Annotated in this window: 53 protein-coding genes; 25 read left to right on the plus strand and 28 right to left on the minus strand. The window is 63.2% G+C overall.

Going from position 1 to position 47,929, the window contains the following annotated elements; all coding sequences use genetic code 11:
• Positions 1-261 precede the first annotated feature (261 nt).
• Positions 262-582 carry a helix-turn-helix transcriptional regulator gene (locus K288_RS0131335; RefSeq protein ID WP_027583100.1) on the plus strand — a complete coding sequence of 107 codons (321 nt, stop codon included), beginning with the start codon at positions 262-264 and terminating at the stop codon, positions 580-582.
• 46 nt (positions 583-628) lie between these two features.
• Here K288_RS0131335 and K288_RS49805 read toward each other — a convergent pair whose 3' ends face one another.
• From K288_RS49805 to flgF, 8 genes are all read right to left on the minus strand, one after another.
• A complete protein-coding gene (locus K288_RS49805) occupies positions 629-976 on the minus strand; it encodes a hypothetical protein (RefSeq protein ID WP_051334845.1) in 348 nt (115 codons plus the stop codon).
• 274 nt (positions 977-1,250) lie between these two features.
• A complete protein-coding gene (locus tag K288_RS0131345) occupies positions 1,251-1,673 on the minus strand; it encodes a hypothetical protein (protein ID WP_027583101.1) in 423 nt (140 codons plus the stop codon).
• Positions 1,674-1,863: 190 nt separating this feature from the next.
• The gene (locus K288_RS0131350; RefSeq protein ID WP_027583102.1) at positions 1,864-2,079 is read right to left on the minus strand and encodes a hypothetical protein; all 216 of its coding nucleotides are present in this window, start codon (positions 2,077-2,079) and stop codon (positions 1,864-1,866) included.
• 179 nt (positions 2,080-2,258) lie between these two features.
• Positions 2,259-3,824 (minus strand): hypothetical protein, encoded by a 1,566-nt coding sequence (locus K288_RS0131355; RefSeq protein WP_244443325.1) that lies wholly within the window; start codon positions 3,822-3,824, stop codon positions 2,259-2,261.
• A 343-nt stretch (positions 3,825-4,167) separates the two neighbouring features.
• Positions 4,168-4,920 (minus strand): flagellar basal body L-ring protein FlgH, encoded by a 753-nt coding sequence (gene flgH, locus K288_RS0131360; RefSeq protein WP_027583104.1) that lies wholly within the window; start codon positions 4,918-4,920, stop codon positions 4,168-4,170.
• Positions 4,921-4,925: 5 nt separating this feature from the next.
• Positions 4,926-5,990 (minus strand): flagellar basal body P-ring formation chaperone FlgA, encoded by a 1,065-nt coding sequence (gene flgA, locus K288_RS0131365; protein WP_027583105.1) that lies wholly within the window; start codon positions 5,988-5,990, stop codon positions 4,926-4,928.
• A gap of 12 nt (positions 5,991-6,002) precedes the next feature.
• The gene (flgG, locus tag K288_RS0131370; protein WP_027583106.1) at positions 6,003-6,791 is read right to left on the minus strand and encodes a flagellar basal-body rod protein FlgG; all 789 of its coding nucleotides are present in this window, start codon (positions 6,789-6,791) and stop codon (positions 6,003-6,005) included.
• 13 nt (positions 6,792-6,804) lie between these two features.
• Positions 6,805-7,569: a flagellar basal-body rod protein FlgF gene (gene flgF / locus K288_RS0131375; protein WP_027583107.1), complete on the minus strand. Its 765-nt coding sequence runs from the start codon at positions 7,567-7,569 to the stop codon at positions 6,805-6,807.
• Between the two features lie 379 nt (positions 7,570-7,948).
• Here flgF and fliL point away from each other — a divergent pair, with 379 nt between their 5' ends.
• Genes fliL through K288_RS0131395 form a run of 4 tightly spaced genes read left to right on the plus strand, consistent with a single transcriptional unit; the run spans position 7,949 to position 10,871 of the window.
• Entirely contained in the window at positions 7,949-8,443 is a 495-nt protein-coding gene (fliL, locus tag K288_RS0131380; protein WP_027583108.1) for a flagellar basal body-associated protein FliL, read from the plus strand.
• A 2-nt stretch (positions 8,444-8,445) separates the two neighbouring features.
• Entirely contained in the window at positions 8,446-9,642 is a 1,197-nt protein-coding gene (fliM, locus tag K288_RS0131385) for a flagellar motor switch protein FliM (RefSeq protein ID WP_027583109.1), read from the plus strand.
• Entirely contained in the window at positions 9,643-10,098 is a 456-nt protein-coding gene (locus K288_RS0131390; RefSeq protein WP_027583110.1) for a DUF6468 domain-containing protein, read from the plus strand. It abuts the gene before it with no gap.
• Positions 10,095-10,871, plus strand: a complete 777-nt coding sequence (locus tag K288_RS0131395; protein WP_027583111.1) for a flagellar protein FlbB — start codon at positions 10,095-10,097, stop codon at positions 10,869-10,871. The genes K288_RS0131390 and K288_RS0131395 overlap by 4 nt, the downstream gene beginning before the upstream one ends.
• A gap of 31 nt (positions 10,872-10,902) precedes the next feature.
• On the opposite strand, the gene K288_RS0131400 is transcribed toward K288_RS0131395, so the two are convergent.
• From K288_RS0131400 to K288_RS47125, 3 genes are all read right to left on the minus strand, one after another.
• A complete protein-coding gene (locus K288_RS0131400; protein ID WP_027583112.1) occupies positions 10,903-11,424 on the minus strand; it encodes a DUF1269 domain-containing protein in 522 nt (173 codons plus the stop codon).
• A 177-nt stretch (positions 11,425-11,601) separates the two neighbouring features.
• Positions 11,602-11,853 (minus strand): DUF3551 domain-containing protein, encoded by a 252-nt coding sequence (locus K288_RS0131405; protein ID WP_027583113.1) that lies wholly within the window; start codon positions 11,851-11,853, stop codon positions 11,602-11,604.
• Positions 11,854-11,899: 46 nt separating this feature from the next.
• The gene (locus K288_RS47125) at positions 11,900-13,114 is read right to left on the minus strand and encodes a DUF418 domain-containing protein (protein WP_051334846.1); all 1,215 of its coding nucleotides are present in this window, start codon (positions 13,112-13,114) and stop codon (positions 11,900-11,902) included.
• A gap of 898 nt (positions 13,115-14,012) precedes the next feature.
• Here K288_RS47125 and K288_RS47130 point away from each other — a divergent pair.
• Together K288_RS47130 and K288_RS0131420 are read left to right on the plus strand one after the other, a co-directional pair.
• Positions 14,013-17,789, plus strand: a complete 3,777-nt coding sequence (locus K288_RS47130; protein WP_043161227.1) for a tetratricopeptide repeat protein — start codon at positions 14,013-14,015, stop codon at positions 17,787-17,789.
• 194 nt (positions 17,790-17,983) lie between these two features.
• The gene (locus K288_RS0131420; RefSeq protein WP_027583114.1) at positions 17,984-18,220 is read left to right on the plus strand and encodes a hypothetical protein; all 237 of its coding nucleotides are present in this window, start codon (positions 17,984-17,986) and stop codon (positions 18,218-18,220) included.
• Between the two features lie 593 nt (positions 18,221-18,813).
• Here K288_RS0131420 and K288_RS0131425 read toward each other — a convergent pair.
• On the minus strand, positions 18,814-19,173 hold the full coding sequence (locus K288_RS0131425; protein WP_043161230.1) for a nuclear transport factor 2 family protein: 360 nt from the start codon (positions 19,171-19,173) through the stop codon (positions 18,814-18,816).
• A 291-nt stretch (positions 19,174-19,464) separates the two neighbouring features.
• On the opposite strand from K288_RS0131425, the gene K288_RS0131430 reads away from it, so the two are divergent.
• The gene (locus tag K288_RS0131430) at positions 19,465-20,346 is read left to right on the plus strand and encodes an AraC family transcriptional regulator (RefSeq protein WP_027583116.1); all 882 of its coding nucleotides are present in this window, start codon (positions 19,465-19,467) and stop codon (positions 20,344-20,346) included.
• Positions 20,347-20,423: 77 nt separating this feature from the next.
• Here K288_RS0131430 and K288_RS47135 read toward each other — a convergent pair whose 3' ends face one another.
• The 3 genes from K288_RS47135 to K288_RS0131445 all read right to left on the minus strand — a co-directional run bounded on the left by K288_RS47135 (position 20,424) and on the right by K288_RS0131445 (position 22,768).
• A complete protein-coding gene (locus K288_RS47135; protein ID WP_051334847.1) occupies positions 20,424-21,434 on the minus strand; it encodes a c-type cytochrome in 1,011 nt (336 codons plus the stop codon).
• 153 nt (positions 21,435-21,587) lie between these two features.
• Complete coding sequence (locus K288_RS0131440; protein WP_027583117.1) at positions 21,588-22,529, minus strand: biotin/lipoyl-binding protein; 942 nt, start codon at positions 22,527-22,529, stop codon at positions 21,588-21,590.
• Positions 22,529-22,768: a DUF3302 domain-containing protein gene (locus K288_RS0131445; protein WP_027583118.1), complete on the minus strand. Its 240-nt coding sequence runs from the start codon at positions 22,766-22,768 to the stop codon at positions 22,529-22,531. The genes K288_RS0131440 and K288_RS0131445 overlap by 1 nt, the downstream gene beginning before the upstream one ends.
• 431 nt (positions 22,769-23,199) lie before the next feature.
• Here K288_RS0131445 and K288_RS47140 point away from each other — a divergent pair, with 431 nt between their 5' ends.
• Positions 23,200-24,366 carry a YbfB/YjiJ family MFS transporter gene (locus K288_RS47140; protein ID WP_043161239.1) on the plus strand — a complete coding sequence of 389 codons (1,167 nt, stop codon included), beginning with the start codon at positions 23,200-23,202 and terminating at the stop codon, positions 24,364-24,366.
• Positions 24,367-24,381: 15 nt separating this feature from the next.
• Here K288_RS47140 and K288_RS0131460 read toward each other — a convergent pair whose 3' ends face one another.
• The 4 genes from K288_RS0131460 to K288_RS0131475 all read right to left on the minus strand — a co-directional run bounded on the left by K288_RS0131460 (position 24,382) and on the right by K288_RS0131475 (position 26,849).
• Positions 24,382-24,759, minus strand: a complete 378-nt coding sequence (locus K288_RS0131460) for a helix-turn-helix domain-containing protein (RefSeq protein ID WP_027583119.1) — start codon at positions 24,757-24,759, stop codon at positions 24,382-24,384.
• Complete coding sequence (locus tag K288_RS0131465) at positions 24,749-25,072, minus strand: type II toxin-antitoxin system HigB family toxin (RefSeq protein ID WP_027583120.1); 324 nt, start codon at positions 25,070-25,072, stop codon at positions 24,749-24,751. The genes K288_RS0131460 and K288_RS0131465 overlap by 11 nt, the downstream gene beginning before the upstream one ends.
• Positions 25,073-25,140: 68 nt before the next feature.
• Positions 25,141-25,893, minus strand: a complete 753-nt coding sequence (gene fliP, locus K288_RS0131470; RefSeq protein ID WP_027583121.1) for a flagellar type III secretion system pore protein FliP — start codon at positions 25,891-25,893, stop codon at positions 25,141-25,143.
• On the minus strand, positions 25,890-26,849 hold the full coding sequence (locus K288_RS0131475; RefSeq protein ID WP_244443326.1) for a flagellar biosynthetic protein FliO: 960 nt from the start codon (positions 26,847-26,849) through the stop codon (positions 25,890-25,892). Before K288_RS0131475 ends, fliP begins: the two co-directional genes overlap by 4 nt.
• 341 nt (positions 26,850-27,190) lie before the next feature.
• Here K288_RS0131475 and flgB point away from each other — a divergent pair, with 341 nt between their 5' ends.
• The 9 genes from flgB (at position 27,191) to K288_RS0131520 (ending at position 35,377) form a co-directional block, all read left to right on the plus strand.
• On the plus strand, positions 27,191-27,601 hold the full coding sequence (flgB, locus tag K288_RS0131480) for a flagellar basal body rod protein FlgB (RefSeq protein ID WP_027583123.1): 411 nt from the start codon (positions 27,191-27,193) through the stop codon (positions 27,599-27,601).
• Positions 27,602-27,624: 23 nt separating this feature from the next.
• On the plus strand, positions 27,625-28,050 hold the full coding sequence (gene flgC / locus K288_RS0131485) for a flagellar basal body rod protein FlgC (protein ID WP_027583124.1): 426 nt from the start codon (positions 27,625-27,627) through the stop codon (positions 28,048-28,050).
• 20 nt (positions 28,051-28,070) lie between these two features.
• Positions 28,071-28,379, plus strand: coding sequence for a flagellar hook-basal body complex protein FliE (gene fliE, locus K288_RS0131490; RefSeq protein WP_027583125.1), 309 nt, complete (start codon positions 28,071-28,073; stop codon positions 28,377-28,379).
• A gap of 130 nt (positions 28,380-28,509) precedes the next feature.
• Entirely contained in the window at positions 28,510-28,773 is a 264-nt protein-coding gene (gene fliQ / locus K288_RS0131495) for a flagellar biosynthesis protein FliQ (protein ID WP_027583126.1), read from the plus strand.
• Positions 28,774-28,787: 14 nt separating this feature from the next.
• Complete coding sequence (gene fliR / locus K288_RS0131500; RefSeq protein WP_027583127.1) at positions 28,788-29,558, plus strand: flagellar biosynthetic protein FliR; 771 nt, start codon at positions 28,788-28,790, stop codon at positions 29,556-29,558.
• A 9-nt stretch (positions 29,559-29,567) separates the two neighbouring features.
• Positions 29,568-30,644 carry a flagellar biosynthesis protein FlhB gene (flhB, locus tag K288_RS0131505; protein ID WP_027583128.1) on the plus strand — a complete coding sequence of 359 codons (1,077 nt, stop codon included), beginning with the start codon at positions 29,568-29,570 and terminating at the stop codon, positions 30,642-30,644.
• A gap of 140 nt (positions 30,645-30,784) precedes the next feature.
• The gene (locus K288_RS0131510; RefSeq protein ID WP_027583129.1) at positions 30,785-33,346 is read left to right on the plus strand and encodes a PAS domain-containing protein; all 2,562 of its coding nucleotides are present in this window, start codon (positions 30,785-30,787) and stop codon (positions 33,344-33,346) included.
• Positions 33,347-33,584: 238 nt separating this feature from the next.
• Positions 33,585-34,550, plus strand: coding sequence for a Tim44-like domain-containing protein (locus K288_RS0131515; protein ID WP_027583130.1), 966 nt, complete (start codon positions 33,585-33,587; stop codon positions 34,548-34,550).
• Between the two features lie 149 nt (positions 34,551-34,699).
• Complete coding sequence (locus tag K288_RS0131520; protein ID WP_027583131.1) at positions 34,700-35,377, plus strand: hypothetical protein; 678 nt, start codon at positions 34,700-34,702, stop codon at positions 35,375-35,377.
• Positions 35,378-35,411: 34 nt separating this feature from the next.
• On the opposite strand, the gene K288_RS0131525 is transcribed toward K288_RS0131520, so the two are convergent.
• Positions 35,412-35,819: a DUF3606 domain-containing protein gene (locus K288_RS0131525; protein ID WP_027583132.1), complete on the minus strand. Its 408-nt coding sequence runs from the start codon at positions 35,817-35,819 to the stop codon at positions 35,412-35,414.
• Positions 35,820-35,974: 155 nt separating this feature from the next.
• Here K288_RS0131525 and K288_RS0131530 point away from each other — a divergent pair, with 155 nt between their 5' ends.
• A complete protein-coding gene (locus K288_RS0131530) occupies positions 35,975-36,682 on the plus strand; it encodes a glutathione S-transferase (RefSeq protein WP_027583133.1) in 708 nt (235 codons plus the stop codon).
• 115 nt (positions 36,683-36,797) lie between these two features.
• On the opposite strand, the gene K288_RS0131535 is transcribed toward K288_RS0131530, so the two are convergent.
• Positions 36,798-37,157, minus strand: coding sequence for a GFA family protein (locus K288_RS0131535; RefSeq protein WP_027583134.1), 360 nt, complete (start codon positions 37,155-37,157; stop codon positions 36,798-36,800).
• 86 nt (positions 37,158-37,243) lie between these two features.
• The gene (locus K288_RS0131540; protein ID WP_027583135.1) at positions 37,244-37,723 is read right to left on the minus strand and encodes a hypothetical protein; all 480 of its coding nucleotides are present in this window, start codon (positions 37,721-37,723) and stop codon (positions 37,244-37,246) included.
• Positions 37,724-37,898: 175 nt separating this feature from the next.
• On the opposite strand from K288_RS0131540, the gene K288_RS0131545 reads away from it, so the two are divergent.
• From K288_RS0131545 to K288_RS0131555, 3 genes are all read left to right on the plus strand, one after another.
• Entirely contained in the window at positions 37,899-38,189 is a 291-nt protein-coding gene (locus K288_RS0131545) for a hypothetical protein (RefSeq protein WP_027583136.1), read from the plus strand.
• Positions 38,190-38,417: 228 nt separating this feature from the next.
• Positions 38,418-38,684, plus strand: a complete 267-nt coding sequence (locus K288_RS54980) for a hypothetical protein (RefSeq protein ID WP_244443327.1) — start codon at positions 38,418-38,420, stop codon at positions 38,682-38,684.
• A gap of 126 nt (positions 38,685-38,810) precedes the next feature.
• Positions 38,811-40,466, plus strand: coding sequence for a fumarate hydratase (locus tag K288_RS0131555; RefSeq protein ID WP_027583137.1), 1,656 nt, complete (start codon positions 38,811-38,813; stop codon positions 40,464-40,466).
• Between the two features lie 138 nt (positions 40,467-40,604).
• Here K288_RS0131555 and K288_RS0131560 read toward each other — a convergent pair whose 3' ends face one another.
• The 4 genes from K288_RS0131560 to K288_RS0131575 form a co-directional block, all read right to left on the minus strand.
• The gene (locus K288_RS0131560; RefSeq protein ID WP_027583138.1) at positions 40,605-40,901 is read right to left on the minus strand and encodes a hypothetical protein; all 297 of its coding nucleotides are present in this window, start codon (positions 40,899-40,901) and stop codon (positions 40,605-40,607) included.
• Positions 40,902-41,132: 231 nt separating this feature from the next.
• Positions 41,133-41,687 carry a septation protein IspZ gene (locus K288_RS0131565; protein WP_027583139.1) on the minus strand — a complete coding sequence of 185 codons (555 nt, stop codon included), beginning with the start codon at positions 41,685-41,687 and terminating at the stop codon, positions 41,133-41,135.
• Positions 41,688-41,708: 21 nt separating this feature from the next.
• Entirely contained in the window at positions 41,709-42,287 is a 579-nt protein-coding gene (locus tag K288_RS0131570; protein WP_027583140.1) for a hypothetical protein, read from the minus strand.
• Between the two features lie 248 nt (positions 42,288-42,535).
• Positions 42,536-43,939: a carotenoid oxygenase family protein gene (locus K288_RS0131575; protein WP_027583141.1), complete on the minus strand. Its 1,404-nt coding sequence runs from the start codon at positions 43,937-43,939 to the stop codon at positions 42,536-42,538.
• 111 nt (positions 43,940-44,050) lie between these two features.
• Between K288_RS0131575 and K288_RS0131580 the strand changes: the two genes are divergently transcribed.
• The gene (locus K288_RS0131580; RefSeq protein ID WP_051334848.1) at positions 44,051-44,776 is read left to right on the plus strand and encodes a TetR/AcrR family transcriptional regulator; all 726 of its coding nucleotides are present in this window, start codon (positions 44,051-44,053) and stop codon (positions 44,774-44,776) included.
• 20 nt (positions 44,777-44,796) lie between these two features.
• On the opposite strand, the gene K288_RS0131585 is transcribed toward K288_RS0131580, so the two are convergent.
• Positions 44,797-45,396: a hypothetical protein gene (locus K288_RS0131585; protein ID WP_051334849.1), complete on the minus strand. Its 600-nt coding sequence runs from the start codon at positions 45,394-45,396 to the stop codon at positions 44,797-44,799.
• Between the two features lie 236 nt (positions 45,397-45,632).
• Between K288_RS0131585 and K288_RS0131590 the strand changes: the two genes are divergently transcribed.
• Positions 45,633-46,295, plus strand: coding sequence for an SET domain-containing protein (locus tag K288_RS0131590; protein WP_027583144.1), 663 nt, complete (start codon positions 45,633-45,635; stop codon positions 46,293-46,295).
• A 168-nt stretch (positions 46,296-46,463) separates the two neighbouring features.
• Here the strand turns inward: K288_RS0131590 and K288_RS0131595 are convergent, their stop codons facing one another.
• Positions 46,464-46,901 carry a VOC family protein gene (locus K288_RS0131595; protein WP_027583145.1) on the minus strand — a complete coding sequence of 146 codons (438 nt, stop codon included), beginning with the start codon at positions 46,899-46,901 and terminating at the stop codon, positions 46,464-46,466.
• A gap of 110 nt (positions 46,902-47,011) precedes the next feature.
• Between K288_RS0131595 and K288_RS47150 the strand changes: the two genes are divergently transcribed.
• Positions 47,012-47,929 (plus strand): CoA transferase (locus tag K288_RS47150; RefSeq protein ID WP_084799850.1); only part of this gene is annotated, 918 nt, incomplete at its 3' end.

Raw genomic sequence — 47,929 nt, forward strand, 5'->3', positions numbered from 1 at the left:
TCACGTCCACCGCATCTCACCGCAACGTTCGTGACGATCGCGAGCCGCCCCTCATTCGGGTGAGACGCGCGGAGTTAAATCACTGATTTGCCCGACGGCGAAAGCGGAATGTTTTTTGCGCAAGGGCTGGACAGACTTTTGGGTGATTTGCCCGTCGGGTCGTTTGAACCCGAAACCAGCAATGCCGGTCCTTGAATTCTCTCGACATATGTATAGCTGTATTGCTATAATTCGGCAAAATGGCAGCGCAGAAACCCACCAATGAGCAAGGACAGGAAGGTGACCGTCAGCAGCGGCAACGTCTTTGCCGATCTTGGCTTTGCCAATCCGGAGGAAGAACTCCTCAAGGCCAAGCTGGTTCGCGAGATCCGTGGCATCATCAAGCGTCGAAAGCTTACCCAGACGAAAGCTGCTGATGTGCTTGGCCTCAAGCAGCCCGATGTGTCCGCGCTTGTCACCGGGCGGGTAGGCAAATTCTCGATTGATCGCCTGGTTCGATGCCTGGACAGGTTGGATTACAAGGTGGATGTTGTCGTGCGTCAAAAATCGCGCCGCGGCGCCTCGCGTGCTGTCGCCGCGTAGGATGCCACGGCGGGCTATCGGACATCCACTAGCCAATGCTCAGCCCCTAGGCCGACACGTCGACGAGTTGGCCCTTCTTGTCCGCGTTCTTGTGGAATTCCTGCTCGATGAGGTCCTTGATCTTCTGCTCTACGGCCTGGCGCTGTTGCGGCGTCATGTTTTGCAGGTCCTGCTCGCTCAGCCCCATGCTCTTCAGGATGTTCGCACGCATCCGGTCGATCGGATTCATGTGGGCGTATTTGAGGAACTCCTGCTCGATATCGTTGCCGAGGGACGTTTCTTGCGCGGGTTGCGTGGAAGCTTGATCATCGGCGCTCGAGGCATTCTTCGAGGCGGTGTTCTTCGTGCTCGCGGTAACAAGGCTATAGGAGGAGATCGTCGTCGATATCTGCACGTCGCACCCATTCGTGGCTGCAGGAGCAGCACGCAAACGGTGTGCCATCATGTGCGCGAGCTATTTCAACGGGATAGGCGCAATCGTCAGGACATTTCGACGGTGAATGGGCAAGTTCTGCCCGGCGAAGTTTTTCCCGCTCTCGTGAATGGAGCGTATCATTTCATTCGTCGTTGCGCTCGCAATGACGGAGCAGAATGTCACTCCAACATCTCGGAAGGTGGAGGACTGCGCCTTATAGCTTTGTGCGTTCGGGCGACTGCCCCAATTCTGACTATCCAGCGGCGAACGGCTTGCCGGAGCGATAGCGGTCGGTCTGGCTTTGCGGCAGCCTGGTTACGCCGGCAGTGCGCTTGATGACACCCTCCGGCGGCGGCTCCGGCCTGGGAAACAGGTTGGCCTCGAAACGCAGGCCCGGCGCTTGCTCCGCGGTGCCGGAGCACACTGCGGTCTGGCCCTTGAAGACCCCGGTCAGCTTTGCCTCGACCTCGTCGACACCGAACACGGTGGTCGGACCTTCGGCGTAGCGCTTGGTCGTCAGCGTCGCGGTGAACCGGTCTTCGTCGATCTCGTAAGTGCCGCTATAGGTGAACATGCAGTCGCGGCCCGATATCCTGCCATCTGCAAGATAGACGATCCCGGTGCCTTCGCCGTGCGGCGTCCGAAACCAAACGGCATATTCGCCATCCCTGATCATCGAACACACCCGTAACGAGAGAATTTGCGTTGCGTACTACCTAGAGCGCGATGCCGCCAACTTCCAGCGAGCTAGGGCGCGAGGGTTAATGGGGCGTGAAAATGCACGCATAAAAGCGTGGCCATGCCTCAGCCGTCCGTGGATCCGAAAGAACCTGCGCCTCATAGGAGGAGCGGCACGCCTCGCGCGCTCACGCTTCTTTCTTGGGCGTGTATTGGCCCATCACGCATTTGTAGCTCTTCAGCGTCCACTCGTGATACGGCCCCTTGGAGAGCCAGTCGGCGATGCCGATTTGCGCATTTGCACTGCAAGCTGCCATGGTGATGCCGGATTGCTCACTGTTGGTGACGACCTTTTCAAGACAAAGCGGTCCATTGCAGAGAATAGCGACAAGCGTGACGAGCATTTTGACCTTCGATTGATTGGGGAATACCCGGTTGGATTGGCTTATGCAGGGTTCGTGCCAGCGGTTGAACTTGCGTGATCACATCTATTCGAAACGTGATCTGCACCAGCCTGGCTTACATCCCCTACGTAGTTTCCCGGGTTATGCTTCCGATGCAGAGGTGCCCGGCGTTCTCAGCGCTATCTGCACGCCGGATTGGCCGCGTCCGCGATCGCAAGGAATGTGATGCTGGCCGGAGCCAGTTCGATGCGCGACGTCACGACTGGCTCCCCTTGCGGCACAGGCAATTCGTCCTTCGCAGCGAGCTTCAGCTCGCGGCCGTTCAGGCGCACCCGCGTGTCGGTGAGACGGGCTGCGGTCAGCGTGTAACGACTTGCCGACCCGGAAAGTTCAAGCGACCGTCGCGTCGCCCGATCGGTGTTGATGGCAAGCAGCGTTACGCCGCCTGCCTTGTCGCGCAGGCAATGCGCATAGAGATATAATCCCGGCACTGCCACCGATCCGGCGTCGAGGACGATCGTCCCCATCAGTTTTCGCCAAAGCAATGCCGCCCAGTAGTTCGGGCGCGGCGCGAAATCTTTCTCTTCCAGCAGACCGTAGTCGCTGGCGGCAAGCGTGTTGTGCATCACGACTTGCACTTGGCGTTTGGCCATGCGCCCGAGCGTGTCGAGATAGCGGAAGCTGTCGAGGAAGGTCGAACTCCAGGGATTGCCGCCGCAGGCGGCATCCGCTGTTTCCGTGATCCACAACGGCTTTCCGGGTGCGAACCGGTCGCGCAAGTTTGCGTAGAAGGACGCTGCACTGTCGATGCCGGACAACCAGTCTTGTGACAACGCGTTGCTGTCGCGCGCCGCAGCCGGCGGCACAGCTTTGCTGCAACGTGGTGAGAGCGCGCCGTAATAGTGAAACGAGATCGCATCGAACACGGGGCCTGTTGCCGCCAACAGCTTCCCACTGCCGAGCGCATCGCCCGATTCGCCCGTGCTCACGGTGCCCGGGCCGAGCAGGCTCGTTTCCGATGACGCGCGCTTGAGGAATGGCGCGAACACGGCGATGTCACGGCCAAAGCTCGCCGCATCGTAGCTGGCGGGCGCGCCGCCGATGGCCGCGAGGTCGGGCTCGTTCATGAATTCGGCGGCGGCGATATTGCCACCAAGCGCCTGCGTTGCGGCGATCAGCTTCTCCGCCTGCGCCGGCGTCCAGACGCCGCTGGCATCGCGCGTGCCCGCGCCTGTCGCAAAGGAGGTGACGAGCCTTGCATCCACCGTGCGGGCGAAGTCGATGACCCCTTTCCATTGACGGCGTGTCAGCACGCCGTTGAAGCCTGAAGGCGGCGATCGCGCGGTCTCATCTGCGTCGTCGAAATAGGTGGTGTTGGCCCAGGTGCCGCTCACGCGCAGATAGGCCGGCCCCAGCGCCGCAGCGAGCTTGCGCAGGCGCGGATTGGAAAGATCGATCGGCTTCCGGTAGGCGTACATCGCGGGATCCCTGCCGGCGGGGATGCCATCCGCTTTCGAAGGTTTGCGCCGATCGGCGTAAGGCCGCCAGAAGTGACCGCCGGTCACCTCGACCATCTCGACATTGTAGGATTGAAAGCGTTCGTCGACCGAGCCGACGCGTGCCATGGCCGCCGGCGTGAGGGCGATAGGTTCGGCCGCTGTTGCAGCTGGTCCGCACAGGACGGCGAGCGCAGCGCCGATCAACACGCGCATCGGGCAGGGCTGAACGCTCGTTCCGTTCGGCATGCTGCAATTCTACACAAAAGCGATGAGATGAGCTCGGTTTGTATCAGCAATGGACGCTCCACTCCCTCTCCCGCTTGCGGGAGAGGGCTGGGGTGAGGGTGTCTCCACGATGGGACCATCCGTGGGGAGAGAGCCCTCACCCGGCGCTTACGCCATAGCCGAAGCTTCGCTTCGGCGTTCTTAAGAACGGCCGCCATGGGCGGCCTACGCCTCTCCCGCAAGCGGGAGAGGTGAAGGGACGCACAAAAGCCGCGGCCCCCGCCAGGGGAGCTAGCGAGGGCCGCGTTGGAACACTTCATTGCGCCTAGGTTCGCAATGAAGCGTGGGAGCTCCTTTGAAGTAGTTAGAACGGCAGCAGCACGTCCATCACCTGCTGTCCGTAGCGCGGCTGCTGGACGTCGGTGATCTGGCCGCGGCCGCCATAGGCGATGCGGGCCTGCGCGATCTTGCTTGAATCGATGGTGTTGTCGCTCTGGATGTCCTCGGGCCGCACGATGCCCGCGACGATCAGTTCGCGGATCTCGAAGTTGACGCGGATCTCCTGCTTGCCCTCGACCACGAGATTGCCGTTCGGCAGCACCTGCGTGACCACGGCGGCGACGTTGGTCTGCAACGCTTCCTGGCGGTTCACCGAACCCTTGCCGTCGCTGGAAGCGGTCGAGTCCGTGGTGAGGATACGGCCCGGCAGGATCTTCAGCGGCTGCGTAACCGTTTGCGAGCCGAGGAAGTCGGTGACTCCCGAATCTTCCTTGCTGGTGCGGCTGCGCTGGGTCTCGTTGGCGATGTTGGCCTTGTCGGTGAAATTGACGGTGACCGTGAGCAGGTCGCCGACGCGTGCGGCACGCTGGTCCTTGAAGAAGGCCCTCGAGCCGTTGCGCCACAGCGAGTTCGGGCTGTAGGAGGCCACTTCCGGCTTCGGCATCGGCATCTGCACCGGCTTGTAGCCGGGCTGCGCGGTCGGATTTTCGATCGCGGTCAGCTTCGGCTGTTCGCCGATCTGGGAGAGCCGGTCGATCGAGGAGCAGCCGCTGGCGAGGATGCCGAGCCCAAACAGGGCGCCGGTGAGGACGAGGCGGTTGATACGGTAAGCGGACATCACTGTTACTCGGCTTTAGAGGCGACTGAACTGGCGTTGGCGACGGCGACGGGGTTCGCCTGCTCGGCGGGGGCGAGCGAGGCGGTGGGTTCAAGGACAGTCGCTGCGCGCGGCGGGGTGATCGTGACCTGGCCACGGCCGGAGACGACGCCGGAGACGACGCGCTTGGACTGCAGGTTCATCACGCTGACGGCGTCGCCCTCGGTGCCGCCCTCGAGCGCCTTGCCGCGGATCGTGAGATAGAGCCCGGCGGCCTGGTAGATCAGCGTCACGCTCTGGTCGCGGGTGACGAGATCGGGCTTCGCAAGATCGGCGCTCCTCAGCGCCTGTCCGGCGCGGAGCTGGCGGCGCGCCTGCATGCCGACGGCGTTGTCGCGGACGGCGAGGTCGTTGCCGACCTCGGCCTTCGGACGGCGCTCGACCAGCACGTCCGAATGCTTCAGCGTTTCGCCGCGCTCAACGCTGCGCGCAAGGACGGCGGCTTCGACGGTTTCGATCGCGGTGCCGGTGAAGCGCAGCCTGGTCGGCGTAGCGCCGGTCTCGTTCGCGATCTCGAAGGTGATGTCGAAGCGGCTGTTGCGCGGATCGTAGCGGAGGCCGACCGGCTGCAGATTGCCGGAATTGGTGGCCTCCAGGCGGACGTCGCCGACGTCGCGATCGAAGTTGATGTTGAGGTTGGCGGCTTCGCCAAGACCGTTGCGACGCTCCAGCGTGCGCGCTACCGCCTGCTCGATCTCCTGCCGCTCGATCGCCCGCGCGGCGCGCGTCACCGAAATTTCCTTCAGGTCGCGGGTGTCGACGCCGATCACCTGATGGGTGCGCAGCGTGGCGAGCACCTGCGCGACCGGCAGCGTGCCTGTGGTACCGAGGTCGGGCGCGCGGTAGATCGGCGTGGCGCCGAAGCTGCCGGCATTGTCGACGAGATCGCCGATGCGGACGATATCGCTTGTGATGGTGACGCTGGCGCGCAGCGTCGGCGGCGCGATGGCCTCGCTGCGGCTCTGTGCGACCGTATTTGAGACGGAGGCCGTGAACAGCAGCGCGGCGAGGAGAAGCGAGCGGGCGACCATGGTCACTCTCCCTCAGCGGAACAGGTTGGAGGTGGATTGCAGCATCTGGTCGGCGGCGCTGATCACCTTGGCGTTCATCTCATAGGCGCGCTGGGCCGCGATCAGATCGGAGATTTCCGAGACCACCTCGACATTGGCCTGTTCGAGGTTGGACTGCTGCATGTCGCCGTAGCCGTCGGTGTTGGCGATGCCATCCTGCGGCGTGCCGGAGGCCGGCGTGTCGACGAACAAATTGTCGCCGATCGGCTGCAGGCCGGCCTTGTTGATGAAGCGCGTCAGCCCGATCTGGCCGACCAGGGTCGGCGTGGTCGAGCCCGGCAGCATCACGGTTAGCTGGCCTTGCGCGTTGATCGTGATCTGCGAGGAGTTCTGCGGGATGGTGATGGTCGGCTGCACCGGGTTGCCCTGCGCGGTGACGATGCGGCCCTGCTGGTCCATCATGAACGAGCCGTCGCGGGTGTAGGTATAGGTGCCGTCGGGCATCTGGATCTTGAAGAAGCCTTCGCCGCGGATCGCGACGTCGAGATCGTTGCCGGTCGGCGACAGCGTGCCCTGGCCCATCAGGCGCGGCGTGCCGACGGTCTTGACGCCGCCGCCGAGATCGATGCCGACGGGGAGGATGGTGCCCTGGTCGGAGGCCTGTGAGCCGACGCGGCGCACATGGTCGTAGATCAGGTCCTGGAATGCGGCGCGCTGCTTCTTGTAGCCGGTGGTGCGCAGGTTCGCGATGTTGTTGGAGATCACCTGAACGTTGAGTTCCTGTGCCGCCATGCCGGTCGCTGCAGTGTAGAGAGCGCGCATTGACTATTCTCCTTTACGCCGGAACGTCGGCGAGCTTGTCGATCGCCGACTTGTGCAAATCGCTCTGCTGCTGCAGCAGTGACGAGATCTGGGTGTAGGTCCGCGTGATCTCGATCATGCGGCTCATCTCGGTGACGGAATTGACGTTGGACTTCTCGACGAAGCCCTGGCGCAGCCGCGAGGTGGTGTCCGGCGCGGCCGGATTGCCTTCGCCGGCGGAATAGAGGTTGCTGCCTTCCTTCAGGAGCTGCTGCGGCTGCGCGAAATTGACCACGCGCAGCTTGCCGCGGATGGAGTCGATGCGGCCGGTGCCTTCGAGCACGGTGACGTAGCCGTCGGCGGCGATGGCGATGTCCTTGTCGGTCTGCTGGAACACGACCGGGCCGGCATTGCCGAGCACGGGATAGCCGGACTGGGTGACGAGCTGGCCCTGGTTGTTGACGGTCAGATTGCCGTCGCGGGTGTAGCGCTCGCCTTCAGGCGTCTGCACCACGAGGAAGCCCGAGCCGTCGATCGCGACGTCGAGCGGGCTCTTGGTCTCCTGCGTCGGCCCTTGCGAGAAGTCGTGGAAGGTGGCGCGGTCGTTGACGAAGGAGACGCGGCGGTCGGTGGGAGCAAAATTGTCCTCATGCGCGCCGGACCTCAGGAATTCCTGGAACAGCGAGCGGTCGGCCTTGTAGCCGTTCGTCGTGATGTTCGCGATGTTGTTGGCGACGACATCCATCTGCCGTTCCAGCACAACCTGCCGCGATAGTCCGACCAGAAGCGTATTCTGCATCGGCGGTTCTCCCCTTCGTGGACGGTCCGCAGAAAGAGGTTCTCCCAAACCTCAGGCCGGACCCGTGAACCTTTGGGCTCTCCCAAACCCGCCGGCTCGCACTGTCCTCAGCGAAAGCCGTGCCAAGTCGGAAAGTGATGATTTTTGAGTTGGTTAGGTGTTCAGCGTGGGGGCGGAGAGGGCGGCAGAAAGGTCTTGTTGACCATGTTTGCCCGGCAGTTTTTTCCTAGTGGAGGGGCAATCGAAAGAAACCGTTAACCATTCTTACCCTAGCGTTGCCCCATTACAGAGCGCGCGTGCGCTGGCGGCATCGGTATTGCGTCTCAAAGGGCCTGGCTGGGGCAATCGCGTTCGTTTCCGTTTTTGGGGCGGGCGGGCGATGGCGGACGAGGACAAGGCGGAGGGCGGCGCCGAGGGCGAGGCCGCACCTTCGAAGAAGGGCAAGCTCAAGCTGATCATTGCCGCCGCAGGTTTCCTCGTCATCCTTGGCGCGGGCGGCGCCGGCTGGTTCTTCTTGATGCGCGGCCACGGCGAAGAGGTGCATGCCGAGGCGCCGCCGCCAAAGCCGCCGGCCTTCGTCGAAGTGCCGGACATGCTCGTCAACCTCGTCGGCTCGCCTGGTGAGCGCATCCAGTACCTGAAGGTCAAGCTGGTGCTGGAGGTGAAGGAGGAGAAGCAGGTCGAGGCGATCAAGCCGTCGCTGCCGCGCGTCACCGACCTGTTCCAGACCTACTTGCGCGAGTTGCGCGCCACCGACCTCAACGGCTCGGCCGGCCTGTTCCGCCTCAAGGAAGAACTCACCAAGCGCGTCAACGCGGCGCTGTCGCCGAACCAGGTGAACGCGGTGCTGTTCAAGGAAATCGTGGTTCAGTAGCGATGGCCGGCACCGACCAGATGGACCAGGATGCGATCGCCGCCCAGTGGGAGGCGTCGCTCGATTCCGAGGATCCCGTAGCCGCGGCGGAAGAAGCCGCGAAGAATGAACTGTCGGAGGGCATGGCGCTGCAATGGGCGGCCATGGTCGAGGACGGCAGCCGCGACTTCGGCACCAAGAATGGCGGCGAGCGGGTCCTCTCGCAGGAAGAGATCGACAATCTGCTCGGCTTCACCGTCGGCGACGTCAATCTCGACGATCATTCCGGCATCCGCGCCATCATCGACTCCGCGATGGTGTCGTATGAACGCCTGCCGATGCTGGAAATCGTGTTCGACCGCCTGGTGCGGTTGATGACGACGTCCTTGCGCAATTTCACCTCCGACAACGTCGAGGTCTCGCTCGACCGCATCACCTCGGTGCGCTTCGGCGACTATATGAACTCGATCCCGCTGCCGGCGGTGCTCAGTGTGTTCAAGGCGGAGGAGTGGGAGAATTTCGGGCTCGCGATGGTCGATTCCAGCCTGATCTATTCGATGATCGACGTGCTGCTCGGTGGGCGTCGCGGCCAGACCTCGCTGCGCATCGAGGGCCGCCCCTACACCACGATCGAGACCAACCTCGTGAAGCGCCTGATCGAGGTGGTGCTGGCGGATGCCGAGCAGGCGTTCCGACCGCTGTCGCCGGTGAGATTCTCCATCGACCGTCTCGAGACCAATCCGCGCTTTGCCGCGATCAGCCGTCCCGCCAACGCCGCGATCCTGGTGCGCCTGCGCATCGACATGGAGGACCGCGGCGGCAACATCGAATTGCTGCTGCCCTATGCGACCATCGAACCGATCCGCAACGTGCTGTTGCAGATGTTCATGGGCGAAAAGTTCGGCCGCGATCCGATCTGGGAAGGACATTTCGCGACCGAAGTGGCGCAGGCGGAGATCTCGGTCGAGGCCGTGCTCTATGAAGCCGACATTCCGCTGAAGCAGCTGATGAAGCTGAAGGTCGGCGACACGCTGCCGCTCGACATCCGCGCGGACTCGCTGGTGTCGGTGCGCTGCGGAAACGTCACCCTGACCGAGGGCCGCATGGGCCGCGTCGGCGATCGCGTCGCGATCCGCGTCAGCAAGACTTTGCGCAAGCCGAATACCACCTTCGCGATGTTCGAAAAGGCCGACGAGCAGACCAAGATGATGGAGGCATAGTTGAATCATTCCCTCGGAATTGCGATCGAAAGCCTGGTCGCCGTGCTGTTGATGCTGACGATCGGCTATTGCATGCTGCTCAACAAGCGCCTGCAGCGCCTGAAAGCCGACGAGCACTCGCTGAAGGCCACCATCGCCGAACTGATCACCGCGACCGAGATCGCCGAGCGCGCGATCGGCGGGCTGAAGCACACCGTGCGCGACGTCAACGAGAATCTCGGCAGCCAGCTCACCGCGGCGACGCAGATGTCGGCGCATCTGAAGGGCCAGCTCTCCGAGGCCGACGCGATAATCCGGCGGTTGTCGCGGATCGTGCAGGCGGGACGGCCGGTGATGGACGCTGCGCCCGCCGCAGCTCCTGCGCCGGCGGCGCCGAAGATATCGGCGGCCAAGGCGGTGGCGGCGGCTGCTGAAGCTTTCACCGAACGCAGAAAGGCAGGCGGTCTGGCCGCATGAGTGCGTTTCGCGACATCCGCGTCATCCCGGTCGTGCTGGTCGCGATCTTCGGCCTTGTGGTGCTGAAGGTCGCGGGCCTCGTGCTCGATGGCGGCTACGTGTTCGACTACGATCCGCAGGCGACCAAGCCGTCATGGGCGCAGGAGACGCTCAATTTCCCGGGAGGCAAGAACAAGGGAGATCCGAACGACATCACCGGCTCCGTGCAAAGCAAGACGGAGAAAAAGAAGGAAGAGCCGCCCGCAGCCAGCGATCCGCCGCCGCAGCCGGATGGCGTTGTGGTCAATCCGAATTTGCCGCCGCAGATCTCGTCCTCCGAGCGCGCGATCCTGGAACGGCTGCAGGCGCGCCGGCAGGAATTGGATGCCCGCGCGCGCGAGATCGAGATCCGCGAAAGCCTGTTGAAGGCAGCCGAGAAACGCATCGAGACGAAGGTGGAGGAGGCCAAGGCCAACGACGCCAGGACCAGCGCCGCAGCGGCGCAGAAGGCCGATGCCGACGCCGCGCGCTTCAAGGGCATCATCACGATGTATGAAGGTATGAAGCCGAAGGACGCCGCAAAAGTGTTCGACCGGCTGGAAATGGGCGTGCTCTACGAGATCGCCTCGCAGATCCAGCCTCGCAAGATGGCCGACATCCTCGGCCTGATGCAGCCGGAAGCGGCCGAGCGGCTCACCGTCGAACTCGCCCGCCGCGCCAATCCGGACAAGCTGCAGCCCGCCGCCGATCTGCCGAAGATCGAGGGCAAGATGCTCGCGCCGAAGCCGAACTGACGGCTTCGACGCATCGCTTGCAGCAGCCCTATTAGGCCGCCGGTGCAGGTGGGGGAGGAACAGCCGCTTGCGCGCCGGCCAGCGCCGCCCGCAACGCGTCTTCCTTGGTGTGGTCGAGAGACGTCTTCAGCACGGTGCCGCCTTCGCCCCTGAGACCTTCGAGCACCTTGTCCCCGGTCACCCTGCGCGCCAGGATAAAGAGGGCCGCGGTCCCCGGTTGAATGGCTTCAGCGGTCTGCTTCATCCATTTGTCGTCGATACCGACATCCGTCAGATATCCGCCGAGCGTGCCGCCGGCGGCGCCAAGCGCTGCTCCTGCCAGCGGCATCAGGAAGATCAGGCCGATCAGGGTGCCCCAGAAAGCGCCGCCGACCGCGCCCGCCGCCGTGGTGTTCACGAGCTGGTTCAGCTTTATCCGGCCTTCGGCATCCTTCACCGCGATCACTGCATCGCCCAGTTCGAGCAGGTACTCCTTCTGCATGGCCAGCAATTTCTGGCGAACTTCTTCCGCCTTCGCCTCGGTTGGGAATGCGATCACGACAAGATCACTCATTTGCAGTTCTCCTCTATGGCCGCCCGACTTTATTCCGTCTCTATGACCATCCGAATGCAAAGCAAATGGCACGCGAATGCGATTGATTTATATCAATCCAGGCCAAGGGGAGCGTAGCACGTTGTTTAATCTGTGGCTTTGCCTCCCTCGGACCGACAGCGGCAACCGGGAACCTGCCTACCGCCGACGGGCCCTCGCCGGCTTCCTGCCAGCACCTGCGAAATACGGGTTGGCGAAGCATTCGGCCGCGCGGCCTGAGGCTGAGGCTTTGCACTGAGCCATCGATGCGTAGCCACACCCGACGGCAGGGCCGTCAATGCTGAAGACCTGCATGCAGATCGGGTAACGCGGATCATAGGTCTGGGCCTGGGCCGGCAAGGCCGCCGCGACGGCGCCGATCACCAGGATCGCCTGAGCTGCTCGCCGCATCGGCATCTCCTTAGAGGCGGCTCACCGGACTAGGAGCGAAATCCAGCTAGATTAGCGACCGCCATAGCCGTTCAAGTGGCCCCATCATAAAGGCACGCATCCAAAAGTTGGCGACGAGAAGTAGCAAGGCCGCGACCCCGGCAGAAATTATCGTCAAGCCAGCCCAGCCAAACCGGCCCCATAGATTGAAACCCGTCGTAGAAAACAGCACCCATATGCCAAGGATCGATTCGAAAAAGTAGAGTGAGAACGCCATTCGGCCCGCCGCAGCAAACGGTCGCAAAAGCCATCGTCCAAATCCGGCCTTCAGCGTCAAGTTAATCAGAGCAAGATGTGCGACCGTGATGGAAAGACGCGCTGGTTCGCCCGCAATCCAGCCGATCCTTGGCACGGGTGTGAAGGTCATGAGCTGGGACAAATCCAAGCCGCGCAGGCTCACACCAAATGCGTAGCCGGCGATGGCGAGGCACGCGTAGAAGCGCGTCGAACGTCCTCCTTGCGTCGCTCCCCAACCGAACAGCGCCATGCCGATGAGCATGGTCGGTATACTCTCCGCAATCCAACCGACAGTGAACCAATCATCTCGCTGGAGCTCAAACCAAGCTTGCCGAAGCCAGGCCCACGTTGCGGCAGCGCCGTTAGCATGCGCCTGGCGCTCATCGTCAAGCTCAGTCCTCGGAGGGGCTGCGGCCGACAGGTTCGCCCAAATCTCGATTTCGGCAGATTGAGTGGGCGTCAACTCCAAGCGGCGCTCGCGCGCGACCTCGGCGGAGGCGACCGCCTTTTGGAGAGAGGTTCGCTCTGCATACTTGATGCCGCCAAGCACAGATGTCGCCAACGCGAAGCTAAGACCAAGTGTCAATAACTGGCCGGGCCGGAGCTTCCTGAACGGAAATAGGAACAGAGCGCCAACTGCGTAAGGGTGGAGTATGTCGCCGTCCCACGAGACAGCAAACACGTCGATCAGGCCGAAAGCAAAAAGCCAAATGTACCGGCGGAAATATTGGTCTGCGACTTCGACTGGTCCGTCCGGCCGCATAATGGCCCTGGTCAAGAGCATGATGGATGCCCCGAACAATATTTGAAACAGGCCGCGCTGCGTGCCATCCAAAAAGATGTCAAGGAAAGCGAATGTCGCGCGATCCATGCTTGACCGGCCAAGCAAGCGTGGATCGGCTTGCCAGAAGATGGTGTTTCCCATGAAGGGCACATTCATGAAGAAGATACCCAGAACGGCTATCCCCCGCACCACGTCCAGCACGACCAATCGCTCTCGATCCGTGCAAGCGCGTTGTGGGCCATCGTAAGGTGATGGCGTTCGACCTTCTGCGCGGCACATGGGATGCAGTCCTGCGCGACAAGCGGACTTGGCGATATCAGAATCTCAAATCACGTCGAAGTCACATTTCGCTAAGACCGCTACGACGCTCTCGATGGCTTCCTTAAGGCGACGTGACGAGACTTCGAGCCGCAACGATCATGGAAATAATGAGAATGGCCGCGGTTTGCGGGGTGGAGGGATCGTCTCCTAGAGCGTTTTCGAGCGAAGTGGATACCGGTTCGCATAGCAATCAAGTTTACGCAGATTGCGTAGACTTATCTGCGCAGAAAACGCGTCAAAACAAGAATCTAGAGCTTCGGTTCTGATTCAATCAGAACCGAAAATGCTCTAGTTGCGCTTTCGCGAACAGTTCGCGACGCAAGCATCGTAGTTTGGGCGGCAACGCTTTGAGGCCACACAAGCTTCGATCCTATTGTGCGCGCTTGGTGATCCGTGTCCCTTGCTGTCTCCGCCGCACTCCATAACGCACATATTCCAACTACTAATGCATCCTTCAAGGCATTGCTCTCGCTCTTGAAAGGATGCGCTGGTCGACGCCGTCGGGAAAAAGGCTACAAAGCCTATGATCAGAAGTCTCTTCATCGGCTAATACTTACCTCCGGCCCAAGGGTGACGCTAGTCTCCGGGTCGGTTCGAAAGGCAGTAGATCAGAAGTGCCGTCCAACGTTGATTTTCGCCTTTTTCAGAGGACCGCAACCTCCAATCTTTTCAATAGGCTGTCGTTAACAACTCCTTAAGCGAGCCAATTCAAGATTCGGATGCGGGGTGGCGCATTCGTGCCTGCTTCGAGGCTTGAGGGCTGAAAGACGTAACTGGCATGGCGCGACGGGCTGCCGCTGGACTGGGGTCGCATGACCGCGTGTTGGCGCGGACGGCGTATCTTTGCCTGCGCCGGCTGCTGCCGCTTGCCCTGCTTCTGGTTTCGCTGACGTTCGTCCCCGCCGCCCATGCCGATGCTCCGGTCAAGGGCGTGGCGACGTTCGCGGCGGCGAACGGCTTTGCGCGGCTGGTGTTCAAGCTCGCCGAGGACGTCGAAACCGAAGTGTCCACGGCCGGCTCGATCGTCGTGATCCGCTTCAAGCGGCCGGTCGATATCCCCGTGGAGAGATTGGCCGATGCCGTGCCGGACTATGTCGGCATGGCGCGGCGCGATCCGGACGGAACGGCGATCCGCCTGTCGCTGACGCGGCGTGTGACGATCAACACGATGACCGCGGCCGAGCGGATCTTCATCGACTTCCTGCCCGATGAATGGGCCGGGCCGCCGCCGTCTCTGCCTACGGATGTGATCCGCGAACTGGCCGAGCGCGCGCGTGCCGCCGAGCGAGCGTTGCGCGCGCAGCGGGCGGCGGACGCTGCCAAGAAGAAGCCGCCGGTGCGCGTGCGTGCTTCGGTGCAGCCGACCTTCGTGCGCTTCGTGTTCGAAATCCCCGACGGCGTCAGCGTGTCCTCGGTGCTGAACGAGCAGAAGCTGACGCTGTTGTTCAACAGCGTGCTCAGCTTCGATCTTGCGGATGCCAAGGTGGCGGCGCCGCCGAACGTCGCCTCGATCAACCAGCGCTCCGACACCGACACTTCCGCTGTCGACATCAACCTGATCGGCGAGGTTGACGTGCGCTCCTTCCGCGAGGACAAGAACTACGTCGTCGACGTCGCCTTCCAGCAGCCGGACAAGCCGGCGGCGGATGGGCACGCGGCCAACGTTCCGCCCGCACCTGCGAAGCCGCTGGTCGCCGTGGCGGCCGGGCAGGGCAAGGCCATCAGGGAATCCACGCCGCTGCAGCAGCCGACGCCGATCGCGCCGGTGACCTCGGAGACGTTCGCGGAGCAGGCCAGGATCGCCATCAAGCCTGAGCAGGCCGCAGATGCGCCGCAGGCGGAGCCCGCCGCAACGGCCGAAGGCACGGCGCCTGCAGCCGCGAAGCCGCAGCCCGCTGCCACAGAGATGCCCGCTCCGAGGGTCGCGCAGCAGGTGCCGCCGGCCCCGGCCGCGCCTCCAGCGCAAGCGGCGCCTGCAGAGCCGCCGCAGCCTGCAGCGGGCGCCGCGAAGGAAGCTTCACCGCCGCCTGCGAATGCCGCGCCGAAACAGGCCGTAGCTGTGACGCCACAGACTTCCTCCGCTGAGAAGCCGGTTACGGTCGACGCGCAGCGCGACAGCGACGGCCTGCGCGTGACGTTCACATTCCAGAAGGCGACGCCATCGGCGCTGTTCCGCCGCGCCGATGCGGTGTGGCTGGTGTTCGATTCCCTTGAACCGATCGACGTCGCGCCGATCCGCGACAAGGTCGGCGCCATCATCTCCGACGTCAGCCGCTTGCCGCTGGACAAGGGGCAGGCGATCCGCTTCCGCCTCAACCGCCCGCAGATGCCTTCGCTCGAGGCCGACGACCGTTCCTCCGGCACAGGCTGGACGGTGACTTTCGCCGACCGGGTGCAGAAGCCGCCGCAGCCGTTGATGGTGGTGCGCAATGTCAGCGATCCCGCGCTCGCCAATGTCAGCGTGCCCTTGGCCAATCCCGGGCAATTGCACCGGTTGGTCGATCCCGACGCAGGCGACACGCTGTGGATCGTCACCGCGCCGCCGCCGGCGCGCGGCTTCATCCGGCGGCAGGATTTCGTCGAGCTCTCGCTGCTCGAATCCGTCCACGGGCTCGTGGTGCATCCGAACTCCGACGACGTGAAGGCCGAGGTCGGCGCCGACAAGGTCGTGCTGGGACGTCCAGGCGGGCTTACGCTGTCATCCGCCGACGTTGCCGCCGAGCGTGCCACCGCTGCGGTCAAGCCACTGTTCGATGCCGAGGAGTGGAAGAAGAACCAATCGGAGAACTTCCTGAAGCGGCTCGATGAGCTGATCGCGGCCAGCGCCGCGGCGACCACGTCGCCCGAGCAGCTCGCACAGGCGCGGCTCGACCTGGCCAAGTTCTACGTCGCGCGCGCCATGTATGAGGAAGCCCACGGCGTTTCCAACCTGATGCTGTCGGAGAGCAAGCGCGGCGCTGAGGACCCGGCCGTGCTGATGATCCATGCCGCCAGCAGCATCATGATGGACCGGCCCGAGCGTGCGCTCAAGGATCTCGCCAATCCCCTGATCGGCAACGGCTATGACTCCCAATTGTGGAAGGGACTCGCCCTTGCGCGCCAGGGCAAATGGGCGGATGCGCGGGAGAAATTCAAGAACGCGGAGTTCTCGGTCGCGACGCTGCCGCCGGACCTGCAGCGCGTCGTCATGCTGGAATCGATGAAGGCTGCGCTCGAAGTGAAGGATTTTGCCGGCGCCGCGCGTCGCCGCAGCGAACTCGAGGTGATCGGCCTGCCGAAGGAATTGAAGCCAGCCGGCGCAGTGCTGCGCGGCCGGCTCGCCGAGGCGCTCGGCTACGAGAAGGACGCGCTCGACGCTTATCGCTTCGCCGCGAACTCGGCCGACAGGCAGGCCGCGGCCGAAGGCGAACTGCTCGAGGTCACACTGAAGCAGAAGCGGGGTGAGATCACGGAGGCCGAGATCCTGCGCGAGCTCGAACTGCTCGCGGTGATGTGGCGCGGCGATAGCATCGAGCTGCGCACGCTGCAGATCCTGGCGAAGATCTATTCCGACACCGGCCGCTATGCGGAGGCATTCGCGGCCACCCGCGCGGCGACGAAGCTGCAGCCGAACTCGCCGGAATCGCGGCAGGCGCAGGATGCGGCGTCGGCGCTGTTCTCCCAGCTTTTCCTCGGGCCAGCCGGCGACAGCATCCCGCCGATCGATGCGCTCACGATGTTCTACGAATATCGCGAACTCACGCCGATCGGGCGCCGTGGCGACGAGATGATCCGCCGCCTGGCCGACCGTCTCGTCAGCGTCGACCTCCTGGATCAGGCCGCCGAGCTCCTGCAATACCAGGTCGACAAGCGGCTCGAGGGCGCAGCGCGCGCGCAGGTCGCGGCGCGCCTTGCCATGGTCTATCTCACCAACCGCAAGCCGGAGCGCGCGATCGCGGCCCTGCGCGTGACCCGCATTTCGGATCTGTCAGGGGAGTTGCGCCAGCAGCGGCTGCTGCTCGAAGCGCGCGCGCAGAGCGATGTCGGTCGGCATGACCTTGCGCTCGACATCATCTCCAACATTCCCGGCCGCGAGGCGATCCGGCTCCGCTCCGACATCTATTGGGCGCAGCGGCACTGGCGCGAGGCTTCCGAGCAGATCGAGCTCTATTACGGCGACCGCTGGCGCGACTTCACGCCGCTGAACGCGGCCGAGAAGGGTGACATCATCCGTGCCGTGGTCGGCTATGCGCTCGCCGAGGACGCGATCGGGCTTACGCGCTTCCGCGAGAAATATGCGCCGCTGATGTCGGGCGAGGTCGACCGGACGGCGTTCGACATTGCAGCCAGGCCGGCCGCCGCCAACAGCGCCGAATTCGCCCAGATCGCCAGGATGGCCGCGAGCGTCGACACGCTGGATGGTTTCATCCGCGACATGAAGCTCCGTTTCCCCGACGCCACTGCCCGCGCGCCGCTGCCCGATCCGATCACGACCGGCGCCGTGCCCGGCGCGAAAGCCGATCCCGACGCGTTGCCCGCGATCGTCGGCGTCAAGCGCGCCAGCGCGGCAAGGTAGCGCCCTGCACCAAAGCTCCGTAGCCCGGATGCAGCGACGCGCAATCCGGGATCGCTACCGCTTGCGAAACTGTTCCCGGATTACGCTGCGCTGCATCCGGGCTACGCGGGGCCGCGACGATCGTCCTCTCGACAGCGGCCCGTTTAGGCGGCAACTTGCGGCGGTCACGCAAATTGCCGGAGGACGCCGTCGCCATGAGCAAGCCGACCAAGACCGAAACCGAACTCATCGAGATGGCAAAGGCCGAGCTGAGGGTCCACGCCGATTGCCCTGACGGCATCGTGATCTCGGTGATCCGCGATGGCGACAGTTGGGAATTCCGCGCGGCAGCCGACGAGGCAACGGTGGCAAAGCCCGGTTATCCCGAATGCGTTGCGATGCTGGTGCAGGTCGGCGATCACCTCAGCAAGCAGTATGATTTCAAGGACTGACGCGCTGGGCTGTTATGCGCGACTAGAGCATTTTCGGTTCTGATTGAATCAGAACCGAAGCTCTAGATTCTTGTATTGACGCGTTTTCTTCACGCGAACCGGTGTCCACTTCGCTTGAAAACGCTCTGGCTCCGGCGCGCCAAGGCGTGTACTCGTAAACCCGCGGCGCATTCAGGGCGCATCGTCGCCTTTGAGCCCCGCGCAGTTGGAACGATGATGAGCAGGTGCTCGTTGATTTGCGCCTGTGGCAAGGAGGTCGACGATGAGGATAATGACCGTAGCTCTCGGAACGGCCATGGTGCTGTGTAACGTGGGTACGTTTAGTGCCGCAGCCCATGCGCAGGAGACCAGAGTCGTTCGTGAACCACGGGCGAGGCCCATCGTCAGGGTGCCCATCGTAAGGACAACTCCTTACTGGGACTATTATCTTGTTCCACGCTATCGGTATCGCCCGGAGGATGATCGGGTCGATCCAAACGGCCCGCCCGTGGCACCGGTGATCCGCTACGGAAATCAAGAGGAATATATCCAGCCGTGGAACTGGTAACGCGCACGCGTCTTGCCAAGCGGCGATGACGGCTTTTTGCCGCTTCCTATATGGTGCAGGTAGCCAGCGGCTCGCAGCTTGTCTGGAGTATCTTGCCCAACGGACTGAAGCGAAAGCGAATGCGAATTGGCTTGCCCCCGTCGCTTTGATAATCCACCTGAACTGCATCGCCGATCAGGGCTATGTCGTCGAGGGCAAAGGCGGATGCTGACTTGCTTTCCAGCTTCGATTTCCAATAGCTCGCGATGGACAGGCGTCCCGTCAGGCTTACGTGTTCGCAATCACATACCAGCGTCGCTTGCTCGTCGTATAGATCGAGCAAGGTGTCCAGTTGTCCTGAACGGCAAGCATCAAGCCAATCGACGACAACACCCAAGGGATCGAAATTGTCCCGCGAAAGCGCCATAGGTTTATCCTGACCAGTCGCGCCTCCCGATCCGGCCACTACATGATCCAGGATGAATAGTGGTTGAACGCGGACCGGTAAAACTACGGGTGGGTTCCACCCGCCGCGGATGAATTTAGGGCAAGACAGGGCGGCGAGGCGTCAACCGCGTTCTGCCAAGCGCCCAATCGGCCCTATCGGATTATTAAACGGTCCTTGGCGACGTTCTGCGACCCGTGACAAAACCGCAAGATCGGTCGCGCGCGTCATGTCTGCGTGCGCTTAGCTGGTGCTGCCACGGAGGATAGAACGATGAAGGCGGCGCTGCAAAACTACCATGCCCGGATGCAGCGGGTGCTGGATCACATAGACCGGCATCTGGACGACGATCTGGACCTGGACGCGCTGAGCAGCGTCGCAGCCTACTCGAAATATCATTTCCACCGGCAGTTCACGGCGACCTTCGGGCTGTCCGTGCATCGCTATATCCAGCTCGCCCGCATGAAGCGCGCTTCATACCAGCTAGCCTACAGGGATGCCCAAAGCGTCACGGACATAGCGATGGATGCCGGCTACGACGCACCGGACGCCTTCGCCCGCGCCTTTCGGCAACGGTTCGGGCAATCGCCTTCGTCGTTCCGCAAGTCTCCCGACTGGGAGCCGTGGCTTGCGGCCTTCGGGCCTCTCGACAACGCAAGGAGCAAACTCATGCAGAAGACTTTTACCACTGACGACGTGACGATTCGCGATGTGCCCACCACGCCGGTGGCGATCATGGAACATCGGGGCGACCCGGCGACGCTCGGCGCCACCATCCAGCGGTTCATCGCGTGGCGCAAGGCCGCTGGCCTGCACCCCAAGACAAATCCGACCTTCAATGTCTGGCGTTCCGAGCGGCGTCCTGCGTCGCCTGCCGATTACAGCCAGGACCTTTGTGTCGGGACCGACCAACCGATCGAGGCGAATGGCGAGGAGATCAAAGCCGGCGAGATTCCTGGCGGACGCTGCGCGGTGCTGCGCGTCGTTGGCAACACCGACAATCTGGAGCCCGCCGCGCTCTACCTTTATCGCGACTGGCTTCCGGCCAGCGGCGAGGAAGCACGCGACTTCCCGATCTATTGCCAGCGGCTGAGCTTCTTCCCGGAGGTGCCGGAGCATGAGGCGGTCGCGGAACTGTTTTTGCCGCTGAAATAGCGCCCTCTGACGGCGACCTGTCCCTTCCGGTCGCAAGAAACGGACGGGCCGCTATCCACCCAATGGCCTGGGGCGCTTCACCTCGGTACATCGCCTTTCTGCTCTTTGGCGTGCACCGCCCGGATCGGACCGAATGGTCCGTACATGTGCTGCTCCTGATCGAAGCCGTCGGCGTACGGTCCGTAAGGCGCATCGACGGGCTTGGTCAGAAGGTCGGGATAGTCCTTGTCGAGACCCGGCTTTGTCGGACGCGGTTGAGAGATCACATAGGCGGCTACGTCCCATGCCTGCTCGACTGTGAGCTGCGGATTCAGGTAGTCGGTCCCGTGCGGCATATTGAAGTGCACGAAGTTCGCCGCGGTGATCAACCGGGCCATGCCGGCGCCATTGTTGAAACTATCCGGGCCCCACAGCGGCGGCACCATGTAGCCGAGATCGACGGTCGGCACGCTGCGGCGTATTCCGGAGCCGTCGCTGTTGTGACAGGCCAGACAAGCATTCGCGTAGATCGCTTTGCCACGAACCGGGTCGGCCGCCCGATCGAGCTCGGGCATCGCCCCGGTGCCGAGTCCTGACAACGCTTTGCCGGCTGGAACTCCCGACGACAGGAACTTGATGTAGGCCACGATGGCTTGCATTTCCGGACCGTCGAGCGGCAGCGCGCGGCCGTTCATGCTGCGCGACATGCACGAGTTCACCCGCTCCTCGATCGTGATTTCGGCGCCGAGGCGGGCGCTGTATTGCGGAAACAGCTCGAACAGCCCAAAGATCGGCAAGCCGAATTTTTTCGTGCCGGCTTCGAGATGACAGTTGCTGCAGGCGAGATTGTTGCCGGCAAAACGTTTGGCTGGATCCGGCACCTCCGGTCCGATATGGGCGTAGGTCGCGGTGATGAGGTCGCGCCCGCGCCGTACGAGGCGGCCATGAGCATCATCAGGCAGCGCGCCGACTTCCGGCACCGTCCAGACTGGAGGGGAGACCGTCTGGGCATGCCCCGCGGCCGTCGCGGCGGCTACTCCGATGACAACCGCGGCAGCCGCGCGCACCGTCCATAAGCAAAGGACTACAAAACGACTACGATGAATCATCGATCTCTCGACACCAGGGTTGAAAATTCGAGCCGCGCCAGATCGGCATTATGATCCGCTCTCCGGGGTTAACGTCGGGTTCAGCGAACTCAGTGCGTGGTGATGGCGCAACGTTGACGGCGGGCTCCATTCGATCATGCAACGTGGAGGCTCTCAAAACGGGTTCACGTAGTTCAGGATCGCGACCTGGCGCAGGATCACGCGCCGCACGACATGCGTCGGCTTCAGATGATCGGTGTAGATCGCCGCGGTCCCGGTCGCGCCGGCCGGCAAATTGCGCGCGAACTCGGCGTCATCGAGCTTGACCCGCACCACGAAGGGAGCGGATTCGATCGGCCTGGGTGCAACCGCCGTGCCCGAGATTTGCGTCTGTCCGGTCGCGATCGCCTGCAGCACGCTTTCGACCTTGCCCGCATAGATGCGCCCCGGCGCGAACTTGAAGGTGGCCTCGACCTCTTGCCCCGGTGCGACATAGCGGGCGTCGATCTGGTTGATCTCGACGCCGATGATGGTGTTCGAGGTGTCGATGAACGCCATGACAGGCGATAACGGCAGATTGGCCACCCGCGCGCCTTTGCGAAGCGCGAGGTTCGTGACGTATCCGTCAGCCGGCGCGCGTACGATCGTCTTGTCGAGATTCCATTGCGCACCTTCGAGCTGGCCGCTGAACTGGTCGACCTCGGACTGTCGCTGCTCGACATCGAAGCCACGGCCGGACTCGCGCTCGAACAGTTGCGTCATCTGGGCGAGCCGCGTCTTCGAGAGCTTGAGCTGCGCCTCGATCGTCCTGACCTGCGCCGCATAGGGCGTTGGATCAATCCTGAACAGCACGTCGCCGGCCTTCAGCGGCGCGTTGGCGATAACCGGAACCTCGGTCACTTCTCCAGCGACGTCGGGCACGATCGAGACCGCATTGCGCACGACGATCGCCGAACCCTGCGGCGCACCCCAGCCCATGGGGACCAGAAGGCCGAACAGCAGCAGCACCAGGACAATGAACGGTGACGCCTTCCAGAACAGGTTGAAGCGCACGATCTTGAAGTGCACCAGCAGGAACAGCAGCACCAGATAGGTGTTGAAGATCGCAATGCCCATCACGCACCGTCCGCCTTGCGCGCGGGTACGTCGACATAGGCCCATATGAAGGCGAGCGGCCACAGCGCGAATCCGAAGAACAGCGTGATCCAGCCTGCAACCGTCACCGCCTGCGCGTAGGGGTGATTGCGTGATTTGGCGATGTGCCCGGGCAGCCAGCCGGCGATGCAGAACACGGCAATGGCGCTGGCTACCAGAATGGCGAGCACGATCCAGGCGAAGATGTCGTAGCCGCTCATGAGAGCCTCACGCACGGGACGCGGCGCAAGAACGTGCAGGTTTGTTCGATCGCCGCCTGGTTGAAAGGACCCGGTTGGAAACTGCCGCCTTCGCGATCACCTTCCTTACGCGATAAATCGCGATCGAAGCACACGCACACGGTGTGGCCGGTCATCGTTCGACCACCGGAAGCTAGAGTGGAAGCATTATGTTGGCAAGTGGTCGCTGGCTAAGTGCCGGATCGTGTCGATGACGCATTCCAGGACTCGTGGAGCTTCCCGCTCGTGAAGAATTCCTCGGTGCCAGCCATCGCAGTCGGCGATGGCTGGCATCAGAACTAACCATTTCCCTTTCCGGCAGCGAGGCTGCTTAACCGATGTCGATGTCAAGCACCCATGCTCACCGTCATCCCCATTCAGCCGCGGCCAATCATCATCATGAAGGCGGACCCGTGTGGCTTTCGGCTGCGGCGGGACTTTGCGCCTCGCTGGTCGGTCTCGGATTGGCGCGCTTCGCCTACACGCCGCTGATCCCGGCGCTGATCGCAGCAAAGTGGTTCAGTCCGGCTGATGTCGTCTATCTCGGCGCTGCCAATCTTGCGGGCTATCTCGCCGGCGCGATCGTCGCGCGTGAGGTCGGTGCCCGCGCCGGGGCTGTGCGCTCGCTGCGCGCCATGATGGTGCTTGCATCGCTCTGCTGCTTCGCCTGCTCGGTGCCGATCTCGTTCGCCTGGTTCTTCGTGTGGCGCTTCCTTGCAGGTCTTGCGGGCGGCGTGATCATGGTGCTCGCGGCGTCGACGATCCTGCCGCACACGCCGCCGAACAAGAAGGGCGTGGTCGGCGGCGTGATCTTCGCCGGCGTGGGGCTCGGCGTTGCGGCGTCTGGTACGCTGGTTCCGCTGTTGCTGCGGCAAGGGCTGCAGGAAGCCTGGTATGGACTTGGCATCCTGTCGTTGCTGTTGACCCTGGCGAGCTGGAAGGGCTGGCCAGCCGAAGTTCGCGGCACGAAAGCTGTATCCCACCATCGTGCCGCGTCGCGGCCGCGGTCGCTGGCGATCCGTGCCTTGTACGCGGAGTACGGCCTCAACGCCGTGGCGCTGGTGCCGCACATGGTGTTCCTGGTCGACTTCGTCGCGCGCGGGCTCGGGCAGGGGATTCTGGCCGCTTCGCAATACTGGGTGCTTTACGGCATCGGTGCGATCGCCGGCCCGCTCGTGACTGGGCATCTCGCCGACCGCGCTGGGTTCGGCCCGGCGCTGCGCGTCGCCTTCCTGGTGCAGGCGGTTGCAATCGTGCTGCCTGCGCTCAGTGTGGCTCCGGCAGCGATGATCGTCTCGAGTGTGATCGCTGGCGCCTTCACTCCCGGCGTCGTGCCGCTGACGCTCGGCCGCATCCATGAACTCGTCCCGCACAACAGCACGGAGCAGGGCGCGGCCTGGGCGCAGGCGACCACGAGCTTTGCGCTGTTTCAGGCCGGCGGCGCGTATGGCCTGTCCTATTGCTTCGAGCAGACCGGCGGCAACTATACGCTCCTGTTCATGATCGGCGCCGCCGCCATCACCGCCGCACTCGCCGTCGACCTCTTGGTCGGCCTATTGGGCGATCGCGCGCGCTCGTAGCCGAGCCCGCGCGGCTCAGGCCGCGGTTTTTCGACTGGGCCGGATCAGCACTTCTGCCGAAATGCCAAGCCGCTCGTGCAAGCGCCGGATCATCTCTATCGAGAGTCCTCGTTTTCTGTTCAAGACCTCGGCGATACGGGTGCGCGTGCCGATGATTTCCTCCAGGTCCCGCCGGGTGAGCCCCTGTTGCTCCATGCGGAACTTGATCGCCTCGATCGGATCAGGCGGGTCCATGGGATAGTGCTCGGTCTCATAGGCATCGATCAGCGTCGCCAGTACGTCAAGGCGGTCGCCATCGCGCGTCCCGGCCTTCGTGCCCCAAAGACGCTCAACCTCCTTGAGTGCAGCCTCGTAATCTCGCTTCGTTCTGATCGGCTTTACTTCACCCGCCATGCCGCACCTCTCTCACGTCGATCTTGTCATAGTCCTTGTGTGTCCCGATCCATTTGATCCACACGATGTTTTTTTCGAAGTCGCCGGACACGACGAGCCGATAATCATTTCCCTTGATACTAAACACGATCCGGTCCGCAGAGATGATACTGGCGGTTGCGTAACTGCGCTTTACGTCAGCGGCGCTGGACCAACGTGCTTTCCTGACCTCGTCGAACCAAGCATCAAGTGCCGATTTCAATGCGGCATGATCCTTGTGTGCCCGCCGCCGCTCCACGAATTCTTTCAGGGTGCGTCGAGCAATAATTCGCATGGTCTAGAGATTATCATGCGCCCATTCTGGGCGCAAATCGGCTGTTCGTGCACAGCGCGCTCATAACGCTACCCCCCGTAGCTCTGCACCAGGCTGCCGGCGACCAGCGACCAGCCGTCGACCAGCACGAAGAAGATCAGCTTGAACGGCAGGGACACCACGACCGGTGGCAGCATCATCATGCCCATCGACATCAGGACGGAAGCGACCACGAGATCGATGATGAGGAAGGGCAGGAACAGCAAAAAGCCGATCTCGAAGGCGCGCTTCAGTTCGGAGATCATGAAGGCGGGGACCAGGATGCGCAGCGACATCTCCTCCGGCGTCGCCGGCGGCGACTCGCCGGAGAGATCCATGAACAGCTTGAGGTCCTTCTCGCGCACGTTCTTCTGCATGAAGCCGCGCAAGGGGACGGCGGCGCGCTGCAGCGCGTCCTCGACGCTGATCTGGTTGGCGACCAGCGGGCGGATGCCGTCGTCGTAGGATTTCTGCAGCACCGGGCCCATCACGAAGGCGGTGAGGAACATCGCCAGCGCGATGATGACGGAGTTCGGCGGCGCAGTCGCGGTGCCGAGCGCGGTGCGCAGCAGCGACAGCACCACCACGATGCGCGTGAACGACGTCATCATGATCAGGATCGACGGCGCGATCGAGAGCACGGTGAGCAGCGCGATCAGCTGGATCGCGCGCTCGGTGACGCCGCCATTGCCCTGGCCGAGATTGATGCTGATGTCCTGCGCAAACGCGGGCGCCGCCAGAAGGCTGGCGGTGATCAGGACGGCGGTGAATAAAACTCTACGCGGGTACTTCGGCTGCCTCACGAAGGGTTCTTCGGGCGACCGAGCAGAGAGGCCATCTCGTCTTCGAGATTCTCAAAGCCGCTTTTCTGCGGCGCCGGCCCGGGCGGGGGGGCTGGGCGCGGCGTGGGCGCTGGCTCCGGAGCGACCGGCGGCGCCGCGGCTTCGCTCGCCGGACGGCGGAGCGCAGCCTCGAGCCGCTGCGCCATCTCGGCGAGATTGGCGTCGGCGCTGGACGTATCCGGCGGTGGCGACGGCGGAGAGGGAGGAGGTGGGGGCGGAGGCGCAGGCGGAGGTGCCGCGGCGCGCTCGGGCGTGCGCAGGGGCGCGACCTTCGGCTCGGCCGCGCGCGGCGGGCGCGGGATCAGGGGCTCGGAGCGCTCCGGGCGGGGCACGCGCGGCGGGATCGGCTCGGGCCGCGGTTCGGTGCGCTCGAGGCGGTTGCCGAGCGGCTCCGGCGTGAAGCCGGCGAGCGGATCGCGTCGCTCCGGCAGCGGAGCGCCGGCCGGGCGGCGGAGTTCTTCGGCGAAAGACGGGCGCGCGGGGCGCGGCTCAGGCATCGCCGGCTCCGGAGTCTCGAAGATCTCGGTGCGGGCGCTCTCGGCCTCGGCCCAGGCAGTATCCGGAAGTGGGGCAACCCGAGGTGGCGGTTCGGCACTGGCGACAGGACGCGTTGGGGCCTGATCGCGGGCCGCGATCGCGCGCACGATGTTGGGTTCGATGACGATGTCGGTGGGGCCGCCGATCATCAAGAGATGCTCGACATTGTCGCGCCGGACCAGCACGAGACGCCGTCGCCCATCCACCGCGGCCGCATCGATCACCGCCAGCCGCGGCATCCGCCCGCGGTTGGTGTTGGCGCCGAGGCGGTTACCGGCAAAGCGTCGCACCAGCCACGCTGCCAGACCGATCAGCGCCAATACGGCGATGAACGCAAAGAGGAACCACAGGATCTGCATATTGTTACTGTCCCCGGCCATCTGGCCCTGCTTTCATGCTGGCTTAGACGGATGCGGGCTGAAGCGATCCGATCAGCGAATCACGCCCGAGATCAGCCTTATTTCTTAATTCCCCAGGGCAGTCACGCCGCCCACCTTTACTAATAGACCAAGAATCGATTGTTCCAAAACGACTTCTGAGCCCGCCCGCCCGCGCTGGTTAACGCAGGCATCGTGGCGAAAATGTGCACTTGGCGATGATTCGTGGGTTGTCGGCGGTCCTGCCCACCACCCGCCGGAACAATTTAACCAGCCGTTAACCATACACCGGGCAAATTCTGCCTACCTCGGGGACGGCCCCAGAGGTTAACGGGGGCGCGGCGATGGCCATCAACGATCTACCGATCCTGTCGGCGCTGCGCACCAAGATGCAGTGGCACCAGGAGCGCCAGCGGGTGCTCGCCGAGAACGTCTCCAATTCGGATACACCGAATTTCAAGCCGCGCGACCTGGTCGAGCCGACCTTCGACCGCAACGGCGCGCCGGTCGGCGGATCGATGGGCACGCTGCCGATGATGCGCACCAGCGCCGGTCATGTCGCGGCGTCCGGCGCGCCGGAGAATTTCGACCATGATCGCGGCAAGAGCGCCTTCATGACCAGGCCGGCCGGCAACGCCGTCAACCTGGAAGAGCAGATGATGAAGTCCTCCGCCAACCAGATGGATTATGCGGCAGTGACCTCGCTCTACAGCCGCAGCCTCGGATTGATCAAAACCGCCATCGGCAAGCGCTGACGGATTTCCAGGGAGAAGGGATCATGGCCGACGATGGAAGCGATTTCGCCCGCTCGATGGCGATTGCCACCTCCGGCCTGCGCGCGCAGGCCGGGCGCATGCGGGTGATCTCGGAAAACATCGCCAACGCCGACTCGACCGCGCAGACCGCCGGCGGCGATCCCTACCGCCGCAAGGTGCCGACCTTCTCTTCCGCGCTCGACCGCACGCTGGACGCCAAGGTGGTGGCGCTCGGCAGGGTGCGGCCCGACCAGTCGGCGTTCCGCGTCAAATACGAGCCGAGCAATCCGGCGGCGGATGCGACGGGCAACGTGAAATATCCCAACGTCAATCCGCTGGTTGAAATGACCGACATGCGCGACGCCCAGCGCTCCTATGAGGCGAACCTCAACATCATCAGCGCGACGCGGCGGATGATCCAGCGCACGCTCGATATCCTCAAGTCCTAAAGAACAGCAAGCGATCCAACATGGCCACACCGACAGTTGCCGCCAACGCCTATGCCAGCCTCGCCCGCATGATGGAGCGGGGCGGCGCCGAGAAGGGCGGCGAGGCCGCGGGTCCCTCGTTCGGCGCGCTGGTGAAGGAAGCCATCGGCAGCGTCATGGACGCAGGCCGCAAGTCCGACGCACAGACCGTGGCGATGACCTCGGGCCGGGCCAACGTGATGGACGTGGTGACGGCGGTCGCGGAGACCGACGTCGCGGTCTCCACCCTGGTGTCGGTGCGGGACCGGGTGATCCAGTCGTATGAAGACATCATGAAGATGCCGATCTGATGGGGGCGAATGGGGAGTGGCGAATAGCGAATAGCAGAAAAACCATTCGCTATTCGCCATTCGCTATTCGCGGGCCTCGGACTCGGTCTGATCCCCGGAATAACGCACGCAATCGAAAGCGAGAACGACAATGACCGGTGCTGAAACCCTCGACGTGGCACGCGATGCGATCTGGACCATCGTGGTGGTGTCGTCGCCCCTGATGGTCGTCGGCCTCGTGGTCGGCGTGATCGTGTCGCTGTTCCAGGCGCTGACGCAGATCCAGGAACAGACGCTGATCTACGTGCCGAAGATACTCGCGATCTTCATAACGCTATTGCTCGCCCTGCCGTTCATGGCCGATTCGATGCACGCCCACATGATGCGGATATCGTCGCGAATCATCGGCGGTTGATGCACTGTGGTTAAATGCGCATCGACATATCCCTGCTGCCGGCACTCGCCGCGACTTTCGTGCTGGTGTTTGCCCGCATGGGGGCGATGGTGATGCTGCTGCCGGGATTCGGCGAGAGCAATATCCCGGCGCGGGTCAAGCTTGGGATCGCACTGCTGCTGACTTTGATCATCCTGCCGCTGCACCGCGCCGACTACCATGTCGACATCAGCTCGGTGACCTCGCTGATGGTGCTGATGGCGCACGAGATCGTCATCGGCATCGTGCTCGGGGCGACCGCGCGCGTGACGCTGTCGGCGCTGTCGGTCGCAGGCTCCGTGATCGCCCAGCAGCTCGGCCTCGGCTTCGTCACGGCGATCGATCCGACGCAGGGACAGCAGGGTCAGCTGATCGGCAACTTCCTCACCATCCTCGGCATGACGCTGTTGTTCGCGACCGACACCCACCATCTGGTGCTCGCGGCGCTGAACGAGAGCTACAGGATCTTCTCGCCGGGCGCCTTGATGCCGACCGGCGACGTGGCGGCGCTGGCGACGCGCGCCTTCGCTGAAGCCTTCAAGATCGGCCTGCAACTGTCGGCGCCGTTTCTGGTTTTCGGTCTCGTCTTCAATATCGGGCTTGGCGTGCTGGCGCGGCTGATGCCGCAGATGCAGGTCTATTTCGTCGGCGTACCGCTCTCGATCCTCGCCGGGTTCCTGATCCTCGCCGTGGTGATCTCGGCGATGATGGGAACCTATCTCGATTACTTCATCGGCGTCATGCACCAGCTGACGCCGCTGAAATAGGGAGCCGCGATGGCCGAGGATAGCGACGACAAAACAGAAGACCCTACGCAAAAACGTCTCGATGACGCACATGCGAAGGGCGATGTCGCCAAGAGCCAGGAGGTCAACACCTGGTTCGTGATCGCCGGCGGCACGCTGGTGCTGTCGACCTTCTCGACCTCGACGGCAGCAGGCATCCTGACGCCGCTGCGCAACCTGATCGCCAATTCCTGGATGATCAGGACCGACGGCCCGGGCCTGTTGTCGCTGATGCAGACGCTCGGCATCGCCATCATCGCGGCAATCGGCGTGCCGCTGCTGATGCTGATGCTGGCGGCGATTGCCGGCAACATGATCCAGCACCGCCTGGTGTGGTCGGCGGAGTCGCTGACGCCGAAATTCAGCAAGATCTCGCCCGGCGCCGGCTTCAAGCGTATTTTCGGCAAGCAGGCGGCGGCGAATTTCCTCAAGGGCATCTTCAAGCTTGTCGCGCTCGGCGCGGTCATGATGGCGGTGCTGTGGCCGGAGCGGGAGCGGCTGGAATCGCTGCTCCGGATCGACGTCGCCTCGATCCTGCCCGCCACTACCAGCCTGACCGTGCACCTGATGGGCGCGGTGGTGGCGATGCTCGCCGTGGTCGCGATCGCCGACTATTTCTTCCAGTACCGGCAGTGGTACGAGCGGCAGAAGATGTCGCTGCAGGAGATGAAGGAGGAGTTCAAGCAGTCTGAGGGCGATCCGCACATCAAGGGGCGCATCCGCCAGTTGCGGCAGCAGCGCATGAAAAAGCGCATGATGGCCGCGGTTCCCAAGGCGAGCGTGATCATCACCAACCCGACCCACTATTCGGTGGCGCTCGCCTACGACCGCAGCATGCAGGCCCCGGTCTGCGTCGCCAAGGGCGTCGACGTCATCGCCTTCAAGATCAGGGAGATCGCCAAGGATCACGACATCCCGATCGTCGAGAACGTGCCGTTGGCCCGCGCCCTCTATGCAACCGTCGATATCGACGAGGAAATTCCGGTCGAGCACTATCACGCGGTCGCCGAAATCATCGGCTACGTCATGGGTCTGAAGCGGCGCGGGCTGTCGGGACAGCGGACCTGAGAAATGGAACGAAACCGGCCTGAGTTGGGCTTAACCTGGGAAATGGCAGCCTGATGGACTTGCGCTCCAAGCTCCGATTGAGGCACTCAGGAGGGCGGGCGAATCTGCGCGCCTTCACCGCCGACGGGCAGTTTCCTTCAATGACCGCCGAGACCGATCACAACCAAGCTGCCGAGCCGTTCGTGGCCCACGAACCGGCGCGGCGGAGCGGCAGCATCGTCCTGGTGCTGCTGGTGGCGGCCGGCCTTGTCGCGGTGGCGATCGCACTGATGACGATCGGCCGGGCCCAGGCGCAGCCCTATATCCTCGGAGTGCTGGCGCTCCTGGCCATGGTCGGGCTGTTCAGCCTGTTCGCCTTTGCCGCCGGGATCGTCCGTTTCTCCGACCGTTCCACCGATGATCCCGTGATGGGCCGAATCGCCAACCACGCCTATGACGGGCTGGCGGTCACGGATTCCCACGGTCACGTGGTCTATTCCAACGCCGCCTATCTGGCGCTGACGGGGGCCTCCATCCCGCAGGAGGCTCGGCCGGTCGAGCGCGTCTTCATCGGCAATCCTGACGTTTCCGAGGCCGTGTTCCGCCTGCTCAAGGCCGCGCGCGAAGGCAAGCGGCAGCAGGAGGAGGTCCGCATTGCCGGCCATGACGGCCTGCATGGGCGATGGCTCCGGATGCGGGTGCGGCCGCTCGGCCAGAGCAAGCGCGAACAGAAATATGCGGTGTGGTCGATCGCCGACATCACCCGCGACCGCGAGCGCCAGGAAGACGTCTTCAAGGAATTGCAGCACGCGATCGAATATCTCGATCACGCGCCCTGCGGCTTCTTCTCGGTCACGCCGTCAGGCGAGGTCGCCTATGTCAACGCGACGCTCGCGAACTGGCTCGACTACGACCTCGCCGAGATCGGCTCAGGCGGCCTGAAGCTCACCGACGTCGTCTCCGGCGACGGCGCTGCGCTGCTCACCTCGATCGTGCCAGCGCCGGGCGAAGTGAAGACGGAGGTCTTCGACATCGATTTGCGCCGGCGCGGCGGCAAGCCCGTGCCGGTGCGGCTCTATCACAAGCTCGCCTTCGGCGCCGACGGCACGCCCGGGGCCTCGCGCACCCTTGTCATCAGTCGCGCCCGTGACGAGCATCACGATCCCGAGCGCGCCGCCGAAGTGCGCTTCATGCGCTTCTTCGACCACACGCCGATGGCGATCGCGACTGTCGACCGCAGCGGCGATGTCGTGCGCGCCAATGCGCGCTATGCCAAGCTGGCGCAGGGCCTCAATGCGGAGGGGACTGCCGCCAAGTCGATCTTCCGCGCGGTCAATCCGCGCGACCGCGGCCTGGTGATCGCGGCGATCAACCAGGCCGCCGAGGGCAGGGGCGACATTGCGCCGGTTGAGGTCATGCTCGACGGCACCAAGGAACGATGGGGCCAGTTCTTCGTCACCGCGGTGGAGGAGGACGAGCGCGATGCCGAGGCCGCGATCGTCTACATGCTGGAGACCACCGAGCGGCGCACTCTGGAAAACCAGATCAACCAGTCGCAGAAGATGGATATGGTCGGCCAATTGGCCGGCGGCATCGCGCATGATTTCAACAACGTGCTGTCGGCCATCATGATGGCGAACGATTTCCTGTTGAACGCGCACAAGCCGACCGATCCGTCGTTCCAGGACATCATGCAGATCAAGCAGAACGCGACCCGCGCGGCGACGCTGGTGCGGCAACTGCTCGCCTTCTCGCGCCGCCAGACGCTGCGGCCGCAGGTGCTGGATCTCGGCGACGCATTGAGCGACCTGACCATGCTGCTGCGCCGGCTGATCGGCGAGAAGGTGAAGCTCGACCTCGTGCACGGGCGCGACCTCTGGCCGGTGAAGGTCGACGTCTCCCAGTTCGAGCAGGTGATCGTCAACCTCGCCGTCAACGCCCGCGATGCGATGCCCGACGGCGGCAAGCTGACCATCAAGACCCAGAATGTCGCTGCGGAGGAGGCGGGTCACCTTGCCTACAAGGGCCTGCCGGCGGCGGACTATGTGCGGATCGACATCACCGATACCGGCACCGGCATTCCGCTTGAGATCATCGACAAGATCTTCGAGCCGTTCTTCTCGACCAAGGAGGTCGGCAAGGGCACGGGGCTCGGCCTGTCGACGGTCTACGGCATCGTCAAGCAGACCGGCGGCTTCGTGTATGTCGATTCGACGCCGGGCGAAGGCACCACCTTCCGCATCTTCCTGCCGCGCCATCGGCCCGAGCAGGAGGTCGCGCCGGAGCCGCAGCCGACCAACGGCGCGGCCAAGGTGGCGCCCGTCGAACTACCGAAACCCGACCTGACCGGGCAGGGCACGATCCTTTTGGTCGAAGACGAAGATGGCCTGCGTTCGCTGAACGCCCGCGGCCTGCGCTCACGCGGTTACAGCGTGATCGAAGCGTCCAACGGCGTCGAGGCGATGGAAGCCTTCGACGAGAACAACGGCGCGGTCGACCTCGTCGTCTCCGACGTGGTCATGCCCGAGATGGACGGTCCGACGCTGTTGAAGGAAATGCGCAGCCGCAACCCGGACCTGAAGATCATCTTCGTTTCGGGCTACGCCGAGGACGCGTTCGAGAAGAGCCTGCCGGAGAACCAGCAGTTCGCCTTCCTGCCAAAACCGTTCACGCTGACGCAGCTCGTCGCCGCCGTGAAGGAGACGATGGCGCTGCAACGATAACATCGTCGCGATCGCGCGCGACGAAGCGGCCTGCCTTCACCGACAGCATCCTGGAACGCCTCGCTTCAGTCGCAATGCGAGGGTTAAAAAACCGCGAAAACCCGGTGAAAAGACGGGTCTTTGTCACATCCCCGCGACTGAGGGCCGCAGTGGTTGTTCCCGTTTACGGCTTCCCTTTTGGGCAGCCGTGCCCATCTTAATGCCACTTTCCCCATGGCGGGGATTCAAGGAAACACACATGAATTTCACGCAACATACGCGCGGAATTGTTCGGGCCATCGCGGTGGCGATCGCGTTGGCGCTGCCTCTCGCGGCTATCAGCATCTCGGCGGCCGACGCCCGTGCCGGCGGCGGCTTCGGCTCGGGTTCCCGCGGCTCGCGGAGCTTCGCCCCGCCGCCCAGCACCAGCACGGCACCGGGCACGACGCAGCCGTTCAACCGTACCTACAGCCAGCCGGGCACGAACATGGGTTCGCCGGGCGTGAATTCGGGCGGCTTGTTCAATCGGGGCGGCATGGGCCGCGGCCTGCTCGGCGGTCTCGCTGCGGGCTTCCTCGGCGCCGGCCTGTTCGGGCTGCTGTTCGGCGGCGGCCTGTTCTCCGGTCTCGGCGGCCTGTCGTCGATCCTCGGCCTGTTGCTGCAGATCGGCCTGATCGTGCTGGTGGTGCGGCTGGCGATGTCGTGGTGGCAGCGCCGCCAGACACCGGCCGCCGCCTATGCTGGCGGGCCTGCAGCCGGCGTCAGCCCGCAGCCGAACTATCGCTCGGGCATGGGCTTCGGGCTTGGTTCGGCCAGCGCGCCGCTGGAAATTGCGCCGACCGACTATGAGGCCTTCGAGCGCCTGCTCGGCGAGGTCCAGGCTGCGTGGTCGAACGAGGATGTCGCCAAGCTGCACATGCTCGCGACGCCCGAGATGGTCTCCTACTTCTCCAGGGACCTGGAGGAGAACAAGGCTCGCAACGTCGTCAACAAGGTGACGAATGTGAAGCTGCTGCAGGGCGACCTTGCCGAGGCCTGGCGCGAGGGCGAATCCGATTACGCCACCGTGGCGATGCGGTTCTCGCTGGTTGACCAGACGCTCGACCGCAACACCGGCCAGCCGGTCGCCGGCAGCGAGCAGCCGCAGGAAGTGACGGAGGTCTGGACCTTCGTGCGGCGGCGCGGCAGCAGCTGGGAGCTCTCGGCGATCCAGCAGACGAACTGATCGTCCGCCGGATAACGTAATATCGAGGCGCTGCGGTTCATTCCGCAGCGCCTTTTGCTTTGCGCGGTTCATTTTCGCGGTCGCAACGGTGGAATAATCGGTGCCGCTTCGGGTTGATGTCGGGAGCCAAAAACAATCGGGAGGAGCAAATGAAGATCCGTGCCAGCATCATCGCGCCGACATGTTTCGCACTCGCCGCTTTCGCGGTGCAACCGGCGCAGGCGCAGTCGCCCAACGCCAGCTTCTTCCTGACCAGCAACGGCATCGGTAATGGCGGCAATCTCGGCGGGGTCGCGGGCGCCGACAATCACTGCCAGACGCTGGCGCAGGCGGCGGGCTTTGGCGCGCCGAAAACCTGGCACGCCTATCTCTCGACGCAGGCGGCCGACGGCCAGCCTGCCGTGAACGCGCGCGATCGTATCGGCAAAGGGCCGTGGCAGAACGCGAAGGGTGTGGTGGTCGCCAAGGACGTCGCCGACCTCCACAGCGCCGGCAACAATCTCACCAAGCAGACCGCGCTTTCCGAAAAAGGCGAGGTCATCAACGGCCGCGGCGATACGCCGAACCGTCACGACGTGCTGACCGGCTCACAAGCAGACGGCACGGCGTTTGCCGCCGGCGAGGATCGCACCTGCAAGAACTGGACGAGCAGCACGCAGGGCACCGCCATTGTCGGCCATTCCGACCGCATCGGCTTGCGCGACGACGAGCCGTCGAAATCCTGGAACTCGTCGCATCCGTCGCGCGGTCCCGACGGCGGCTGCTCGCAGGCCGACCTCAGGAGCACCGGCGGCGACGGCTTGCTGTACTGCTTCGCCGTCAACTGAACCGAGAGCGCGATCCGGGCCGCCTGCCGAGCGCTCAGGCGGCCTTCTTCTTGGTGGCTTTCTTCTTCGCTACTTTCTTCTTCGCTACCTTCTTGGGAGCTGCCTTTTTCTTCGCGACATAGGCCGCGACTTTCTTCGATGAATGGCCCACGGCGGCGACCGCGGCCTTCAGCCTGGCCGGCGTGACTTTGAACTTCTTGGACCAGTAGCGCACTTCATACGGCTCGCTTACCGCAATCCGCGCGCGGTCCGCGGCGAGGTGCTTCTGCTCCTTGAAGTAGGCTTCCACCTTCTTGGCGGAATGTCCGACTTTCTTGACGGCGTATTTCAGCTTGGCTGGCGTGACCTTGAACTTCTTCGACCAGTAGGCGACCTCGTAGGCCTCGCCCAGAGCGATCCGCGCGCGATCACTGCCGCGGCGCTTCTTCTTGTTATCCGCCATCATATTCTCCTGTCCGATAGGGAATCGGATGTTCCAAGATCGAAACAGGCTAACATCGCAGCGCGGGCTTTCAAACAATTGCGATCAAGCAGCGGCGGAGCGCTGGCCGCAGGAGTGTGTTATTGCCGGAAGCCTGTCCCAGGGAGGCATCGTCCATGCGCTATCAGCTCTATTACTGGCCCGACATCCAGGGCCGCGGCGAATATGTGCGGCTCGCGCTGGAGGATGCAGGTGCTGATTATGATGATGTCGCGCGCGGTGCGGGCGGTACAAGCACGATGATGTCGATGATGGAAGCAGGCAAGGGCACGCCGCCCTTCGCGCCGCCGTTCCTGAAAGCCGGCAAGCTCGTGATCGGGCAGACCGCCAACATCCTCTTCTTTCTCGGCGCGCGCCACGGTCTCGCGCCGAAGGCAGAAGCAGGGCGGCTTTGGGTGCATCAAATGCAGCTCACGATCGCCGATCTCGTGCTGGAAGTTCACGACACCCATCATCCGCTCGGGCCGAGCCTCTACTACGAGGACCAGAAGGCGCCGGCGAAGAAGCGCACCGCGGAATTCTGGAAGGAGCGCGTGCCGAAATATCTCGGCTATTTCGAAGACATCGTGGAGGCGAATGGCGGCGCTTACGTCACCGGCCGCCGCGTGACCTATGTCGATCTGTCGCTGTTCCAGATCGTAGAGGGCCTGCGCTACGCCTTTCCGAAGCACATGCAGGCGTTCCAAGAGGACGTTCCCCGCCTGATCGAATTGCGCGATCGCGTCGCCGAGCGGCCGAACATCAAGACCTATCTGGCGAGCGAACGGCGGATTCCGTTCAACGACCAGGGCATCTTCCGCTTCTATAAGGAACTGGATAGCTAGCGCCGATCATAGCAATCGTAGGATGGGTAGAGCGCAGCGAAACCCATCAAATCGCTTACCGCCGTGTCGATAGATGATGGGTTTCGCTGCGCTCTACCCATCCTACGGCGCTGCCCTATAGATTCTTCCCGTCGAACGGCGTCATCGCCACCTTCGACAGGTCGATGCCGTCGATGCAGCTCACGTTCAGCGCCACCACATCGGCGCCGTCGGGCTTCTTGCCGTAGGCAAACACCTCGGCGCCGCAATCGATGCAGAATTGATGGCGGATGGCGTGCTTGTTGAAGAGGTATTGCTTCAAGTTCTCCTCGCCGGCGCGGAGCTGAAAGCTCCTCGGCGGCAGGAAGGCGAAATGCAGGCCCTTCTTGGTGCAGATCGAGCAGTTGCAATTGGTCACCATGGCAAGATCGCTGGTGCATTCGAAGCGCACCTGTCCGCAATGGCACCCGCCGGTATAGGTTTTGCTGTCGGGCATGGTTCTTCCTCACCAAATTCCGGGCAGGCGACGATAGCGCAGGGGCGAGGCGCAGTCAGCAGGTCCCGGGCCTCGGAAGCGGTGCGCTATTCGTCCCTGCTGCGGGTGATCGCAATCGACGCGTCGGTCTTGGTGCGCGTGCATTCCAGGTTGAGGCGGCGGAAGCGCATGCTGATCTTGTCGCCGCGCAACAGGCCCATGCGCTTCAGGCAGCGGCTGGCGCCAGTCGTCGTGTCGTCCTTCGGCACGGTGAAGATGATCGCCGCCGCCGAGCTGACCAGTTGATAGAATTCCGGCTTCGGCCGCCGGTCGCCCTTGGCATAGAGCTCGATGGAGTAGCTCTTGCCGCGGCAGCCGAGCGATAACTCCCTGGTCGCGGGATGGGTCAGGTAGACGATGTTGGCGGCCTTGAAATTGACCTTGAGACCGTCGATCTGGCTGGCAAGCTGCTTGGCGATGTCGTCGCACTGGTCGGCCCGTGCCGGCGAGGCGGCGAGGGCTGAAAAAAGCCCCACCACGGCGGCGAGCGCTGCGGCATGAACGTTTGATACGAGTGTTCTCGTCATGAAATACCCCCCCGCGGCACACAACTGTACCGTCGGGGTTCATGCAAGGTCTGCCGGATTACGTCAATACGTTGAGCATGGGCGTCCGGGCGTCGCTGGCGGCCTGACCAGGGTGATTTACGGGGCTTGTTGTGCTAGATTGGCGCCATGACAAAGCTACTTGAAATGAAACTCCATGTTGGATGAAAAACGGATACAAGAGATTGCAGAAGAGGTCGCCATTGCGAACCTTGAGAGTGCCAACGTCTCTTTCGTTTCGAGTAGCCCGGCGATCGACTCGCAAGGGCATGACGCACTTCGAATCATGATCGTGATATATCCTGGCGCCGAGTCGAAGATCACCGGTAATGCGGCGCTTGACACGCTTGTCGGCATAAAGAGTCGCTTGCGCCGCGAGGGCGAGGAGCGAGTGGCAATCGTCGAGTACGCGACCACGGAAGAGTTCGAAGCGGGTGGCGATTCTTGATCCAGATCACCTGATTGAGCAGGCACAGAAGCTCATAACCTCGCCAGGGGGCGCCCGCGCCAAGTCGATATCAGGCGCGCGATCTCGGCGGCATATTATGCCATCTTTCACGCGGCGATTGGTGCAGCGACCGATCAGTTTATCGGTGTAACCAATCGTGACGAAAGCCGGTACGGATTGGTTTATCGCAGCGTGGATCACATATGGCTTCGGAAGCTGTGCCAGGAGGTGCAGAAGCCGACCCTGTCCAGCAGGTTCAAACGCTACGCTCCGACAGCCGGATTCGGTGCGAGTATCGCGGCGTTTGCAGCCGCTGTCGAAGACCTGCAGGACAAGCGGCATTCTGCGGATTATGATGTCATGATCCGCATGAACAGGTCGGATGCAGCACTCGCGATTTCTACGGCCCAGACAGCGCTGCGCCGTTTCGACAATGCAAGCCAGACGGAACGGCTGGCATTTCTTGGCCTCCTGTTGTTCCCACCCCGCGCCTAGAGGCGGATGTGACGGCCTGAGCGGGGGTAAAGGGCAGGCCAGCCTCCCTTTCCTTTGCGGCAAAAATGCTTAGAACGGCTCTAGATGCCGGGCGGACGTTCCCGGTCCCAACCCGAGATCTTGCCCATGAACGCTCCCACCGCTTTCCCCGACCAGTCCAAGCCCGTTCCGCCCTACAAGCACACGCCGCTGTTCCCGCTGGGGCAGGACACGACGCCGTACAAGAAGGTCACGGCCGAGGGCGTTCGGGTCGAGAAGGTGCTGGGACGGGACATGCTGGTGGTGTCGCGCGAGGCGCTGCGGGCGCTCTCGGAAGCCGCCTTCGGCGACATCAACCACTACCTGCGCCCGGGGCACCTGAAGCAGCTGCGCAACATCCTCGACGACAAGGAAGCCAGCGACAACGACAAGTTCGTCGCCTTCGATTTCCTCAAGAACGCCAATATCGCCGCCGGCGGCGTGCTGCCGATGTGCCAGGACACGGGCACCGCGATCATCATGGGCAAGAAGGGCTGCAACGTCATCACCGACGGCGATGACGAGGCGGCGCTGTCGGAGGGCGCGCGCGACGCCTATCTGCGCCGCAACCTGCGTTATTCGCAGGTGGCGCCGCTGTCGATGTATGAGGAGAAGAACACCGCCAACAACATGCCGGCGCAGTGCGAGATCTACGCCGAGGGTGACGACGCCTACAAGTTCATGTTCATGGCCAAGGGCGGCGGCTCTGCCAACAAGAGCTTCCTGTTCCAGGCGACGCCGTCGGTCCTGACCAGGGATCGGCTGCTGGCGTTCCTGAAGGAGAAGATCCTCACGCTCGGCACCGCGGCGTGCCCGCCTTATCACCTGGCGATCGTGATCGGCGGCACCTCGGCCGAACTCTGCATGAAGACGGTGAAGCTCGCGTCCGCCCGCTATCTCGATGCGCTGCCGACGCACGGCTCGGCCGACGGCAACGCGTTCCGCGATCTGGAGATGGAGCAGGAAATCCACAAGATGACGCAATCGCTCGGCGTCGGCGCGCAGTTCGGCGGCAAGTATTTCTGCCACGACGTACGCGTGATCCGGCTGCCGCGCCATGGCGCCTCGCTGCCGATTGGGCTTGGCGTCTCCTGCTCGGCGGACCGCCAGGTGCTCGGCAAGATCACCAAGGACGGCGTCTATCTGGAGGAGCTCGAGCACAATCCGGCGCAATATTTGCCGCAGGTCGAGCAGTCGCTTGGCGGCGAGGTCGTCAAGATCGATCTCAACCAGCCGATGAAGGACATCCTGGCGACGCTGTCAAAAAACCCGATCAAGACGCGCCTGTCGCTGACCGGCACCATGATCGTGGCGCGCGATGCGGCGCATGCCAAGCTGCGCGAGCGGCTGGACCGCGGCGAGCCGCTGCCGGACTACTTCAAGAACCATCCGGTCTACTATGCCGGTCCCGCCAAGACGCCGGACGGCTACGCGTCCGGCGCGTTCGGCCCGACCACGGCCGGGCGCATGGATTCCTTCGTCGACCAGTTCCAGGCCGCCGGCGGCTCGATGGTGATGGTGGCGAAAGGCAACCGCACGCCGGCGGTGCGCGAAGCCTGCAAGAAGCACGGCGGCTTCTATCTCGGCTCGATCGGGGGCGCCGCAGCGAACCTCGCGGAGCACTGCATCAAGAAGGTCGAGGTGGTCGAATATCCCGAGCTCGGCATGGAAGCGATCTGGCGCATCGAGGTCGTGGATTTCCCGGCCTTCATCATCATCGATGACAAGGGCAACGACTTCTTCAAGGAGTTGAATCTGGGCTGACGTTATTCGTCGTCCCGGCCTTGAGCCGGGACCCATAACCACCAGCGGTCATTGAGAGAAAATCATCTAGCGCCGCGGCAAGTCATTTCTGCGGCGGCGTATGGGTCCCGGCTTTCGCCGGGACGACGAAGGGGACGCTTACGCCCGCGTTCCCGTGAACGGGAAGCTGCCCATCGGGCCGATGCCCATTTCGCCGGCGATGCTGTCGCCCGACACCTTGCCGCTGAATTCGAGCGTGAGCGGCATCGGGTTGGTGATGGAAACCTTCCAGGCGACGTCGTCGCCATTGGCGGTACCGTCGAAGATCTCGGTCGAATTGCCTTCGGCGCCCTGCGTGCCCGTGAGCGTGCCGCCCGAGTTTTTCAGCGACAGCGTCGCCTGACGCTCGCCCATCGGCGTGCTCATGGTGAGATTCCAGTTTCCGTCCACCGCCATGCCTGTCTCCCCGAGGTTTATGGTGAAGCTTGGGCGGCGGGTATAGCCTATCTCGCCGTGCAATCCCAACGATCTATTTTAGAGCGTTTTCGAGCGAAGTGGACACCGGTTCGCATAGCAATCAAGTTTACGCAGATTGCGTAGACTTATCTGCGTAGAAAACGCGTCAAAACAAGAATCTAGAGCTTCGGTTCTGATTCCATCAGAACCGAAGCTCTAGCCCTGCGATAATTAAGCGCGGGCGGCTGCGCGCAGCCGGGTCGTCACGATGATGCGGAAGAGGACGTATTGGATCGCGAAGGCGGCGATCTTCAGGCCGATGGCCACCGCCGTCACATAGGTCGCCCACAGCTTGATGTCGCCGGTCGCGGCCACCGCGATGGTGCCGGCGCCGATCGCAAACATCAGTAAGGCCCAGGCATAGCCGGCGAGAGTCACATATTCCGGAATGGTCTGCACCACGATCGGCGGCATGTAGCGCAGCATCCAGCCGCGCTTGAGCATGATGGCGCCGATCGCGAAATGCGCGATCGCCGGCTTTGCCAGCACGAAGCGTGGATCGTTGGTGAGCAGGGTGGCGCTGCCGAGCACGATCACCAGCGCAAGGCTCGCCCAGGTCATGAAGCCGAGCGTCTCGCCCTTGATGCGGGAATACACCACCTGCGCGATCGCGCCGGCAATCGCGATGCCGGTCGCGAGCAGAACGTTGTCGGTGGCGAAATAGACCGCCAGGAACACGATGGTCGAGAAGAAGTCGCTGGCGAGCTTTGCGAAGACGTCCTTCATCCTGATGTTCCCCTGCGATACTCAGTTGGCGGTGGGCAGCGCGTTGACCGGATGCGTGCCGTACTTCGTCATGCGGTAGTGCGGATACCACTTCGTGAAGAAGACCGCGCTGTTGCGCGCGGCGAACGCAATCAGAAGCCCGGTCCACAGCGGCATGCTCGGCACATAGAGGATGGCGATGTTGCCGACCATCATCAACAGGGCTGCGATCGTCCAGGCCCAGGTGATGATGTAATTGACGCGCAGGAAGCCGGGTTGCTGCATCGTCTTGGCGTCGACCACTTCGCGCGCATATTGCGCCGTGAAGGGACGGCCGGCCAGGATCGAACCAAGCGAAACCATGAAAATGCCGGTGTCGACGGCGAACCTCACCGATGCGGTGCCGAGGTGCTGATCGAGGAAGACGACATAGAGGCCGACCGCGGCGAAAGTGATCACCGAGCCGACGCCGAGGATCTTGACCGAGAGGCCGCGCATCACGTCGAATGCGATGACTGCGAGGCAAATCGCGGCGGCGGCAAACAGGCTGATCGTCGCTGACGTCATCAGCAGCAAGGCTGCGAAGGCACCATAGGGGGCGAGGATGAGAAAGATCGTCATGGCCGCCTCTCCGGGCTCATCTTGACAATGTAAAGATAAACTAGAGGTGCCGTGAGGAGCCGTCAAGCGAAATCTTTACAGTGTCAAAATAACGGCAATATCGGATAAATCGTAATAATTTCAGTTGCTTATGGTGATGTTATTCCGGGGTGTGCGTTGGCGCGAACCCGGAATCTCGAGCCCACAAGCTCCAGATTCCGGGTTCATCGATGCGCGATGCCCCGGAATGACCGGGGCATGGCCCGATCTCAATTCGCGCCAATCCAATTGCCGTGGAAGCCGTCGGGCACGCGGTGGCCGAGATGGACCAGCGCGATCGGGCCGGCCTCGACGTCGCGCGCGTTGAACACCGCGAGGTCGCTGCGGTTTTCCCGGGCGCGCCAGACCACCGCGAGCAGCCAGCCGTCGCCCTCGGCGGCATCGCTGCCGCGCTCGACGAACACCGGCTCAGAGATCGTGTCGCCGGCAGGCAGCAGATAGTGGCCGACACGCTTGCCGGTGCCGTCGACATGCACGATGCCGGAAAGCGCACCGAACATCGGGAGCTCAGGATTGGCGCAGGCGTACCAGCCATGGGCGAAAGCATAGCCGGCGCGGCGATCGTCGATGCGCGGGAATTCGCCGGTGAGGTCGTCGAGATAGACTTGCGTGAAGCGGTCGGTATTGCCGGCGAGATCGAAGGTCCAGCGGCAATAGCGCGCGCGGTTTTTCTTCGGATCCGTCGGCGAGCCGTCCGGATGGTTGAACAGCGGCGCTTCCTCGAACTGCATGACGTCGGCAATGATGCGGCTGCCTTCCTCCCAGGCGTTCACGACGTGGAAGACGTAGCAGCTCTCGGCCCGGAACCAGGTGATGTCTTGCGCGGAGCCGCTGCGCTTCATCACGCCGACATAGGCGCCCTTGTCCGGCTCCCAGGCATACGGCGCCTTCCCCTGCATCGCACGCTCCATGCTGCCGGTGACCGGGAGGATCGGAAACAGCAGATGGTTTTCGGTGACGATGAAGTCGTGCACCATGCTGGCATAGGGTGACTCGAAGCGTTCGAAGCGCGTCACGACGCCGGACGAATTGACCGAGCCGAAGGAAAGGGTAGGGGTCAGGGGGCCTGCGGCGTTGTAGCCGAAGAACACGAGCTCGCCGGTCTTCGGATCGACCTTGGGATGCGCGGTGAAAGGCCCCTGGATCGCGCCGTTATAATCGCAGTAACCGAGCCGGTTCAGCGTGCCGGGCTCGATCTCGGTCGGCAGATGACCTTCCTCGAGCGCGAGCAGGCGGCCGGCGTGGCGGATGATGTTGGTGTTGGCGACGCCGCCGTCAGTGGTGGTCGCGGGCGGCGCATCCGGCAGCTTGCGGCCGAAGCCGCCGAACAAGGCGCGGCCGGCGTCGTGCTCGGCCTGCCATTTCGGCGTGCGGACCCAGCGGTTGCGATAGCTGGCGCGGCCGTTCTCGATATGGAAGGCGTGCAGCATGCCGTCGCCGACGAACCAGTGCGCACCGGGGCCCTCGAATTGCGGATTGGGTCCGTTGCGATAGAGCGTGCCGTTAAGCTCGCGCGGCAGCTCACCCGATATCTTCAGGAACGGCGCGTCCGCTTCAAAGGGGATCGGCGCCAGGTTGGTCCGTCGTGTCTCAGCGATCAGTTGATCAAGCATCGTCACTCCCTCCAGGTTATCTTTACAATGTAAAGATATGGATACAGGCGACCATGCAAATCGTCAAGCAAAATCTTTACGATGTAAAAATTGCGACCTATAAGGATTCGCATGACGAGATTGTCCAGAGAAAACAAGGCGAACGCCTCGCCGTCGAGAACGCGGAAGGCAGCGAAGCAAGCGGTACAGAGACCGGCGCGCCGACAGCGCCGCTCGGGCGAAGCGCCCTATCATCATGGCGCGCTGCACGAAGCGCTGTTAACGGCGGCCGAGCGCGTGCTCGAGCGCGACGGGCTGGCGGGGCTGACCCTGCGCGCAGTGGCGCGCGAGGCCGGCGTTTCGCACGCCGCGCCGACGCATCATTTCGGCGACCTGACCGGCCTGCTCAGCGAACTCGCCGCCATCGGCTTCCGCCAGTTCAACGATGCGATGCGCACCGCCGTCGCAGGCGGCGCGACTATAGCGGAGAAGGGGCTGGCGCGCGCAAAGGCCTATATCGGCTATGCGCAGGCGCATCCGGGCATGTACGGCTTGATGTTCCGCACCGAGCGGCTCGACATGTCCAGGCCCTCGCTGCATGAGGCCGCAAGCACCGCGTTCGCCGGCCTCGCCGGTGCGATCGGCGAAAGCCGCCACGAGCGTATCGAGGAACAGAAGCTGTCGCTCGACCAGGCCGCTGCGATCGTGCGTGCCTGGTCGCTGGTGCACGGCTTCACCACGCTGCTGCTCGATGGCCGCCTCTCCGACGTCCTGAAACGACTGCCCGAGGGCACGTCGGCCGAGACGCTGCTGGATGCGATGCTGCGCAGTTCGGCGTTCCGGCCGCCGGCCAACTGATGAATCTCAACGTACCCTAGTCAGCGCCGCACCAGCTCCACCGCGCGGCCGCTTTGGCCTACGATCTTCACCTGGTCCTTGCCGCATTGGAAGTCGCGGGCCGATTCGTCGGCGGCCTTGCGGGCCAATTGATTGGCGTCGGGATTGGCCTTCGCATCGACATAGGCGACATGGCACACCGCGCCCGGCGGCAGCCGCGTGACCGTCAGCATCGCCTTGGTGTTGGGGCGTCCGTCCTTGTCGGGGTCGCTGCCGTCGGCGATATGCCAGCGCTGAATGATGGCGAATGGCTTGCCGTTGGCTGTTCGCCACTCGACCGTGGGCTCGGTTGAATTGAAGGGCGCAAACCAGGCTTCTGCAGCCGGTTCCTTCGCTGCAGCGGCGCGATCGCGGCCGACGGAGACGGTCTCACGCAGATCGTCTTCGGTGATCAGCACCACGAGCCCGGATTTCCCGGGGCAAACCTGCGTGGTGCCGCCGGACTCGCCCGGCTTACCGACTACGCGGCAGTCCTTTGGCGCCGTTGACGTGTAGCTGCTGCCGAATGTTTGGGCGTTTGAATTGTCAATACTGCCCGTGAACAGGACGGCAAATACGCATGCGTTTATGACAGGCTTCATCGTGCAGGCCTTCACAGAGGAACCGAGATGAGATGATGATCTCATCTCCTTGTTTGAGCATGATCTTTTCGGAAAGCTGCTTTCCACGCCATCGAATCACGCCTTACTCAGACGCGTTCATTGTGGGCAAGGTTCAACGGGACGCGCGAAACACCTGACAGCGGCGCTGAATTGTCCTAGAAGAGCGGCTCCGCAGAGCCGTCGCTTGTGCGGAGCTTCCGTCATTCAACATTACCATGCCCTCGATATCGCCGAACAAACCCTATCGCATCGGCCGTTCCCGCACCGGGCTCGGTCTCTTCGCCACCAAGCCGATCAAGAAGGGTGCCAGGATCATCCGCTATTTCGGACCGCTCCTGGATTCCAAGAAGAAGGAAGAGGACGAGATCGAGAACAAGTATCTGTTCGAGCTCACGAACCGCTGGACCGTCGACGGCTCGATCCGCGAGAACGTCGCCCGGTATATCAACCATTCCTGCAGGCCGAACTCGGAATCCGACGTCAAGCCGCGCAAGCGCAAGATCTATATCCGCGCCATCAAGAACATCGAGCCGGGCGAGGAGATCAGCTACGACTACGGCACCGATTATTTCAAAGCCTATTTGAAGCCGATCGGCTGCAAGTGCGATTCCTGCGAGAAGAAGCGCACGAAGAAGCGCGCCGAGGCGCGGGCGGAACGGCTTAGGCTGAAGGAGAAAGCCGAGCGCAAGGCGAAACGCAAGGCCGAGAAGCTCGCCCAGGAGAAAGCCAAGGACCAAGAGAAGGCCAAAGAAAAGGCGAAAAAGAAGAACGGCAAGGCCAATGGCAAGTATCTGAATGGCTCTGGCCGCCCCAAGCCTGCCGGCAAGAAGGTGGTCGCGGCAAAGCGCAAGAGCTCAGCCGCGCCGCTTTACGCTTAAGGCTGCTGATGGCGGCTTTCGCGGGCTATCCGGCCCTGGGGTTGACCACTTAGTCGTGCTTAGCGAGAACGCGGCCGACCGTGGAGGGATGGACCTCGAACATGCGGGTCGGCCTCGGACGCGCTCGCTGACATTGGTCACTTTTCGCCATTTGTCTTCGTATTGCGTTCAGCTGAGTTCTTCGGCGAGCCCAATGAGAAGCCCTTCAGGCCCACGTATGTAGCAGAGCCGATACGCGTCTTTATACTGGACTACTTCGCCTACGAGCTGCGCGCCGCGCGTGCGGAGCCTTTCAAGCGTCTCGTCGATGTCGTCCACGGCGAACATGACGCGGAGGTAGCCCAGGGCGTTGACCGGGGCGTTCCGGTGATCTGCGACGACAGGCGGCGTGACGAAGCGGGAGAGCTCGAGCCGGCTGTGGCCGTCCGGTGTGCGCATCATGGCAATCTCGACACGCTGATCGCCCAGTCCAGTGACGCGTCCGGCCCATTCTCCTTCGATCGTGGCCTGCCCTTCGAGTTCGAGGCCGAGTTCGCGAAAGAAATCAATTGTCCCTCCGAGATCTTCGACGACGATTCCTACGTTGTCCATCCGCTTGAGCGCCATGTTTCCAATCTCCAGATGTCGCCGAGTCTAACAACGGACGCTTGAGGTACCCTCAACACCGGCGGCCATCCCGGCCCGATTCGCTGCTGACCACATCAGAAGCTTGAATCATGGACCGCCTCAATCCAAGTGGCGGCGATCTTGCGCGTCGCCTCGGCGCCGATCCGCAAAGGGCAGAGCGTCTGCTGGGTCTCTCCTTCGTCGCCGTCAACGTCTGCAAGCAGTCGATCGCGCTGGACCTGAAATCGCAAGCGGGTAGGGAGGTGTTTCTCCGGCTCGTGTCCGAGGCCGATGTCGTTCTGGAAAACTTCCGGCCCAAGGTCATGGAGCGACTTGGTCTCGGTTTCGAAGTCTTAAGTAAGCGTAACCCGCGCCTCATCTATTGTGCGATCTCCGGCTTTGGGCAGAGCGGCCCCTGGTCCGCTCGGCCCGCCTATGACCAGATCGTTCAGGGTCTTTCGGGCGCCATGAGCGTCGCGGGTGATACCTCCTCAGCTCCTCTTCGGACCGGCTTTCCCATCTCAGATACCATCGCCGGCCTGACAGCCGCCTTTGCCATCGCCGCAGCACTTGTCCAGCAGCAGCAGACAGGGCGCGGCCGCTTCATCGACGTGTCGCTGCTCGAGGCGACCATCGCGGCGATGGGATGGGTGGTCTCCAACCACCTGAACGCTGGCATTGAGCCGCAGCCGATGGGGAATGAGAATATTGCCGCAGCGCCCTCCGGAACGTTCCGAACCGCGACTGGACCGCTGAACATTGCCGCCAACGAGCGGAAGCAGTACCAGACTCTTTGCGACCTGATCGGACGGACGGATCTGAAGACGGATCCGCGTTTCGCAAAACGCGAGGCGCGCACGTTAAATCGCGCGTCACTGAACACGGAATTGAACGAGGCGTTGAGTCATAAGCCCACGGAAGAATGGGAGGCGCAGTTGAATGCGGCTGGCGTTCCCGCCGGCTGCGTGCTGACCGGTCCGCAAGTGTTGAACCAGCCGCAATTGCTCAAACGCAACTTTGTCGAGAGC

The sequence above is a fragment of the Bradyrhizobium sp. Ai1a-2 genome, from assembly GCF_000426245.1.
Lineage (GTDB): Bacteria > Pseudomonadota > Alphaproteobacteria > Rhizobiales > Xanthobacteraceae > Bradyrhizobium.

Coding starts and splice junctions, on each gene's coding strand:
- K288_RS0131590 (WP_027583144.1), top strand. CDS start 45,633: ATGCCCTCGATATCGCCGAACAAACCCTATCGCATCGGCCGTTCCCGC.
- K288_RS0131460 (WP_027583119.1), bottom strand. CDS start 24,759: ATGGCGGGTGAAGTAAAGCCGATCAGAACGAAGCGAGATTACGAGGCT.
- K288_RS0131335 (WP_027583100.1), top strand. CDS start 262: ATGAGCAAGGACAGGAAGGTGACCGTCAGCAGCGGCAACGTCTTTGCC.
- K288_RS0131395 (WP_027583111.1), top strand. CDS start 10,095: ATGAGTGCGTTTCGCGACATCCGCGTCATCCCGGTCGTGCTGGTCGCG.
- K288_RS0131345 (WP_027583101.1), bottom strand. CDS start 1,673: ATGATCAGGGATGGCGAATATGCCGTTTGGTTTCGGACGCCGCACGGC.
- K288_RS0131350 (WP_027583102.1), bottom strand. CDS start 2,079: ATGCTCGTCACGCTTGTCGCTATTCTCTGCAATGGACCGCTTTGTCTT.
- K288_RS0131540 (WP_027583135.1), bottom strand. CDS start 37,723: ATGACGAGAACACTCGTATCAAACGTTCATGCCGCAGCGCTCGCCGCC.
- K288_RS0131510 (WP_027583129.1), top strand. CDS start 30,785: ATGACCGCCGAGACCGATCACAACCAAGCTGCCGAGCCGTTCGTGGCC.
- K288_RS0131575 (WP_027583141.1), bottom strand. CDS start 43,939: ATGCTTGATCAACTGATCGCTGAGACACGACGGACCAACCTGGCGCCG.
- K288_RS0131405 (WP_027583113.1), bottom strand. CDS start 11,853: ATGCGGCGAGCAGCTCAGGCGATCCTGGTGATCGGCGCCGTCGCGGCG.
- K288_RS0131535 (WP_027583134.1), bottom strand. CDS start 37,157: ATGCCCGACAGCAAAACCTATACCGGCGGGTGCCATTGCGGACAGGTG.
- K288_RS0131530 (WP_027583133.1), top strand. CDS start 35,975: ATGCGCTATCAGCTCTATTACTGGCCCGACATCCAGGGCCGCGGCGAA.
- K288_RS0131465 (WP_027583120.1), bottom strand. CDS start 25,072: ATGCGAATTATTGCTCGACGCACCCTGAAAGAATTCGTGGAGCGGCGG.
- fliR (WP_027583127.1), top strand. CDS start 28,788: ATGCGCATCGACATATCCCTGCTGCCGGCACTCGCCGCGACTTTCGTG.
- K288_RS47130 (WP_043161227.1), top strand. CDS start 14,013: ATGGCGCGACGGGCTGCCGCTGGACTGGGGTCGCATGACCGCGTGTTG.
- K288_RS0131570 (WP_027583140.1), bottom strand. CDS start 42,287: ATGACGATCTTTCTCATCCTCGCCCCCTATGGTGCCTTCGCAGCCTTG.
- K288_RS0131425 (WP_043161230.1), bottom strand. CDS start 19,173: ATGGCGCTTTCGCGGGACAATTTCGATCCCTTGGGTGTTGTCGTCGAT.
- K288_RS0131355 (WP_244443325.1), bottom strand. CDS start 3,824: ATGCCGAACGGAACGAGCGTTCAGCCCTGCCCGATGCGCGTGTTGATC.
- flgG (WP_027583106.1), bottom strand. CDS start 6,791: ATGCGCGCTCTCTACACTGCAGCGACCGGCATGGCGGCACAGGAACTC.
- K288_RS0131400 (WP_027583112.1), bottom strand. CDS start 11,424: ATGAGTGATCTTGTCGTGATCGCATTCCCAACCGAGGCGAAGGCGGAA.
- K288_RS0131475 (WP_244443326.1), bottom strand. CDS start 26,849: ATGGCCGGGGACAGTAACAATATGCAGATCCTGTGGTTCCTCTTTGCG.
- fliE (WP_027583125.1), top strand. CDS start 28,071: ATGGCCACACCGACAGTTGCCGCCAACGCCTATGCCAGCCTCGCCCGC.
- flgC (WP_027583124.1), top strand. CDS start 27,625: ATGGCCGACGATGGAAGCGATTTCGCCCGCTCGATGGCGATTGCCACC.
- K288_RS47135 (WP_051334847.1), bottom strand. CDS start 21,434: ATGATTCATCGTAGTCGTTTTGTAGTCCTTTGCTTATGGACGGTGCGC.
- fliQ (WP_027583126.1), top strand. CDS start 28,510: ATGACCGGTGCTGAAACCCTCGACGTGGCACGCGATGCGATCTGGACC.
- fliL (WP_027583108.1), top strand. CDS start 7,949: ATGGCGGACGAGGACAAGGCGGAGGGCGGCGCCGAGGGCGAGGCCGCA.
- K288_RS0131545 (WP_027583136.1), top strand. CDS start 37,899: ATGTTGGATGAAAAACGGATACAAGAGATTGCAGAAGAGGTCGCCATT.
- K288_RS0131525 (WP_027583132.1), bottom strand. CDS start 35,819: ATGGCGGATAACAAGAAGAAGCGCCGCGGCAGTGATCGCGCGCGGATC.
- K288_RS0131440 (WP_027583117.1), bottom strand. CDS start 22,529: ATGGGCATTGCGATCTTCAACACCTATCTGGTGCTGCTGTTCCTGCTG.
- K288_RS0131445 (WP_027583118.1), bottom strand. CDS start 22,768: ATGAGCGGCTACGACATCTTCGCCTGGATCGTGCTCGCCATTCTGGTA.
- K288_RS0131565 (WP_027583139.1), bottom strand. CDS start 41,687: ATGAAGGACGTCTTCGCAAAGCTCGCCAGCGACTTCTTCTCGACCATC.
- fliM (WP_027583109.1), top strand. CDS start 8,446: ATGGCCGGCACCGACCAGATGGACCAGGATGCGATCGCCGCCCAGTGG.
- flgB (WP_027583123.1), top strand. CDS start 27,191: ATGGCCATCAACGATCTACCGATCCTGTCGGCGCTGCGCACCAAGATG.
- flgH (WP_027583104.1), bottom strand. CDS start 4,920: ATGTCCGCTTACCGTATCAACCGCCTCGTCCTCACCGGCGCCCTGTTT.
- K288_RS0131560 (WP_027583138.1), bottom strand. CDS start 40,901: ATGGCGGTGGACGGAAACTGGAATCTCACCATGAGCACGCCGATGGGC.
- flgF (WP_027583107.1), bottom strand. CDS start 7,569: ATGCAGAATACGCTTCTGGTCGGACTATCGCGGCAGGTTGTGCTGGAA.
- K288_RS0131515 (WP_027583130.1), top strand. CDS start 33,585: ATGAATTTCACGCAACATACGCGCGGAATTGTTCGGGCCATCGCGGTG.
- K288_RS0131520 (WP_027583131.1), top strand. CDS start 34,700: ATGAAGATCCGTGCCAGCATCATCGCGCCGACATGTTTCGCACTCGCC.
- K288_RS0131595 (WP_027583145.1), bottom strand. CDS start 46,901: ATGGCGCTCAAGCGGATGGACAACGTAGGAATCGTCGTCGAAGATCTC.
- K288_RS0131420 (WP_027583114.1), top strand. CDS start 17,984: ATGAGCAAGCCGACCAAGACCGAAACCGAACTCATCGAGATGGCAAAG.
- flhB (WP_027583128.1), top strand. CDS start 29,568: ATGGCCGAGGATAGCGACGACAAAACAGAAGACCCTACGCAAAAACGT.
- K288_RS0131555 (WP_027583137.1), top strand. CDS start 38,811: ATGAACGCTCCCACCGCTTTCCCCGACCAGTCCAAGCCCGTTCCGCCC.
- flgA (WP_027583105.1), bottom strand. CDS start 5,990: ATGGTCGCCCGCTCGCTTCTCCTCGCCGCGCTGCTGTTCACGGCCTCC.
- K288_RS0131430 (WP_027583116.1), top strand. CDS start 19,465: ATGAAGGCGGCGCTGCAAAACTACCATGCCCGGATGCAGCGGGTGCTG.
- K288_RS0131585 (WP_051334849.1), bottom strand. CDS start 45,396: ATGAAGCCTGTCATAAACGCATGCGTATTTGCCGTCCTGTTCACGGGC.
- K288_RS0131580 (WP_051334848.1), top strand. CDS start 44,051: ATGACGAGATTGTCCAGAGAAAACAAGGCGAACGCCTCGCCGTCGAGA.